The sequence below is a fragment of the Gordonia sp. BP-119 genome, assembly GCF_016924115.1.
Classification (GTDB): domain Bacteria; phylum Actinomycetota; class Actinomycetes; order Mycobacteriales; family Mycobacteriaceae; genus Gordonia; species Gordonia hongkongensis.
Map to the genome: position 1 here is coordinate 56,823 of NZ_JAFFZF010000010.1, position 57,671 is coordinate 114,493.

The window sequence follows — 57,671 nt, forward strand, 5'->3', positions numbered from 1 at the left end:
CGAGGCAGCGGCGCCGGACCCGAACGCCCTCGACCGGAGAGCCATGCCGCGATCGCGGTGCGGTGACCGTGAACTTCTTCGGCGGCTCGTCGAGGAGCCCGTGCCACCACGCCGCTCCCGATCCGGACAGCGCCGCACCGCGGCCCACGCTCGCGACTGCCAGTCGCGCACGGGTGGCCGGCGTCGTCGGATGATCGGCGAGCAAATACACCCCGCGCGTGTGCGGCATCCAGTCTCCGCAATCGACTCGACGCCGGACCGCGGACCGCGTGAGGCCGAATTCGAGCGCATCCGCCATGGTCAGTACCCCGTCACGGGCGAGAACGCGGCGCCGAAGGCCCGGTGGAAGCTGCACGACCATCAGACGCACAGCAACGGTGACGGGTTCCCAGTTTTTGGGCGGGGGCACAAGGTGCCGCATACCGGCACAACCTGCCCCGGCACTCCGCCGCGAGCGAGTTTGGCCGCCCCCTGCACGCCCGGTAGCCTGGAACCTCGTGAGTTCCGAGGTGATCAGTCGCGAAGTGACGCGTCGTCGTACCTTCGCCATCATCTCCCACCCCGATGCCGGCAAGTCGACGATGACCGAGGCGTTGGCGCTGCACGCGCGGATGATCAGCGAGGCCGGCGCCGTCCACGGCAAGGCCGGACGTAAGTCGACCGTCTCCGACTGGATGGAGATGGAGAAGGCGCGCGGCATCTCCGTCAGTTCGACGGCGCTGCAGTTCAACTACTCGGCCGCAGCCCAGGCCGACCCCGAGATCCCGAGCGTCATCAACCTCGTCGACACCCCGGGTCACGCCGACTTCTCCGAGGACACCTACCGCGTGCTGACCGCGGTCGACGCCGCGGTGATGCTCATCGACGCCGCCAAGGGACTCGAGCCGCAGACCCTCAAACTCTTTCAGGTGTGCCGCCACCGGGGCATCCCGGTCATCACGGTGATCAACAAGTGGGACCGGCCGGGTCAGAGCCCCCTCGAACTGATCGACGAGATCACCGAGCGCATCGGCCTCACCCCGACCCCGCTGTTCTTCCCGGTCGGCATCGCCGGCGACTTCCGTGGTCTCCTCGACCGGCGCACCGGCGAGTACGTGCACTTCACCCGTACCGCGGGCGGCGCGAAGATCGCGCCCGAGGAGATCATGTCCGCCGACGACGCGCTGGCTCGCGAGGGCGACGAGTGGACCTCGGCACTCGAGGAGAGCGAACTGCTCACCGAGATGGGCCAGGACCACGATCAGGAATTGTTCCTCGCCGGGCAGACCTCGCCGATGATCTTCGCGTCCGCGATGCTGAACTTCGGTGTGCGGCAACTCCTCGAGGTCCTCGTGGAGCTCGCTCCCCCGCCCGGGCCGCGGGCCGACGTCGAGGGCAATCCACGGCCGGTGACCGACCCGTTCAGCGCGGTGGTCTTCAAGGTGCAGGCCGGGATGGACTCCAGCCACCGGGATCGCCTGGCGTACATGCGTATCGTGTCCGGCGAGTTCGAACGCGGCATGGTCGTGACCCATGCGCAGACCGGAAAGCCGTTCGCCACCAAGTATGCCCAGGCCGTCTTCGGCCGCGACCGCTCGACGGTCGACACCGCCTACCCCGGTGACGTGGTCGGGCTGGTGAACGCGACCGCGCTCGCTCCCGGCGACACTCTCTACGACGGCCCCAAGGTGCAGTTCCCGCCGATCCCGTCCTTTGCGCCCGAACACTTCTCGACCCTGCGTGCCACCACCGCAGACAAGTACAAGCAGTTCCGCAAGGGCATGGACCAGCTCGAGAGCGAAGGCGTGGTCCAGGTCCTGCGCAACGACACCCGCGGTGATGCGTCGCCGGTGCTCGCCGCCGTCGGACCGATGCAGTTCGAGGTCGTGACCGCGCGGATGAAGGCCGAGTACAACGTCGACACCATCATCGAGCCGCTCGGTTACACCCTCGCCCGTCGCACGGATGCCGACAGCGCGCCCGAACTGAATCGGCAACGCGGCGTCGAGGTCTTCACCCGCACCGACGGCGCCGTTCTCGCGCTCTTCAGCGACAAGTGGCGCCTGCAGTACATCGAGAAGGAACACCCCGACCTCACTCTCGAACCCCTTGTCGCGGCAGCGGACTGACCGGTCGACGAGCACACGGCGCCGGCCGGTGCGCGCCGCCGTGCTGATGTGCGCGGCGGTGGCGTCGCTCGTCACCGCCTGTGGCTCCGACGCCCCGCACCAGTCCACGCCCACCACCTCGACGCCGGTGCCGACCGCACGCCCGGTCGACTCGACGCTCTGCACCGAGAAACCACCGCAGGGCAACGTCGACCGCAGTGGCCAGAACTTCGAGTTCCGTCACGGCAACATCAGAATCGCGGTCGCGGACACGCCGGCGGACTCCCGACGCGGACCCGCGGTGGGCGCCACCCCCGCCGACGAGCCCAACTGCTATGAGTTCGACCGGTGGGGCCCGGCGCGGCCCGACGTGCCGCCGGACTCGCTGCTCTTCGTGTTCAAGGACGCCGGCACCGGCGGCGCGCAGATCGAGTTCCTGATCAGCGAACTGACCGGCGGCCTGTTGCCACCGGTGGGCGCGACGCGTCCGACCGTCGGGCCGTTGACACGACCGATCAACGCCCAGATCGGGGTCTCGATCAACGGCGACTACCACCACTCGTCCGCGTGCCAGCTCAGCGTGAGCGGCATGTCGGGCTCACTCGCGGCCGGCTCGTTCACCTGCCCGACGGCGACACGGGTCGAGGCCAACCCGCTCGCACCCGACGACGACGTCCGCTACGACCTCGACGAGTCGTCGGCCACGAAACAGCCGGAGTCCGAGGGCAACTCGACCGACAGCGTGTCGTTGTCGGGGTGGTTTCAGCTCACGCCCTGAGATCTGCCGGTCGAGCAGCGTCGACCGAGCGTGGTAAGGACGCCACCCCCCGCTGGTCGAGCAGCGTCGACCGAGCGTAGCGAGGACGCCGCGTCCGTCGAGGCCACCTCGGCAACCGACCTCGCAAACCCGACCAGTGGCTTCGACAAGCTCAACCAGCGGGGAGGCGACTCAACCAGCGGGGAGGCGACTCAACCAGCGGGGCGGCGACTCAACCAGCGGGGCGGCACCTCAACCAGCGTTGGCACCGACGATCCGGGCCACGACGGCGGGATCGACGTCGTCGATGCGCGCCGGATCGAATTCGGGATTGCGATCCTTGTCGACGAGCACGGCCCGCACCCCCTCGCGGAAGTCGTGGGTCTTCGTGATCTCCTCTGCGGCATGCAGTTCCCGGTCGAAGCACTCGTCGATCCCCGACCTCGCCCCGGCGCTGATCATCGCCGCGGTGACCCACAGACTGGTGGGTGAGGCACCCTCGAGCAGACCGACCATCTCCTGGGCCCAGTCGTCGCCGACCGCGCCGCGCAGGCCGCCGAGGATGGCGTTGACGTTGTCGTCGGCGAAGTACTCGCCGATCTTGCGCAACGGCACGTCGCTGGTGTCCTCGGTCCCCGACGTGGCCAGCGCGTCGGCCAGCGGGGCACCGGAACGGATGCTGTCGGCGACCGCCGGCAGGTCGGCGGAGGACACGAAATGCGTTGCCAGTCCGACGGCGACCGCGTCCACACCGCGGATCCGGGCGCCGGTGAGTCCGAGCCACATGCCCACGCCCTCCGGGAGCCGCGGCAGGAAGTAGGTCGAACCGATGTCGGGGAAGAACCCGATCGCGGTCTCGGGCATGGCGATCATCGCCTTCTCGGTGACGACCCTGATCTCGCCGTGCACGCTGATCCCGAGACCCCCGCCCATGGCCGCCCCGTCGATCAGGCTGATGTAGGGCTTCGGGTAGTCGGCGACGAGCTGATCGAGCCGGTACTCGCCGGCGAAGTAGCGGCTGATCGAGGCGTGGTCGCCGTCGATGGCGTGCTCGCGGATCGCACGGATGTCGCCTCCGGCGCAGAACGCCCGGTCGCTCGCCGAGGTGACCAGGACGGTGTCGATCGCGTCGTCGTCACCCCATTCGCCGAGCGTGACGTACATGTCGTCGATCATGCTCTGGTCCAACGCATTGAGAGCCTTGGGCCGGTCCAGGACGATCTCGCCGACGCCGTTGGACACCGAGGTGCGGAGAAATGACATACCCCAACCGTAGCGGTGAGCCCGGAACCGACTCGTCGGCGGTTAATTCCGTTGGCAACTCCGAGCGCGTCCGCTACGGTGGTCACCACTTGCCCCCAGACCCGCCAGGAGTGATCCACCGCGATGAAGAACTGAAGTGGCCCCGGCCGTCGGCACCGCCGACGGACCCCACCGACGCCCTGTCGGTGTACCCGACCCACTTCAGGAGCGCTCATGCCGTCTTCCATCGTGCTGTCCGACGTCTCGTTCGCCTGGCCCGACGGGACAGTCGTCTTCGAACACCTCGACCTCGCCCTGGGCGCCGAGACCTACTCCCTCATCGGCGCGAACGGTGCGGGCAAGTCCACCCTCCTCGGCCTGATCGCCGGTCGATCACGCCCGGCGTCGGGCAGCATCACGATCGCAGGCGACACGTCGACGACCGATGTCGCTGTGGTCGTGCAGGACCCGCAGTCCGACCCGTCGTCGACCGTGGCGCACGCCCTCGGCATCGACGAGATTCGTTGTGCGATACGACGAATCGAGAGCGGTTCGGTAGATCCGCAGGACTTCGACGCAGTTGGGGACGACTGGGGCGTCGAGGAGCGTGCCATCGGACTCCTCGAGCAGATGGGACTGCCGCCCGACCTCGACCGCACGGTCGGCGCCATGTCCGGCGGGGAGGCGACCCTGCTGGCGATCGTCGCCGCACTCATCGCCGACCCGACGATCCTGCTCCTCGACGAACCGACCAACAACCTCGACATCGACTCCCGCGCCCGGCTTTTCGACGCCATCGAGTCGTTCCCTGGCACGGTGGTCGTGGTCAGTCACGACCTCGAACTCCTCGAACGTGTCGATACGACAGTCGAGCTGTACCGAGGTCGGGTGCGGCTGTTCGGCGGCCCCTACTCCCGGTACCGCGAGATCATCGACGCCGAACAAGACGCCGCCGAGGCAGCGGTTGCCACCGCGGCCGGCGATCTGCGCAAGCAGCGCCGCGAGATGACCGAGGCGTTGATCAAACTCGATCGGCGGGCCCGGACGGGCGCGACAGCCGAGCGGGAGAAGCGGGTGCCGAAGATCGTGGCACACAACCGCCGGAGCGAGGCGCAGGTGTCGGCGGGCAAACTGCGCAACGCCCATCGTGACGACGTGGCCTCTGCGGCAACACGTCTCGACGAGGCCCGCGAGGACATCCGCACCGACCGCACCGCGCGGATCGTCGTGCCGACGCCGGAAGTGGCCCCGCGCGCCCAGATCGCCGTCGACGACCGCCTGCGCATGGACGGACCCGAGCGGGTGGCTCTGGTGGGGCCCAACGGTTCCGGGAAATCGACACTGATCGCGGAGTTGATCGTCTCCGAATCCGTCGTCGTACCGTTCGCCTTCGTGCCGCAGCAGATCACCTTCCCCGACCCGACCGTCTCGATCGCCGAGCACCTCGCGCGGACCCACCCGGACATCTCGACGCAGGAGGTGCGGGCGCATCTCGCGCGGTTCCTGTTCCGGGGTGCGCGCGCCGATCGCGCACTCGCCGAACTGTCCGGCGGCGAACGGCTGCGCGTCGCACTGGCCGACGCACTGCTCGGTGACCCGACACCCAAGCTGCTGATCCTCGACGAGCCGACGAACAACCTCGATCTCGACACCGTCACGCAACTCGTGGACGCACTCGAGGCCTGGACCGGTGCGTTGCTGGTCGTCTCCCACGATGCCGGGTTCCTCGACCGCATCGGCATCGGTCGGCGCGTGTCACCGGTGCCCCCACCGGGCGAACCGGCGGGAACGCCGGGGCAGACCGGTGCCGAACAAACCGACGTCGAAGCAGACCGCTGACGAACAGTCGGTGACGCCGGCGGCGTCGAGAACCGTTCGGCGGCATACTGCGTGCGATGGCCGAGCCCGCACCCGTTCCCGTCGACGCGCCGGTGGTCGAACCCACGCCCGTCGTCCTCGTCCACGGTTTGCGCGTGAGCGGCGGGACCCTGCACCGGGTCGCGGCGGCTGTGGCCGGTCCCGACCCGAGGCGCGCGGTCGCCACCCCCGACCTCCCTGGCCACGGGCAGCGCCGCGACGAGACGTTCACGATGTCCGGCGCGGTGGACGCCGTGCTCGCCGAGATCAGCGGGTTCGGCCGGCCGGCGGTCGTGGCCGGGATGTCGATGGGCGGCTACGTGGCGATGGCGGTCGCCGGACGCCATCCGGAAGCCGTCGCGGCCCTCGTCCCGATGTGCGCGACCGCGCAGCCCAGTCCGCTGCTGGCCGCGCCGTTCGAGACGTTCGGTGCGGTCACCGCGTTCCTGCCGCGTCAGGCGGCGATCATCAGTCAGGTGGCCACCCGCCTCGCCGTGGGACGTCAGGTGTCCGCCGACATGGAGATCGGCGGACTGGCACTGGGGTCGATCGCCGACGTCGTCGCCGAGATCAAGCGGTTCGACGCGCTCGGCGAGGTCCGGCGCTACCCCGGCCGAACGATGTTCGTCAACGGTAGCCGAGACCAGTTCCGGGTCCACGAACAACGTTTCGTCGAGGCAGCACAGCACGCGTCGCTGACCATCGTCCCCGGGGCGAGCCATCTCTTCCCGCTCATCCAACCGGAACTCACCGGGCGACTGGTTCACGACGTCGCGGCGAGCTGCGACGGCGCCGCGGCCGGACTCGCCGACCTGGATCCATAGGTCCTACCTCAGGATGTCTGAGCCGCCCACAGCTTGAGCGCGATCGCCTCTCGTGATCGGATGACTGTTGATCACTGCAACGATCATCAGCGGTATCACCACGCGACGGACCCGGCGGGAGGCTGGATGGGCACGATCGAGGTCACCGGCACGCTGCAGAAGCAGGCCTGGGCCGACAAGGTGTTGCCCCCGGTCGAGGAGGTCCGGCCGCAGCTGTGGTCGATCCCGGTCCCCATGGGATCCAATCCGTTGCGATACGTCCTGGTCTACGCCCTCGGATTGCCCGACGGCGGTCTCGCACTGATCGACGCCGGCTGGCCGTCCGACAAGTCGTGGGACATCCTCGTCGCAGGCATCCGCTCCACCGGCCACGACCTCGCCGACATCAGGTCCATCGGCGTGACCCATCTGCACCCCGACCATTTCGGGCTCGTGCCGCGTCTACTCGAGCACGTGGACGCCGAGCTGTGGATGCATCGCAACGATTCCCGGTACCTGCGCCACTACTCCGATACCGAGGTGGAGACCCAACTCGGCCAGGCGCGATCCGAACTCCGCGCTCTCGGCGCACCGACCGAGGTCGCCGACGAGGGGCTGGTCGGTTTCATCCGCCTGCCCGACGGGCGGACCGTCGACCGCGAGCTGACCGGGGACGCCCCGCTCGACATCCCCGGCTGGGATCTCCGCGCCGTCTGGACCCCGGGCCACACCGCGGGGCACCTCTGCTTCGCCGACGACACCGCCGGCATCGTCTTCACCGGCGACCACCTGCTGCCGCGGATCAGTCCGAACATCTCGACCAATCCCATGCAGACCGACAGTCCCCTCGCCGACTACCTGATCTCGCTGGCCAACACCGAGAAGATGCGTGACCACGAGGCGCTGCCGTCCCACGAGTACCGGTTCCGAGGCCTCGGCGACCGCGTCACCGGTCTCCTCACGCATCACGAGGAGCGGCTCGATGAGATCGCCTCGACCGTGACCCGGTATCCGGAGAGCACGGCCTGGGAGATCACCCGGTCGGTGACGTGGTCGCGTCCGTTCGAGGAGCTGTCCCTCACCCTCAGCCGACTCGCGTTGCGGGAGACCCACGCCCATCTCGTCGTCCTGCAGGAACGCGGCGTCCTCGACGCCCGCGTTCCCGATGAGACGGCGACCGATCCGACCACCCCGGAGCCGATCCGCTGGTTTGCCGCCGGCGAGCCCACACCGGCTGAGCCGCAACAGATCTCCACATCCGAGAACACCTGACCGCCCGTCCCGTCCACCAACTCCAGGAGTCCCCATGAGTGCCGTGCTCACCGAGTTCGCCGACGGCGTCGCCGTCATCACGATCAACCGCCCCGAGGCGAAGAACGCCGTGAATCTCGAGGTGTCGGAGGGTATCGCCGCCGCGATCGACGAACTCGATTCGCGCGACGACCTCACCATCGGCATCATCACCGGTGCCGGTGGCACGTTCTGCGCCGGGATGGACCTCAAGGCCTTCGCTCGCGGCGAGAAGGTCGCGCTGGACGGACGCGGGTTCGGCGGCCTCACCGAGGCCCCGCCGACCAAGCCCCTCATCGCCGCCGTCGAGGGCTGGGCGCTGGCCGGCGGATGCGAACTCGCGTTGTCGGCGGACCTCGTCGTCGCGGCAAACGACTCCAAGTTCGGCATCCCCGAGGTCAAGCGCGGACTCGCCGCCGCCGCCGGTGGCCTCCTACGCCTCCCGAAGATCCTCCCCTACCAGCTCGCCATGGAACTCGCGCTCACCGGCGACCCGCTCACCGCGGCACGCGCCCACCAGTTCGGCCTGGTCAACCGGATCACCGAACCCGGCGAGGCACTCGCCGGGGCCCGCGAACTGGCCGCCGTCATCGCCGCCAACGGCCCCCTCGCCGTCCGCGCCACCAAACAGGTCACCTCCATGGCGATCGGCTACACCGATCCCGAACTCATCAAGAAGCAGTGGGACTTCCTCGGTCCGGTGTTCGTCTCCGACGACGCCAAGGAAGGTGCGATCGCCTTCGCCGAGAAACGCGCGCCGCGCTGGACCGGCAAGTGACCTGACACTCGGGTCACTAGAGTGACCGGGGTGGACCTGCACCTCGTGACCTACTTCGTCGCCGTGGTCGACCACGGCGGCATCACGAAGGCCGCCCAGTCGCTCTACATCTCACAGCCGTCGCTGTCCCAGGCGATCCGCACGCTCGAGAGACGTCTCGGCGTCACCCTGTTCGACCGCACCGGACGACGCCTCGAACTCACCGAGGCCGGGCGCAAACTCGACGTCGCCGCCCGGCGCATCCTGGCCGACGTCGACCGCGCCAAGGCCAAGGTCGACGCGGTTCGGGAACTGCGCGCCGGTCGCGTCGACATCGTGACCTACGCGGCGTTCAGTGTGGACCCGGTGGTCAACATCGTCCGACTGTTCCGGGAACGGTTCCCACGCTTGTCGGTTCGAGTCGTCTCCGCCGACAGTCCCACCGGGGTGTTGTCGGCGTTGCGATCCGGGGACGCCGAGATCGGGATCATGGACTCGGCCGCCGAGCACGCGACCTTCACCGCCATCCCGATGGCCGAGCAGGAACTCATCGTCGCGGCGCCGACGACGCTCGCCGACGGTCTGCCCGAACCGATACCGCAGTCGGCGGTGCGCTCGCTGCCACTCGTCGTCGATCACAGCGACCCGATCACCGCGGAACTCCTCGGCGGACTCCTCGACGACGACGCCAAGAACGTGGTGGTCGACTGCCAATTACCGTCCGCGGTATGGAGTCTGGTCAAGAAGGGCACGGGCGCAACGGTTCTCCCACGCACCGTGGCCGACCGGCAGCTTGCGGGACTCCGCCGGATCGCGCTCGACCCACCGCTCACCCGACCGTGGGGTCTCGTGCTGCGATCCGGGCTCCCCTCGCCGGCCGCCCTCGCCTTCATCTCCGCGGCGAAGGTCCACTGCGGGATCGCGCCGGACCCCGCCGAACCACGGGATTGGTGACACGCCATGGAATTGCGACAGGTCGAGTACTTCCTGGCGGTGGTCGAGAACAAGGGCATCGGCGGGGCCGCGTCGGCTCTCGGTGTCGCGCAACCCACCGTGTCCCAAGCACTCCGGGCGCTCGAACGCGAACTCGGAGTCCAGCTGTTTCACCGCATCGGTCGCGGGATGGTCCTCTCGGCGGCCGGGCGCACGATGGTCGGTCCCGCGCGACAGATCGTGCGCGACATGGACGCCGTCGACGATCTGCTCTCCGCCTCGGCGGACGAACTCACCGGCCACCTCGAGATCCTGGCCTTCGCCGCGACCGCGGTCGGGCCCGTCGTCGATCTCGTCGCCCGGTTCCGGGCCGCCTATCCGCGGGTTTCGGTGCGACTCGGCGAGTTACGCGATGAGACCAGGGCCGCGTCGGCCATCGAGGACGGTCATTGCGAGTTCGCCGTCGCCCACCTACCCATCGCCGGCGACGACCTCGAGGTGATCGTGATCGGCGAACACGAACACGTGCTCGTCTACCCGCCGGGCACCGACGTACCCGAGGGCCCGATCCCGCTGAACAATCTGCCGGCGATCCCGATGGTGTTCGTGCCACGCGGCTACTCGGTGGCCGACGAGTTCGAGGAGGCGATCCGCGTCGGGGGCGTCCGCCCGCCGCTGGCCGTGCTGTCGGAGATCCGCGAGGAACGGCTCCCGATGGTGGAGTCCGGAATCGGCGGCACTCTACTCGAACGATCGGTGGCGGAGTCGGCCGACGAGCCTGTCGTGATCCGTGAGATCGAACCGAATGTGGTGCGACCCTTTGCCATCGCATTCCACCCGCCGTCGCTGTCGGCCGTCGGTCAGGCCTTCGTCGACCTCGTGCGCGAAACTGCGGGATGACGGGTGGAACACCGGGCCCCACCGGTGCGGATCAGGTGGGGCCCGGTGAGTCTCGAGGTCAGCTGACGCGTTCGAAGACCGCGGCGAGGCCCTGGCCACCGCCAATGCACATGGTCTCCAGGCCGTAGCGGGCCTCGCGCCGGTGCAGTTCACGCGCCAGGGAGGCCAGCATGCGTCCGCCCGTGGCGCCGACCGGGTGGCCCAGCGAGATGCCCGAGCCGTTGACGTTGGTGCGGTCGAAATCGCCGCCGGCACCGAAACGGCCGAAACCCCACTCGCGGGTGACGGCGAGTGCCTGCGCGGCGAACGCCTCGTTGAGCTCGATCACGTCGATGTCGGCGAGCGTCAGACCGGCCTTGGCAAGCGCCTTCTCGGTCGCGGGGACCGGCCCGATCCCCATGGTGCGCGGCGGCACACCGGCCAGACCCCATGACAGCAGCTTCACCAGCGGGCGTAGACCCAGCTTCTCGGCGACCTCGGGGGTGGTCACGAGCGCCATCGACGCGGCGTCGTTCTGACCGCTGGCGTTGCCCGCCGTCACCGTCGCGTCCGGATCCGTCTTGCCCATGATCGGCTTCAGCTTCGACAGCGACTCGACCGAGACATCCGGGCGTGGATGCTCGTCGGTGTCGATGACCTGATCACCAGACCGGGCGCCGGGAGCGGAGCGAGCGGGCCCACTCGCGCCGGAAGCCACGGTGACCGGGACGATCTCCTCGGCCAGTACGCCATCCTTCTGGGCCCGCACCGCTCGTTCGTGCGATGCCACAGCCAGTTCGTCCTGTTCTTCCCGGGAGATCTCGTAGTCCTTGCGCAGGTTCTCGGCCGTCTCGATCATGCCGCCGGGCACCGGGTAGTTCTTGCCGCCGGCGGTCGAGCGCGCCCGGACGAGGCTGTCGTGCATGGCAATTCCGGTCCGGGCCCCACCCCACCGCATGTCCACCGAGTAGAACGACGCGTTGCTCATCGACTCAGCACCGCCGGCGACCACGACGTCGTTGTCCCCCGAGGACACCTGGTAGGCGGCCTGGATGACGGCCTGTAGTCCCGACCCGCAACGACGATCGATATGCATGCCGCCCACTGTGATCGGCAACCCGGCATCGAGTGCGATGACTCGTCCCAGGGCGGGCGCCTCGCTGTTCCCGTTACAGTGACCGAGGATGACGTCCTCGACCTTCTCCGAGTCGAGTCCGGTCCGGTCGAGCATCCCCGTCAGCGCGGCGACCCCGAGATCAACGGCGGTGAGATTCTTGAACATCCCGCCGTAACGGCCGATCGGGGTACGGACCGGTTCGCAGATGACGACGTCGCGCATGGGTGACCTTTCGGTGTCAGAGGAGGCGTGGAGCAGGGCCGGCGGTCACATGAAACGGCCGCCGGTCACCTCGAGGACGGTGCCCGTCATGTACGACGACATGTCACACGCCAGGAACAGCGCGACGCTCGCGACCTCACCGACCTCGCCGGCGCGCCGCATCGGGATCTCCGCCATCTTCTGGTCCCACGCTTTCTGCGGCATCGCCTCGGTCATCGCCGACCGGATGAGGCCGGGCTGGATCGCGTTGACCCGCACGCTGTGATGGGCCATCTCCTTGGCCGCGGCCTTGGTGAGGCCGACGATGCCCGCCTTGGCGGCCGAGTAGTTGGTCTGCCCGACCATGCCGACCTTGCCCGACAGCGACGAGATGTTCACGATCGCACCACGCTTGGCCTCGCGCATGATCGCCGCCGCCTTGCGTGTGCCGTTCCAGGTGCCTTTGAGATGCACCGAGATGACCTGATCGAAATCGTCTTCGGTCATGGTGCGCATCGTCGCGTCCCGGGTGATCCCGGCGTTGTTCACCAGCACATCGAGTGCCCCGAACCCGTCGACCGCGGCCGCGAGCAGCGCGTCGACCTCCCCCGCGTCGACGACGTCGCACCTCACCGCGCGGGCCACGTCGCGGCCGCCGAGCTCGTCCGCGGCCGCCTGCGCGGCGTCGAGGCTGAGGTCACCGAGCACGACTCGCGCGCCGGCGTCGACGAACGAGCGGGCGATCTCGAAACCGATGCCCTGGGCTCCGCCGGTCACGACGGCCGTACGACCCTCCAGCAACGCGGCGGCGGGCGGGTGCGATGACATGTATCGGAGTCCTTTCGAGGGCGGCGGGGTGACGGTCGTCGGGCAACCGGTCGCGAAGCGCCGGGCCCGCGGTGAGTGCCGCGGGGACAAATCTATCGAGGTTCCGCCCCGATCGACCCGTCCGCGCTCATACGCAACGGCTATCGCAGCGATCCCGGTTTCGTATTGGACCCCTCGCCCGCCGGCCGCGAGAGTGACAGCATGACCGGAGTGATGCATTCAGCGCGGACGACCTCCTCCGAGGTGGGCGACGAGGACTTCGCCGACATCCTCGCCGCGACGCGCGAGTTCGTCCGCGAGGTGGTGGTCCCGCGGGAGCAGGAGATCCTCGACACCGACGCCATCCCCGACGACATCCGCCAGACGGCGAAGAGCATGGGCCTGTTCGGCTACGCCATCCCGCAGGAGTGGGGCGGTCTCGGCCTCGATCTGACCCAGGACGTCGAACTCGCGATGGAGCTCGGGTACACATCCCTGGCGCTGCGCTCGATGTTCGGCACCAACAACGGCATCGCCGGCCAGGTCCTCGTCCACTTCGGCACCGACGAGCAGAAGTCCGCGTGGCTGGAGAAGATCGCGTCCGGCGAGGTTGTCGCCTCGTTCGCGCTGACCGAACCGGGGGCCGGGTCCGATCCGGCCGGACTGCGCACGAAGGCCGTCCGCGACGGTGACGACTGGGTGATCACGGGCGAGAAGCGGTTCATCACCAATGCGCCGCTGGCCGATCTGTTCGTCGTGTTCGCACGTACCCGTCCGGCCGACGAGAACGGCACGGGCATCGCGGTGTTCCTGGTCCCCGCCGACGCCGCCGGCCTCAGCGTCGGCGCCAAGGACCGCAAGATGGGCCAGGAGGGCGCCTGGACCGCGGACGTGCACTTCGACGCCGTGCGGGTGCCGGCGTCGGCACTGGTCGGCGGCAGCGAGGACGTGGGCTACAAGGCCGCGATGATGAGCCTGGCCCGAGGCCGGGTGCACATCGCGGCTCTCGGTGGGCACCGCGCAGCGTGCGCTCGACGAGTCGGTCACCTGGGCCGCCACCGCCACCCAGGGCGGTACCGCGATCGGCGAGTTTCAACTGGTCCAGGCCATGCTCGCCGACCAGCAGGCCGGGGTGATGGCCGGGCGCGCACTGGTGCGCGAGGCCGCCCGGGCGTGGGTCGACGACACCGACCGCCGCATCGCCCCGTCGGCTGCCAAGCTGTTCTGCACCGAGATGGTCGGCAAGGTCGCCGATCTCGCCGTGCAGATCCACGGCGGCAGCGGTTACATGCGCGATGTCGCGGTGGAACGCATCTACCGCGAGGTGCGGTTGCTGCGCCTGTACGAGGGCACCAGCGAGATCCAGCGACTCATCATCGGGCGCAACCTGGTCAAGCGCGCGCAGCGCTGACCACACGCGCGTGCGCCGGCGCCTCGGGCGCCGGCGCTGACCCTGTCAGGCGTTCGCCAGGCGCTCCCGCAACGCCACCTTCTGGACCTTGCCGGCCGCCGAGGTGGGCAGCTCGTCGACCACGTACACGTCCCGGATCTTCTTGTAGGGCAACACCTGCGCGGCGACGAAGTCCGACACCGCATCGGCGTCGATGACGTGACCGTCCCGGGCGACGAGGAAGGCCACCGGCTCCTGCCCCACCGCACCCGCCTCCCGGGCGACGACCGCCGCCGCACCGACGTCGGGATGCGTCACCAGGATCTCCTCGAGCTCGCGCGGATACACGTTGTAGCCCTTGTAGATCAGCATGTCCTTGGCGCGGTCGCAGATGTAGAGGTACCCGTCGGCGTCGCGGTAGGCGATGTCACCGGTGTCGAGCCACCCGTCGACGAACTGCTCGGCCGTCTTCTCGGGGTGATCGAGATAGCCGTCGGTGACCTGCGGGCCGCGCACCCACAACTGTCCCTTCTCCCCCGGCGGGAGGACGACGGCCGGATCGTCGACGGCGCGGATCTCGATCTGGGTGTCGAACGTCGGCAGACCCACACTCCCGAGCCGGTATCGACCCCCGGACGTCAGGGGCGCCGAGGACACCAGGCACGTCGCCTCGGTGAGGCCGTATCCTTCCACGATCGCCGATGCCGGGAACGCCTTCTCGAGCTGCTCCAGGGTCACGTGATCGATCGGCGCCGCGCCGGAGGAGACCACCCGCACCGAGGTCAGGTCCCGTGTGGAGACGTCGGGGTGGACGGCGAGCGCATGCCACATCGCGGGACTCCCGGTCACGTACGACGCCCGATGCGCCTCGATGAGAGCCAGCATCCGCCCGGGCTCGGAACGACCGGCGAACACGTGCGTGGCACCGCACAGCAGGAGAAACGACATGTTGATGAGGGCGTGCGCGTGGAACAGCGGGGACACGACGACCGTCGCCGCATGCCCGGGCACCACCCCCGGGTTCTCCGACGACCGGGGAGTGAGGGTCAGGAGACCGTCGGTTCCCACCGCCACGGAATGACCTGCCCGCCAGGCGATCATCTGCGTGACGTTGCCGAGCACGTTGCGGTGCAGGACCCGAACGCCCTTCGAGACACCCGTGGTGCCGCCGGTGAAGGCGAGGTGCGCGACGTCGTCGCTCGTGGTCGAGACCGGCGGGGCCGTCTCGTGCCCGACGACGAACTCCGCTAGGGGGACGGTGTCGATGCCCTCCGGCGCATCCGCGGCCCCGTCCACCGTCACCACCGTCGTCAACGCCGTGCCGACGGCGGCGGACAGGAGACGAGCGGACTGCTCGATCTGCGTGAAACCCACCACCGCAGCGGTTTCCGCGATCTGACGTCGCAGACCCGGTAGGGGCTGCAACGGATTGACCAGGGTCACCGCCGCACCGGCCCGGAGTGATCCGTAGTAGGCGACGACGAACTCGACGCTGTTGGTCAGGTACAGCAGGACCACATCGCGATCCCTCACTCCGACCGCACGCAACGCCGACGCGACGGCGGCCGAACGCGCGTCGAGCTCGGTGAACGTGAGCGTCGTCGCGCCATCGACGACGGCCGCGCGCTCGCCGTAGAGGGCGGCCATACTCGCCGGCAGCACCGCCATCGTGGCGTCGGGATAGCTCAGAGTGGTGGGCGCCGTGACAGACATCGCGATGATTCCTCTCGAAAGGCGTTGTGGAGACGCAGAACGGACGTGCCGGGGTTCGGGTTACCGCGGCGCCATCCGGATCGCCCCGTCGAGGCGAATGGTCTCGCCGTTGAGATAGGTGTTCTCCAGGATCGACGCGGCGAGTTGACCGAACTCCTCCGGCCTACCGAGCCGCGCCGGATTGGGAATGCTCGCGGCGAGCGCATCGCGCACGTCGTCGCGCAGCCGGGCGAGCAGCGGCGTGTCCATCGTGCCCGGCGCGATGGTGTTGACGCGGATGAGCTTGCTGGCCAGGTCCCGTGCGGCGACCAGCGTCATCCCGACGATGCCCGCCTTCGACGCCGAGTAGTTGATCTGGCCGATCTGTCCCTCGTACGCCGCGACCGACGCGGTCATGATGATGGCGCCCCGCTCCCCGTCGACGGGCTCCTGCCGCGCAATACGTTCCGCGCCGAGCGAGAGCGCATGGAACGACCCGACGAGGTTGAGCTTGATGACGAACTCGAAGTCCTCCACCGAACCCGCCTTGCCCTCCTTGTCCAGGATGCGCATGCGCCGGCCCGCCCCGGCACAGTGCACGAGTCCGCGCAGGCCACCTCGGTCGTCGGCGACATCGAGTGCGGCGGCGAACTGTTCGCGGTCGGTGATGTCGGCGGCCGCGAACGACGCGGCGGCGCCGAGTCCGTCGGCCACGGCCTGACCGTCCGAGGTCGGCAGGTCGATCAGAGTGACCAGGCCACCGGCGTCGATGACGCGCCGGGCCGTGGCGAGCCCGAGACCGGATGCACCACCGGTGATCGCGACCGACAGTCCATTGAGTTTCATTGTTATCCAGTACCTTTCGATGTGATTTGTGCGCTCCCTGACGAGCGAGCTTGCGAGCCCGGCCCGGCTCCCTGAGGTGCGAGCGAAGCGAGCCCCCGTTGCTCCCTGAGGTGCGAGCGAAGCGAGCCACGAAGGGCTTCGAAACTTGCCTCACCAGGCCCTTCGTGGCTCGTCGCTTGCGCTCCTCGCACCTCAGGGAGCAGAGGAGCGGAAGCCCGCGGTCAGAGCAGTTCGAGGATGGTGGTGTTGGCCATGCCACCGGCTTCGCACATCGACTGCAGTCCGTACCGAATTCCGTTGTCGCGCATGTGGTGTACGAGCCGCGTCATGAGGATGGCGCCCGAACCGCCGAGCGGGTGACCGACGGCGATCGCACCGCCGAGCGGGTTGAGACGCTCGATGTCGGCACCGGTCTCGGCCTGCCAGGCCAGCGGGACCGGGGCGAACGCCTCGTTGATCTCGAAAGCCCCGATGTCGTCGATCGACAATCCCGAGCGCTTGAGCGCCTTGGCCGTGGCCGGGATCGGCCCGGTCAGCATGATCACCGGGTCATCGGCTGCGACGACCGCGGTGTGGATGCGGGCGATCGGCGTGAGACCGTGCGACTTCGCGGTCTCGCCGGACATGATCAGCAGGGCACCCGACCCGTCGGAGATCTGCGAGGAGTTGCCGGCGTGGATCACGCCGTCCTCGCTGAAGGCCGGCTTGAGCTTGGCGAGCGATTCGAGCGTCCCACCGCGGCGGATGCCCTCGTCCCCCTCGAGTACCCCCGGAATCGGCGCCAATTGGGCGTCGAACGCACCGCGGTCGGCCGCCTGCGCAGCAAGTTCGTGCGAGCGCAGCGAGTACTCGTCGAGGCGGGTGCGGTCCAATCCCCATTTCGCGGCGACCATCTCGGCGCCGATCCCCTGGCTGAACTTGTCGACGCCGTAACGGTCGAGGACCGTGGGCGGCTGATGCTCGCCATTCGGTGCGGCGCTGCCCATCGGGACACGACTCATCGACTCGACCCCGCCGGCTATCACGACATCCTGCTGGCCGGACACCACCGCCGCGGCCGCCATGCTGACCGCCTGCTGGCTGGACCCGCAGGCGCGCGTCACAGTGGTTCCGGGGACACTCTCGGGCCAGCCGGCGGCGAGCACGGCCGTCCGCGCGACATTGCCCGCCTGCTCGGCGGCTTGGCTGACACATCCCCAGACGACGTCGTCGACGACGGCCGGATCGATGCCGGTCCGCTCGACGAGCGCCTCCAGTACATGGGCGGACAGGTCGGCGGGATGGATACCGGACAGGGCGCCGCGGCGGCGGCCGATGGGCGCGCGGACCGCGTCGACGATCACTGCATCACGCATGGGGACTCCTCGATGTCAGGGCAAGGGATGAAGTTGTGTCCGACGTGCACCACGCCGGCGGACGCCGATCGCCCGCTGTGACGAGCCGACCACCGGGGCGCTTGGCAGACAAGTCGATTCACACTCACAGTCGATGAGGCCCTACCTATGGGACGCGCAAGTCACGAGGTGGCGCCTTCGACGGCCGGCGCGTGCGGACGCAACCGAGCACGATCGCGCTCGGGATCGGCGAAGACCAGCGCGAGCACCGCGCACACCGCGGCGACGATTCCGAGCACCTGGAACGCGGTGGCGTAACCCTCGGCCGGCGTGGCGGCCGCGTCGACGATGACACCCGTCGCGTACGGCGCGACGAGACCGCCGATCGCCATGATCGCCAGGAAGACACCCAGCGTTCCGGCGGTCTGCCGGGGCGGGCAGATCTCGGCGACGGCCGCGTTGAACAACGGGAACACCGTGGCCGCGAAGCCATAACCGATCGACAGGATCGCGACCGCGACGATCGGTGTGCCGACCGAGGGCAGCAGGAACAGCAGGACACCGGAGACGAGAACCCCGACCGACGGCACGACGATGCGCAGCATCCGCGAGGTCGCCCCTTTCGAGATCATCCGATCACTCGTGATCGAACTCAGCACCATCAGGACCAGGCCGACGATCGAGGGGAACGCGAACATCGACCCGGACTGCAGGCGGCTGTACCCCAGCCCCTCTTCGAAGTACGACGGCAACCACGTGAGCACGACACTGACCAGCGCATAAACGCTCATCACGACGAGCGCGCCGGTGACGAACGTGCGTGAGCGGAAGATCGAGATCCACGGCGTCGCGGGTTCGGCGCCGGCACTCGCGGTCGGCGCGTCCTTCGACGTCTTCCCACTCGCGATGTACGGGCCGTTGCGCCAGGTCGACAGCCAGACGACACACCAGACGAGGCCACCGGCGGCAAGGGAGATCAGTGCCCAGCGCCACCCGAAGCTCACTGTGATCACGGCGAGCAGCGGAGCGATCGCGATCTTCGAGATCGACGCGGCACCGGCGAGGAGGGCACCGGGCAGGGCGCGCCGGGCCGGCGGACGCCAGGAGTAGGCCGCCGTGTGCAGGAGCGCCGAACTCGGACCTTCGGCGAGACCGAGGAACAGCCGACTGAGGACGAGGACCGCGAACGACGCCACGACCACCATGGGGAGCATCGCCGCGGCCCAGCACAGGGCCAGGAGGACCAGCGACCAGCGCAGGGTCATCCAGCGGTTGAGCAGTCCCGCGAAGAAGCCGCCGATCGTGAACGTGAGGAAGAACAGGCTGCCGACGAGACCGATCTGCGAGGAGCTCAGACCCAGCTCCTCGCGAGGGTTGCGCGATGATGCCCAGCACCGCCTTGTCGGCGTAGTTGATCACGTAGAGGCTGACCAGCAGAGCCGTGAGACCCCAGGCGCCGGCGCGTGATTCGCCGCGCGGGCCGAGACCTCGCGGCGTCTGGGCCGCTTCGAAGTCGACGGTGTGGGCGGGACCATCGGGTCCCGTGCGCGCCGCTGACCCGGGCTTGTCGCCGGCTCCTGATCCGGAGGCGGTGGAGACCGTCATGGCATTACCTCTTCCAGACGAGTGATCTGGGTTGCGATGCGCTCCGTCAGTGTTATGGCTCATATCCGTTCCGATTCAAACCAGGGTCGAACCCCTCTGACAACGTTCGCTCGGCGAACGACCTGACTGTCGCTGCCTATGTGTTGAGGACACGGAGTTGCGAGCGGGGTCATCGGCGATGGCTATCGGACCGATAGGCGCCGGTGGCGCAGCCGAGTGCCATTGGCTCGCGCTATCGCTCCCTTAGTTCACCGCGACTACTTCGCCGGGCCGCCGCCGGGCATGCTGTGAGACGGGCGCGTGCCGGTCGCGCACCAACGTCCGCCCGACGGTGCGAGCGCACCCCGACCGACTTCGGAGACCAGCCACCATGACCCGCCTCGCGCAGACCCTGGGCCTCACCGAGATCCAGACGGAGATCCTGGCCAACGTCCGTTCGTTCGTCGACAAGCAGATCATCCCCACCGCACAGGAACTCGAGCACGCCGACGAGTATCCGCAGGCCATCGTCGACGGCATGGCCGAGATGGGCCTGTTCGGCCTGATGATCCCCGAGGAGTACGGCGGACTCGGCGAGTCCCTGCTGACCTACGCGTTGTGCGTTGAAGAACTGGCACGTGGATGGATGAGCGTGTCGGGCGTGATCAACACCCATTTCATCGTGGCGTACATGATCCGCCAGCACGGGACCGACGAGCAGAAACAGCGCTTCCTCCCCCGCATGGCGACGGGCGAGGTGCGCGGCGCGTTCTCGATGTCCGAACCGGAACTGGGGTCCGACGTCGCGGCGATCAAGACCAGCGCGAAGCGGGACGGAGACGACGGATACGTCATCAACGGTCAGAAGATGTGGCTGACCAACGGCGGGTCGTCGACTCTCGTTGCCGCTCTTGTCCGTACCGAGGAGGGCAACGAGAAGCCGCACAAGAACCTCACGACGTTCCTGGTGGAGAAGCCGGCCGGCTTCGGCGAGGTACTCCCCGGCCTGACTATCCCGCGCAAGCTGGACAAAATGGGCTATAAGGGCATCGACACCACCGAGCTGATCTTCGACGGTTACCGCGCGCCCGCCACCGACATCCTCGGGGCGAACCGGGCCGCGGCTTCGCGCACATGATGGACGGCGTCGAGGTCGGGCGCGTCAACGTGTCGGCCCGCGCCTGCGGAATCGCCCAGCGCGCCTTCGAACTCGCGGCGAAGTACGCGCAGCAGCGGTCCACCTTCGGCAAACCCATCGCCGAGCACCAGGCCGTTGCGTTCTCGCTGGCCGAGATGGCGACGAAGGTCGAGGCGGCACACCTGATGATGGTCAATGCGGCACGACTGAAAGACTCCGGCGAGCGCAACGACGTCGCCGCCGGGATGGCCAAGTACCTGTGCAGTGAGTACTGCGCCGAGGTCACCCAGGCCAGCTTCCGCATCCACGGCGGTTACGGCTACTCGAAGGAATTCGAGATCGAGCGCCTCATGCGCGACGCGCCCTTCCTGCTGATCGGCGAGGGCACCAGCGAGATCCAGAAACAGATCATCTCCAAGGGGCTCCTACGCGAATATCAGGAGCGATGACCACTTGAGGTGAATGTCGTCAGACCCGTCCGCCCACAACAGTTTCGAGGGACCAATGCAGCGTCGCATCTTCACCGAGGACCATGAGCCCTTCCGCAAGACCATCCGTGACTTCATCGCCAAAGAGGTCGCGCCGGTGTACCACGATTGGGAGAAGCAGGGCCATCCGCCGCGCGAGTTCTACAACAGGCTGGGCGAACTCGGCGTCCTGGGCATCGAGGCACCCGAAGAGTTCGGGGGCGGTGGCGTCTCGGACTTCACCTATTCGATGGTGATCGCGGAGGAGACATCGGCGGCCGGTGTCACCTTCGGCAGTTACTCGGTGCACTCGAACCTGATCCTCCCCTACCTCGTCGAGTACGCCACCGACGAACAGAAGCAGCGGTGGTTGCCCGGATTCTGTTCCGGCGAACTCATGTTCGCGATCGCCATGACCGAACCCGGCACCGGGTCGGACCTCGCCAACATCTCGACCACCGCCAAGCTGTCCGAGGACGGGTCGCACTACGTACTCGACGGCGCGAAGACGTTCATCACCGGCGGCGCCTTGGCCGACCGCATCCTGGTCGTCGCCCGGACCGCACCGTTCGACGAGTCGAATCGTCGTGCGGGACTGTCGATCCTGGTGGTCGACACCTCGTCGGAGGGTTTCGCCGTCGGACGCAAGATCGAGAAGATCGGCCTCAAGGCCTCCGACACCGCCGAGCTCTCGTTCAGCTCGGTCAAGGTGCCGGTCGAGGACCGGCTCGGCGAGGAGGGTGCCGGCTTCTCGTACCTGGCGCACAATCTCGCGCAGGAACGACTCACCATCGCCATCGGGGCGTCGGCCACCGCCGCCGCGGCCGTTCAGCACGCGATCGCCTACACCAAGGAGCGCGACGTCTTCGGCAAACCCGTTGCGGCGTTCCAGAACACCAAGTTCGTCCTCGCCGAGTGCTCCGCCGAGGTCGAGGCCATCCGCCAATTCGTCGACCGTGCACTCGAACTCTACAACGAGGGCGAGCTCACCGTCCCGGATGCGGCCCGTGCGAAGCTGTTCGCCACCGAGACCGCGGGCAAGGTCATCGACAAGTGCCTGCAGTTGCACGGCGGGTACGGCTATGTCCTGGAGTACCCCATCGCCCGGCTCTACGCCGACACCCGCGTCACGCGGATCTACGGCGGTACCAGCGAGGTCATGAAGACGATCATCGCCAAGGATCTCGGCCTGTAGGTGGTCCAGAGCTCTTCCAAAGTGCGGGATTCGTAACGGTTTCCAGTACGAATCCCGCACTTTGCGGAGGGTGATCAGACGGTCGCTCGTCGCACCTGCGACGCGACGTATCCCGGGCGTTCCACGAGATCCGCCCAGGTGAAGTTCAACACCGTCCAGCCCAGTGCGATGAGGGTGTTGCGGCGGGTGCGGTCGTGCTGGAACGCCTCGGCGTCCCGGTGATGAGCCATGCCGTCGATCTCGACCGCCACCTTCCTCCCGACGAAGGCGAAGTCGATTTCGTAACCGGACACCGGGTGGTTGGCGACCCAACCCGCTATGTCGTGCTCGGCGAACAGTTTCACGGTCAGCCGTTCGGCAGCCGAACGGGCACCAGAACCGACGAGCACGAGCATCTTCGCCATCTCGGTTGCACCACGGCAGCGGCGTCGCCGCTGGTAGGTCTCGAGGAGAGCGTCAACCGTGACCTTCTTGTTCTGAAGTGCCCGGTCGAGTACGTCCATCTTTCCTTCAACGGCGCCTTCGAGGACGGACAACGGCACCGCGGTCACCGTGAGTCCCTTCTCGACCACGACGTCGGCCGCGTCGAGGGATCTCCGGATGACCACCGTCCCCTTCTCCGGCGAACCGTGCCAGCTTCGGGGAGCGGTGACGGTGATCGTCGTCGGCCGTTTGGTCACGAGGCCATGCCACCACGCCGCCGCGAGTCCGCTGAGAACGGCGTCCGCGGAGACCTGCAGGGTCGCCAGTCGGGTCCACTTCCCGCAGAGTGCGGGATTCGTGCCGGTTTCCAATACGGATCCCGCACTCTGTCGTCGGACCCGAGGTCGTGCCTTACGATTCCCTGAGCAAACTCGGTGGGCAGTGGAAGCGGTGTTCGGTGGTAGGCAGGTTTCGGGGCGGGGTCCAGATCTTGGCGACGGTGCTGGTCACCGCGTTCGTGGTGTCGATGATGGCGGCGGTGGCCGCGCCCGCGCAGGCGGCCCCGACGCGCTACACCGGCGGTACCTACGTCGCTCTCGGTGATTCGCGTGCGTCCGGCAGCTTCTACACCCCGACGCCCGCCTACTTCGGCGGATGCAAGCGGTCGGCGTTCAACTACCCCACCCTCGTCGCCGCCGCGACCCTGCCGCGACGCTTCATCGACGCCTCGTGTGCGGGCGCGCAGTCGGCACACCTGTACCGGGCCCCGCAGCACACCAGCGGTGGCACGAAACCCATTCAGCTGCACCTGGTTCCGCGCGACGCTCAGCTGATCACCGTGAGCATCGGCGGCAACGACATGCGGTGGGGCGCGATCTTCGGCCAGTGCCGGACCCCGGCGTTCACCGACCGGCGCTGCCGCCACAACCGTGCCCTCGAGAACGAGGTCCGGTGGCGGATCGAACTCATGGAGAACCGCGTCACCCCCGCTCTGCGCGCGATCCGGAACAAGGCGCCGCACGCCCAGATCATCGTCGTCGGTCTGGGCGGCTTCATCGGGTTCACCGGGTGCTGGCCGCTGGTCCCGCTGAGTGACCCCGACGCCCGGTGGATGCGCGAGGTCTTCAACCGTGCCAACGGCGCGCTGTGGCGGGCGTCGACCGAGGTCGGCGGCACCTTCATCGACGCCAACCGAGGATCGGCGGGACACGATGCCTGCAACCTCATCAACCCCTGGTACGAGAGCGCCCTGTCGAATCGGATCGCGCTGCCCTTCCACGTCAACCAGGCCGGCGCCGTCGCGTTCGCGGCCATGATCAACGGGGCCATCCGCCGTTAGGCCGAGACCGGTCACCCACTAGCGTTTGTCGGGTGGCTCATCTACTCGGCGCGGAAACCCTTGGCCTCGAATACCCGACCACCAAGGTCTTCGAGTCGGTGTCCCTCGGGGTCAACGAGGGCGACCGGATCGGCATCGTGGGCCGAAACGGCGACGGTAAGTCGAGCCTGCTGGCGATGCTCGCCGGACGGATGCAACCCGATTCCGGTCGCGTCACCGTCCGCGGCGGCGTCCGCATCGGCGTGCTGGACCAGGTCGACGTCTTCGACGACGACGAGACCGTCGGGCACGCCGTCGTCGGCGACCGTCCCGAACACGAATGGGCGGGCGACGCGAAGGTCCGCGACGTCATCGGCGGGTTGCTCGGCGACGTCGAATGGACAGCGCCCACCAGTTCGTTGTCGGGTGGTCAGCGCCGCCGCGTGTCGCTGGCACGACTCCTCGCGGGCGAGCATGACGTCCTCGCGCTCGACGAGCCGACCAACCACCTCGACGTCGAGGCCATCACCTGGCTCGCCGACCACCTGAAGCGACGCTGGCCGGCCAACGCCGGCGGACTGCTGGTGGTCACCCACGACCGGTGGTTCCTCGACGAGGTGTGCACGGTCACCTGGGAGGTCCACGACCGCATCGTCGAACCCTTCGAGGGTGGTTACGCGGCGTACATTCTGCAACGGGTGGAACGGGACCGGCAGGCCGCCGCGATCGAGGCACGACGACAGAATCTCGCCCGCAAGGAACTGGCCTGGCTCCGCCGCGGCGCGCCGGCCCGGACGTCGAAGCCCAAGTTCCGCATCGACGCGGCCAATGCCCTCATCGCCGACGTCCCACCGGTCCGCGACACGGTTGCGTTGCAGTCACTGGCCGCCGCTCGTCTGGGCAAGGACGTCGTCGACCTGCTCGACGTGTCGGTCTCCTACGGTGACCGCAACGTCCTCGACGGCGTCGAGTGGCGGCTGGCGCCCGGTGAGCGCACCGGCATCCTCGGGGTCAACGGCGCGGGCAAGTCGACGCTGCTCGGCCTCATCGCCGGAACCGTGGAACCGACCGGCGGCCGAGTCAAACGCGGCAAGACGGTCAAGGTCGCCACCCTGACCCAACGCCTCGACGACCTCGACCGGTACCTCGACGACCCGGTGCGGGTGGTCATCGCGCAGTTGCAGACCACGTACACTTTCGGCTCCGGGTCGAAGGCACAGGAACTGTCGCCGTCGCAGCTGCTCGAGCGGCTCGGCTTCGACGGCGCGCAGCTCTCGACCCCGGTCCGCGACCTCTCGGGCGGGCAGAAGCGGCGGCTGCAGTTGCTGCTCATCCTGCTCGACGCGCCGAACGTGCTGATCCTCGACGAGCCGACCAACGACCTCGACACCGACATGCTCGCCGCGCTCGAGGACCTGCTGGACTCGTGGCCCGGCACGCTGATCGTCGTCTCGCACGACCGGTACTTCCTGGAGCGGGTCACCGATCAGCAGTTCGCCGTCCTCGACGGCGGGCTCCGCCACCTCCCCGGCGGCGTCGACGAGTTCTTGAGACTCCGCTCGGCACAGGCGAAGACGTCGGGTTCCGGATCGACGTCGGGCGGATCCGGTACGAGCGCCACAGCTTCGGGGAACGGCGGCGTGTCGGGCTCGTCCCTCAGCGGCGCCGAGCTGCGCGCGGCCAACAAGGAGCTCGCCTCGCTCGAGCGTCGGATCGACAAGCTGCACAGCAAGATCGATGCTGCCCGGACCGCGCTGGCCGACCATGATCAGTCCGACTACCAAGGCCTTGCCGCGGAGACGGAGAGCATCCGCAGCATGGAATCCGAACTCGAAGAACTCGAGGAACGCTGGATGGAACTCGGCGAGAGCGTCGAGTGATCGACTCCGCGAGAACCGGTCGGCCCGACCTCAACGGCCGAACGACTCCCGGATCGCGGCCAGCACGTCCGGCAGCGACTCGTCGACGACGCCGCTGTGATCGGCCCGCGCGTAGGTCTTGAGGTCCACATCCGTGCCGGCCTCACGCATCGCGGACCGCAGCGAACGACTCAGCGGGTAAGGCAGCACGGGATCGAGAAGACCATGTGCGAGCGTGACTTTCACCGGGTAGCCGGAGACGGGCACCTCCGCATACTCCCGCAGGGCGTCCCGGAAGTCCTGCTCCGCGGTGAACGACGACGCCACGAGTGAGCCCGGCGGCACCGACCGCAACGCATCTACGAGATCCCCGTTGCACCGGGCACGCGCGCGGTCGAGGAAACGCTTGCCGTCCGACGTCAGGGAATCGGCGACGCGGAGTTCTGGATTCGCGTGGTCGAGACCGGCGAGGGTGAACAGGAACGGCGCACTCAGCACATTGAGCGCGCCGAGGCCGGGCACGCGGGGACCGAACAGACCGAACAGGTTCTCCAGCGACGAGACCGGGGCGATCGCGACGATGCCGGCGACCGGCAGTTCCGGTGCGAATTCCGCGGCGAGACGGCCCGCGTGCAGCGCAGCGTGGCCCCCCTGCGAGTGCCCGGTCGACACCCAGCGTGATCCGAGCGAGGCGTCGACCGACCGCGCCGCGCGGATCATGTCGATCACCGAGTGAGCCGCCGCGCGACCGCCGAGGTATTCGGTCTCCCCCGCCGACCCGAGCCCCGCGTAATCGGTTGCCGTGACCGCGAACCCGGCGTCGAGCGCCGCGCGCACCGGGGCCTCGACACCGTCGCCCAGCCGGTGCAGGGTCGGCGCGCACTCGTCGGCCAGGCCGACCGTCCCGTGTGCCCAGGACACGACGGGCCAGCCACCGGCGGGCGGCGTACCCTTCGGCACCCAGTACACGCCGCTCGACATCGCCGGGCGGCCGTTCTGATCGCGCGTCGCATAGGTGAGGCGGGTGCCCGAACCGGCCGCCGACGGGAGTTCGTCGTCGGGAACCTCGGAGGTGGTGAAGACGAAACCGTCGGCGGGTGCGGCGGCCGTCGACGGGCCGGCCGTGACGATGCAGAGCGCGAGCAGTAGAGCGACGACTGCGCTGACCGCGAGCAGTGGGGCGACGACTGCGGAGGGTCTGCGGGACATCAGGCAACCGTAGGCGATCAGTGGCGGACGTCGGCTCCGAGGACGCGCGTACCGGCGGCGGGACCGCTGGCGATGCGGACCGACCGGGCGACGCCGGCGCCGGACAGTTCGGCGGCGACGTTCACCGCGCCGGTCTCGTCGGCGCACAGGAAGGCGCATGTCGGACCGGAGCCGGACACGATGCCGCCCAGTGCTCCGGCGTCGATTCCGGCACGCAGGGTCCGGCGGAGGGTGGGTTGCAGCGACAGCGCCGCCGGTTGTAGGTCGTTGTGCAGCAAGGGCGCCACCGCGTGCGGGTCACCGGACGCCAGGGCCTGCATGAGTTCGTCGGGGCGGCGGAGGAGGTCCCGCTCGTCGTCGGTGGCGCATTCTCCGGAACGGCTGTCGCGCAGCCGATCCAGTTCGCGGTACACCGCGGGCGTGGACAGTCCGTCGCGTGCGAGCGCGAGCACCCAGTGGAAGTCACCGCGGGAGAGGACCTGCATCAGCCGCTCGCCGCGTCCGGTACCCAGGGCGGTGTTGCCGTGCAACGCGAACGGGACGTCGCTGCCCAGGTCCGCCGCGATCGCGGCGAGGTCGTCGCGGCCGATGTCGAGCTTCCACAGGGCGGCGAGTGCGACCAGCGCCCCGGCGGCATCCGCGCTGCCACCGGCCATGCCCCCGGCCACCGGGATCGTCTTGTCGATGTCGATCGCGACCTTGCCGGGACGGTCCGCCCACTCGGCAAGTGCCAGCGCCGCCCGGACCGCCAGGTTGGACTCGTCCGTCGGGACCGACCCGGCGCCTTCGCCACGAACCGTGATGCTCATCTCGTTGGCCCGGGCGACCCTGATGTCGTCGTGCAGGGACAGCGCCTGGAAGACGGTCACGAGGTCGTGGTAGCCGTCCTCGCGGCGCGGACCGACCCCGAGGTGCAGATTGACCTTCGACGGAGCCCGCGCGGTGACGGAGTCCGACACCACCGACAGCGACGTTCGCGACACAATGATCCAGCCTAGCGCCCCGACGTCGGCCCCGCGCCGACCGATGCGGTCGGTCCGGCGCTCCAGCCGCCGTCGATCAGGGGCGCCAGCCGCGGTCGACGAGTTGTCCGACGTGCTCGACGACCAGCACCGCGCCCGCGTCGCGCAACTCACCCTCCGCGAAACCACCGGACCGTACCGCCACGCACTCCGCCGGCAGGCGATGCGCCGACGCCACGTCCCACACGGTGTCGCCGACGACGACAGCCTTTCCACCGCCGGCCTCGGCGAGCGCGACCGACAGGATGTCGGGCGCCGGTTTGGACGAATCGGCGTCGTCCGAGGTGGTCACGGCGGCGAAGTCGTTCCGCGACAATCCCATCGACTCGAGCGCGGCGTCGGTGAACTCCGACTTGCCCGACGACGCGAGCGCCACCCGGTAGCCGGCGTCCAGCAGTCCCCGCACCAGATCGGCAGCGCCGGGCAGGGGCCGCACGTCGGGCAGCAGGTCGCGATAGGCCTCCTCCCACTCGTCGCGCAAGGTGTCGCCGAGCGATTCCTCCACGTCGTCGCCGAGCAGCTCGCCGACGAGCCGGTCGCCACCCATGCCGATCGCCCGGTGCACCTGCCACCACTGCGGGATCAGGTCGTGAGCAGCGAAGGCCCGCATCCACGCCAACGCGTGGAGGTAGGTGGAGTCGACGAGCGTACCGTCGACATCGAGCAGCACGGTGTCGATCGACCCATCCGCTTTCCGGTCTGGCATCTGCGCCTCGTTTCCGGGGTCGAGAACCGCGCCCCGTCGTCGAACGTCCGTCGTCCGGGCACCACCGTCTCGAGCGTCCCGGGTTTCGGACCCATGACTCATGGCTACACCGAGGCGACCCATCTCGCAGAGGAGACCTCCATGGCAACACGTTTCGGCTACACCCTGATGACCGAGCAGGCAGGCCCGAAAGAGCTGGTGCGGTACGCCGTCGGCGCCGAAGACGCCGGCTTCGACTTCGAGGTGTCGAGCGACCACTACTTCCCGTGGCTCTCGGCCCAGGGACACGCCCCGTACGCGTGGACGGTCCTGGGAGCCGTGGCCCACGCGACCGAGCGGGTCGACCTGATGACCTACGTGACGTGCCCGACGATCCGCTACCACCCGGCGATCATCGCGCAGAAGGCTGCGACGCTGCAGATCCTCGCCGACGGTCGCTTCACTCTCGGCCTCGGCTCGGGCGAGAACCTGAACGAGCACGTGGTCGGCGAGGGCTGGCCCTCGGTCGCCGACCGCCAGGACATGCTCGCCGAGGCGATCGAGATCATCCGCAAACTGCACACCGGTGAGCTTGTCGACTTCCGCGGCGAGTTCTTCCAGGTCGACGCCGCCCGGATCTGGGATCTGCCCGACCAGCCCGTCCCGATCGGCGTCGCGGTGGCGGGCAATGCGGGTATCGAGACGTTCGGGCCATTGGCCGACCACCTGATCGCCGTCGAACCCGACGCCGACTTCATCAAGGCCTGGAACGAACATTCGTCGACCCCGACCGTCGACGGGCAGCGGTCCCGCGCGATCGGGCAGATCCCCATCAGCTGGGATCCCGACCGCGACAAGGCGATCGAGCGCGCCCACGATCAGTTCCGGTGGTTCGCCGGCGGGTGGGATGTCAACGCCGACCTGCGCACCACCGCGGGCTTCGCCGCAGCGACGCAGTTCGTCACGCCGGACGACGTCGCGGGCAACATCCCCTGCGGCCCGGACCTCGACCAGATCGTCGAGGCGGTGAAACCGTTCTGGGAGGCAGGGTTCACCGACATCGCGCTGGTGCAGATCGGGGGCGACACCCAGGACGCGTTCCTGCGCGACGCCGCTCCCGAGCTACTGGAGAAACTGCGCGCCGCGTCGAACTGAGTCCGATTGCTCGAGGTTCCAGGACTGCTGGGTGCGGTCCTCGCCCGCTCGCAGCACGGCGGTGTGCACATCGCCGACGTGGCGACCCGACGGGAGTTGATCGATCTCGTCCTCGGGGCGTCGGCCGGTGTAGCGGAAGCCGGCCGACGCCGCCAGCCGCGCCGAGGCCACGTTGTCGACCAGCGCCCGCCAGATCACGCGATCGAACCCGGCTCCGCCGTCGGCGGGGTCGGCGAAGGCGTGGTCGAGGACCGCGGCGAGCGCCTCGGTGAGGTAGCGATGGCCCCGATGCGACGGCGCACACCAATAGCCCAGTGACGCAACGCCTTTCTCGACGGTTCGCAGTCCGATGGTGCCGACGAGTTCACCGCCGGGGATCTCGATCGCCCACACCGACGACCCGGCGGCCGGGGCGATGTCGCGGACGAAACGTTCGGCGTGCGCCCGCGTATACGGGACCGGGACCAGTGTGAAGCGCTGGATGTCCGGGTCCTGGCAGGCGCGGAAGATCGGTTCGATGTCACGGTCGGCGGGTGCGCGCAGCCGCAGCCTCGGCGTCGTCAGAGTCTGTGGTGGAGCCATGTCGGACCTCGTCGTCGATGCTGTGGATGCACAACACGGTACGAGCCTCTCCCCGCCGACGGCGAGTGGTTTTGCGCCCGCCCCCACGACGAGCCGCGGTCTCCCGCGATCAGCGACCCGGCGTCGAAATCAAGTCGTGCGCGCGAGGCGGACGAAGTCGTCGACGTCGAGCTTCTCGCCCCGCACACCCGGATCGATACCGGCCTCACGGAGCCGGCGTTCGGCCTCGGCCGCCGAACCGGCCCAGCCGGCCAGCGCCGAGCGCATCGTCTTGCGTCGCTGGGCGAATGCAGCGTCGATCGCGGCGAACACCTGTTGCCGCACAACGGGATCGGTCGAGTGGTCGTCGGTTCGTTCGATGCGGACGAGACCCGACTCCACCTTGGGTTCGGGCCAGAAGACGTTGCGCCCCACCGCACCGGCCCGGCTCACGCGACCGTGGTAGCGCGCCTTGACGCTCGGCACCCCGTAGGTGCGGCTGCCCGGGCCGGCGGCGAGGCGGTCGGCGACCTCGGCCTGCACCATCACGAGGGCGGTGGTGATCTCCGGGAAGAGTCCGAGCAGGTGCAACAGGACCGGCACCGACACGTTGTACGGCAGGTTCGCGACCAGAGCGGTGGGGACCACCGGCAGGTCGTCGCGCGTCACCTGTAGCGCGTCGGCGAGGATGACTTCGAAGTTGCCCTGCCGACTCGGGGCATACTCCGCGATCGTCGCCGGAAGACGTTCCGCGAGCACCGGATCGATCTCGATGGCGACGACCCTGCCCGCCGTCCCGAGGAGGGCGAGGGTGAGCGAGCCCAGCCCGGGCCCGACCTCGAGGACGGTGTCGTCAGGCCCGACCCCCGATGCCGCGACGATCCTTCGCACGGTGTTCGCGTCGTGGACGAAGTTCTGTCCGAGAGTCTTGGTCGGCCGGACGCCGACCTCCGCCGCGAGCTCCCTGATCTGTGCCGGCCCGAGGAGACGCGGAGCCTCGTCGGGCGCGCCGTCGGGTGAACCCGCTGTCGAGTCGCTGATCAGCGCAGGCCCAGCTTGGACGAGCAGGACGGCCATGCGCCCCAGCCCTGGACCGCCTGGGTCTTCTTCGCGATGGCGATCTGTTCTTCGCGGGTGGCGAGGTCGGCGCGCGGCGCGTACTCGAGTCCGCCCCAGCGTTCCCAGGTGTTCTGGTCGAACTGGACGCCGCCGTAGAAGCCGTTGCCGGTGTTGATCGCCCAGTTGCCGGTCGCCTCGCACGCGGCGAGCGCGTCCCACACCGACCCCGGCGGCACGAACGGCGCACCCGGCTTGGTGCCGATGCGAACGGTGGCCGCGACGGGCTCGCTGAGCACCTCGCTGGTCAGCTTGTCGCGCTTGACGACCCGGCCGTTCACGGTGGTCACCTTGTATGTGACACGCGCCTCGCCGGGCGTGCCCTTCTTCTCCACGACCTTGCGGTCGCGGACGAGGGTCGGGTCCTCTTTCTTGACCTCCGGCGGGGCGACCGGTTCCGTGAGCGTGACGTCCTCGGTCTTGATCCGGGTGACGACGATCTTGAGGTTCGGGGTGATCTTGGTGTCGGCGGCCGGGGTGACCTTGTCTTCGGCGCCCAGCGGGGTGCCGAGCGACTCGAGCAGATCCTTGACGGTATGCGCGGCGACGGTCGGGCGCTTGCGGGCCGGTCCGTCGACGAGGTTCACCGGCTTGGGCAGCGCGACCTCGATCTGACCGCCGTCGACCGGCAGTTCCTCGCCGAAGGCGGTCTCCTCGGCGGCGTGGGTCAGTCCGCGTTCGGCCATCAACTGGTCCACGGTCGAGGCGTTGGTGACGATGGTCTCGCGCTTGCCCTCGATGTCGAGGGTGAGTTCCTTGAGCTTGTTGACCTTGATGGTCTGGCCGTCGCCGAAGCCCGAGTCGGGTGCCGGGCTCACCTTGTCACCGTCGGCGGGCGCCAGCCCCTCCGACTCGAGGAGACTCTCGACGGACATCGCCATGGTGGACACGTGCCGGATGTCGCCGTCCACGTCGATCGCGACGTTCTTGTGCATGCTGACGCCCATGACCCCGCCGGCCGCGACGGTGGCGCACACGGCGCCGACGGCGACGCGGACACGCAACGACTTCGAGCCGTTGATCTTGGCGAACACCGAACCCGACGATGTCGGAGCGGACGGCTCCGGGTTCGACAGTTCGGGGTTTTGCAGCTCTGGGTTGGGCAGAGAAGACAAGGGCACGACATCCTGATAGGCAACACTGGCACCACGCCGGCCGAGTGGATCAGCACATCGGCCAGCTGGATCACAGTACGATAACGAACCGGCCAGATTATGGCAAAGGGATGCCGAAGACGCGCCGTGCGTTCGCCCCGAGGATGCGAGCCATCTCCTCGTCCGCCACGCCACGCACGGCCGCGAGGGCCCGGGCTGTGTACGGCAGACAATAGGACTGATTGGGCTGGCCACGGTAGGGATGCGGGGTCAGGAACGGCGCGTCGGTCTCGACGAGGATCTGGTCGTCGGGGACCAACTCGGCCGCGACCCGGAGCTCATCGGCGTTGGCGAAGCTCACAGTGCCGGCGAAACTGAGCATGAACCCACGCTCGACACATTCGCGTGCAACATTTCGGTCACCGGAGAAGCAGTGCATGATCACGGATTCCGGGGCGCCCTCCGCGGCCAGGACGTCGAGTAGATCCCGGTCGGCCTCGCGGTTGTGGATCATCAGCGGCTTGCCGACCCGCTTCGCGAGGTCGATGTGCCAGCGGAACGTCTCGTGCTGCACCTCGGGCGACGCACAGTCGTCGGACTTTCCGGGCCAGTAATAGTCGAGCCCGGTCTCGCCCACCGCGACGACTCGCGGGTGACGCACCATGTGCTCGAGCTCGGCGGCGGTCTCGTCGTTCAGATCGCCGGCATGCATCGGGTGCAGGGCCACCGCCGCGTAGACGCGAACGTCCCACTCCGCGGCGGCGACCGCCCACCGTGCATCGACCATGTCGTCGGCGACGGTGACCACATGGCCGACGCCGACGCCCTGCGCGTGGTCGCAGATCGCGCGGACCGTCTCGGCGTCGCGTCCGCCGCATGCAGCGAGGTGGGTGTGCGCGTCGACGAGGCCGGGCAGCGGCGCCGGGTCCGGTGGCGGTTCGCGTCGACGTCGCTTCTTGGCAGCCTTGTTGCTCAGGGTCTCGCCGCCACTCGTCTCGGGATCACCCTTGTCCGGGTCGCCAGGGGCGTCGCTCATGGCACCCACCTTGGCACAGCGCGCCGACACCATCCGGTGCGGTCGCGACATCGCTAGTGGTGTGTCTCGGAAATAGGTGGCCGGTATCCGGTGGAGCGATCGGTGGTCTGGCAAGGCGGAGGAGGGAGGGATAGCGGAGCTATCTCGACCGACGACAACGCAGCCAGGCGCCGATCGAGCGCCGGAGACCAGTCGCTTATTTCCGAGACACACCACTAGAGCGTCACGGTCCCCTCGATCACCGTCGTCGTGTCGCCACCGACCCAGATGTGCTCGCCGTCGTCGTGGACGTGGATGCGGCCGGCCCGACCGAGCGCCGCACCTTGCGCGGCGACGTAGGACGCCGGCGCCTGCCCGGTGGCACGCAACCACATGGCGATTCCGGCGTTGAGACTGCCCGTCACCGGGTCCTCGGGTACCCCGATGCCCGGAACGAACGCGCGCACCTCGCCGAAGACCTCTCCGTCCCCCGAGCCGTACCGCCCGAACAATCCGACCTTGTGATCGCCGAGGGCAGGGATGTCCGGGGTCACCTCGAGCACCCGCTCGCCCGATTCGAGTTGCAACACCATCCATTCCGGCCCGTTGTCGACCCACTCGGCCGCGCGGACCTCGGCCGTGTCGACCCGCAGCGCCGCGGCGACCTCGGTGACGACGGCGGCGTCGACGGGTCCGGACCGCCGCAACGGCGGCGCCGCGAAGGCCAGCCGTGCACCAGAGCGCCGCAGTCGCACGAGGCCGACGCCGCACTCCTGCACGATGTCCTCCCCCGCAGGCCGGCCGCCCGTCGTCAGCCAGGCATGTGCCGAGCCGAGGGTTGGATGCCCGGCGAACGGCAGCTCGCCGTCCGGGGTGAAGATGCGCAGACGGTAATCGGCGGCAGGGTCGGTCGGCGGCAGCACGAAGGTCGTCTCCGACAGGTTCGTCCAGCGCGCGAACGCGGCCATCCGGTCGTCGGGGATGTCGGTGGCATCGAGCACCACGGCAACCGGGTTACCACCGGTCTCGGTAGCGGAGAACACATCGATCTGAGCGAATCGTCGAGTCATCGGACCATCGTCTCACCTCCAGTTGTCGCCCGGTCAAAGCCTTTTCGGGCGCGCAGGCGTCGCCGGACGAACCGCTGTCCGGGACGACGCGTGCGATCGCGCGCCCGCGGCCGGCAGAAAACGCCCGGGGTGGCCACGCAAATCGCGCCGGAGTCGCCCGGGACGGGTAGCGTGGCGAAGCGTGTTGGGATTGCCAGATTCGATCACCGTCGCACTGTTCGACCTCGACGGGGTTCTCACCGAGACCGCGGTGCTCCACCGCAAGGCGTGGAAGAAGGCGTTCGACGCCTTTCTCGCCGCCCGTGCGGGCGGCGCAGACCACGCCGATTTCGTCGAGTTCACCGATCAGGACTATCTGGACTACGTCGACGGACGTCCCCGTGAGGACGGCGTCCGGGCCTTCCTCGCCTCTCGCGGAATCGACGATGTCGACGCGCAGACCGTGACCGCGATCGGAGACGGTAAGAACGACATGTTCCTGGTCAGCCTGGCCGAGGACGGCGGGCAGGCCTATCCGGGGTCCGTGCGATATCTCGAGGCGGCGCGCGACGCCGGTCTCCGGATCGCCGTGGTGACCTCCTCGAAGAACGGAGCAGCAGTGCTGGATGCGGCAGACCTGTCGAAATTCGTCGAGGTCCGGGTGGACGGACTCGACATCGTGTCGAAAGGCCTGAAGGGCAAACCCGCACCCGACTCGTTCCTCCTGGGCGCCGAACTGATGGGCGTCGAGCCCGCCGCGGCGGTCGTCTTCGAAGACGCCATCTCCGGCATCGCGGCCGGCAGCGCGGGAGCCTTCGGCTACGTCGTCGGCATCGACCGGGTCGGCGGCGGCCAGGCCGAGGCGATGCGTGCCGCCGGCGCCGACATCGTCGTGAACGACCTCGTCGAATTGCTCCCCGCATGACCGCCGAGCACGGCCACGACTTCGGCTTCGAGATCCATCCGTGGCAGCTGAAGTGGCGCGGTGGCGTCGATCTGGACATGTTGGGCCGAACCGAGACGCTGTTCGCACTGTCCAACGGGCACATCGGTTTACGCGGGTCCTTCGAAGAGGGTGAGCCGGTCGATCATCCCGGCACGTACCTCAACGGCTTCTACGAGCTGCGCGGCCTGCCCTATGCCGAGAGCGGCTACGGATATCCCGAATCCGGACAGACCGTCGTCAACGTGACCGACGGCAAGATCATCCGGCTGCTGGTCGAGGACGAGCCGATGGACCTTCGGTACGGGCGTACCGAGGAGCACGAGCGGACGCTGGACTTCCGGACCGGCACCCTGCGTCGTCACACGGTGTGGACCTCACCCACCGGCCGAAAGGTCCGCATCAAGTCCGAACGCCTCGTGTCCTTCACCAAACGCACGATCGCCGCGATCCGGTACGAGGTCGAGCCGGTCGACGAGGACATGAAACTCGTTCTGCAGTCCGATCTCCTGGCCAACGAGCCGGTTCCGGCACCGGGCAACGACCCGCGCCTGGCGGCGGCACTCGACGCCCCGCTTGTCTCCGACCTCGCCACCTGTCGCAACTACTGGGGCATGCTGGTCCACCACACCAAGAAGTCCGGCCTGCACATGGCGGCCGGCATGGACCACGAGATCTACTTCCCCGACAAGGCCGACACCTTCATCCGCGCCGACGGCGACCTGGCCCGGCTCACCATCGCGGCCAACGTGCCGAAGGGCAAGAGTCTCACCCTCACCAAGTACATGGGGTACGGCTGGTCGGCCCGACGCTCGGTGCCGGCGCTGCGCGCCCAGGTCGACGCGGCCCTCGCGATGGCGATGGAGACCGGTTGGGATTCGCTCAAGGCCGACCAGGTCCGGTACCTCGAGGACTTCTGGCGCGACGCCGACGTCGAACTCGACGGCGATCCGGAACTGCAGCAGGCGGTTCGCTTCGCGTTGTTCCATGTCCTGCAGGCCGGCGCGCGCGGTCAGTCCCGCGCGATCCCGGCCAAGGGTCTCACCGGCCCCGGCTACGACGGTCACACCTTCTGGGACACCGAGAGTTTCATCCTCCCGATGCTCACCTACACCGTGCCCGCCGCCGCCGGCGAGGAATTGCGATGGCGCCACTCCACCATGGACAAAGCGAAGTCCCGGGCCGCCGAACTGGGGCAACGCGGGGCCATGTTCCCGTGGCGCTCGATCAACGGCGACGAGTGTTCGGGGTACTGGCCCGCGGGCACCGCGGGCGTCCACGTCTCCGCCGACATCGCCAACGCCACCGCGCGCTATCTGCGGGCCACCAACGACGAGCAGTTCGAAACCGAATGCGGCGTCGAACTTCTCGTCGAGACCGCCCGGCTGTTCGCCGGCCTCGGGCACCACGATGTGAACGGCAAGTTCCGCATCGACGGGGTCACCGGTCCCGACGAGTACACCGCCGTCGTGAACAACAACACCTTCACCAACCTGGCGGCGCAACAGAATCTGCGCGACGCCGTGGCGGCGGTGCATCGCCGTCCGGATCTCGCCGAGCAATTCGGGGTCACGACCGCCGAGGCAGCGCACTGGGAAGCGTGCGCCGACGACATGACGATCCCCTTCGACGATGCGCTCGGCGTGCACCAGCAGTGTGAGTCGTTCACGTTGTTGGGCGCCTGGGACTTCGAGTCCTCGGTGGGACGCTATCCGCTGCTGTTGAACTACCCGTACTACGACCTCTACCGCAAGCAGGTGGTCAAGCAGGCCGACCTGGTCTTCGCGACCTACCTGTTCGGCGACGCCTTCACGCCCGAGCAGAAGCTGCGCAACTTCGACTACTACTATCCACTGACCGTTCGTGACTCGTCGCTGTCGGCCTGCTGCGAGGCGGTCACCGCCGCCGAGGTCGGTTACCCCGATCTCGCCTACGACCTGCTCGCCGAGTCCGTGTTCACCGACCTGCACGACCTGCACAACAACGTCAGCAGTGGCCTGCACATCGCGGCTCTCGCCGGTGCCTGGACCGACTGCGTGGCGGGTTTCGGCGGTATGCGCGACTTCGGCGGGAACATCACGTTCGCACCGCGGCTCCCGAAACGATTGACCTACATGTCCTTTCGCATGATCATCCGGGACTCGAAGATCGTGGTGGCCGTCGACAAGGAGAACGCGACATACCGGCTGCTGTCGGGTCCGCCGATCGACCTGGCGCACCACGGCGAGAAGTTCACGCTCGAGTCCGCGCCGATGACCATGCACATTCCGGAGCTGGAATACCGCGAACCGCCGAAGGCCCCGCCGGGGTGCGAACCGTATCGCCGGGAGATCTAGTGGTGTGTCTCGGAAATAGGTGGCCGGTGTCCGGTGGAGCGATCGGTGGTCTGGCAAGGCGGAGGAGGGAGGGATAGCGGAGCTATCTCGACCGACGACAACGCAGCCAGGCACCGATCGAGCGCCGGAGACCAGTCGCTTATTTCCGAGACACACCACTACATCTCAGCGCTTGACCTTCTCACTGTGTCAAGCGCTCAGATGGGTGGCGAAGGAGGTGGTCGACGATGACCGACCAGACAACCCACGCGTCCGACCCTGCCCTGCTGGCGGCGCTCGCCGCCGACGACGCCTCGACGAGGCTGCGGGCCGCGATGGCGGCGGGCAGCAACCCGCATCCCGGCTACGCCGGGGAGCTGATCCGACGCTGCGGCGTCGAGCCGGATTTCTTCGTGCGGGACATGCTGACCTGGGCCCTCACGCGGTTGCCCGCCGATCTCACGGTTCCCGGACTCGTGACCGAGCTGGGGTCGGCGTCCCCACAGGCGCGGGCCCAGGCCCTGCACACCCTGTCGAAGATCGGGGATCGATCGGCGTGGACGTCGATCACCGTCGCGCTCCTGCACGACACGGACGACGAGGTGGCGCGCGCCGCGTGGCGGACCGCCGTCGGCCTGGTCCCGTCCGGGCGGGAGACCTGGCTCGCGAACGAACTGGCCGGCGAACTCGGTCGTGGGAGCACGGACGTACAGCGGAGTCTGAGCCGTGCCCTGGCCGGGCTCGGGGGCTCTGCCGCCGGACCATTGACCGCCGCGAAGAAGCGCGGTGATCTGACGGTACGGGCACACGTGGCCGCCACCGAGCGGTTGATCGACGACCCGGACAGCGACTTCGCCGCTGCGTTGGAGTACGCGACACGGTTGGTGAACAGCGATGCCGCGGCGGAGGATTCGTCGACGATCGAGTCAGAGGACGGTACATAGCGGTGCTGATCGGCGAGGTGGCGCGGCATACCGGCCTGAGCAACCGGATGCTGCGCCACTATGACTCGCTCGGACTCGTCCGGCCAACGGGCCGGACGTCGGGCGGTTATCGCGAATACTCCGACGCCGACCTCGAGCGGCTCATGCATGTCGAGAGTCTCCGCTCGCTCGGACTGTCGCTGCGGGAGGTGGGACTCGCGCTCGACGACCCGGAGTTCGCGCCGGACTCGCTCATGGACCGGCTCGTCGACGACACGAAGGCGAGGATGGCCGCCGACGCGCAGCTCCTCGAGCGCCTGCAGCATGTCCGCGCCACGGGCGCCGCCGACTGGTCGTCGGTGCTGGGCGTGATCGGTCTGCTCCGTGCGGTCCAGTCCGAACTCGCGGCCCTTCGTCAGCAGGCCGCACTGCTCGCCGGGGAGGTGGGCGTGTCCGGGGATTCGCTGGCCGACGCGCTGCTGGCCGAGACCGATCCCAACGTCGCCGGCGCGCTGCGCTGGGCCCTCGCGCAGCGGCCGGGCGGCGTCGAGCGTCTCGCCACCGGCGCGTCGGACCCCGACCCGTCGATCCGACGCCGAGCGGTCACCGCCCTCGCCGCCGTCGACGAGACCCCGGAGGTCGCCTCGGTGTTGCGCGGCCTGCTCGACGACCCCGACACCGTGGTCCGACGCATCGCCGCCCTGACCCTCGGGCGTCGCGGCGTCGCCGCTGCGGTCGATGCACTGGTCGAGCTCATCGCAGCCGGCGACCGGGACGTCGAGGCCGCCGAGATCCTCGCCGGCCACGAGGCACATCGAGAGCGGATCGTCGACCTGCTCGTCGACCGCCTGGGCGCCGACCCGGACGCGGCCGTCCGATCGAGGCTGGTGCAGGCGCTCGCCGAAATCCCCGGTACCGCATCGACTTCGGCGCTACAGGTGTACATCCATGATGCCGACGACATGGTCGCCAGGACAGCGGTCGTGATTCTTGACCAGCGGCCGGTGGACTGAGCGACAGGTTTCATGAGCCGCAAACCCACCCCATTTCGGTGAACCCACGTCCACACCGGGCCGTGGGTTCACCGAAAAGGGGTGGGTGTGAACCGACCGAATCGGCCGGACCGGAATTGGGTCCGGTCGCGCGCGGTCGGTAGTCTGTTGGGCACTATGGCACCCGATCTGACCAGCCCTGATCCGTCCGGCGCGTCCCACGGCGGCGGACGCCCGTACTACATCACCACCGCGATCGCCTACCCCAACGGCGCTCCGCACATCGGGCACGCCTACGAGTACATCTCCGCCGACGCACTCGCGCGGTTCAAGCGGCTCGACGGGTTCGACGTCCGGTTCCTGACCGGCACCGACGTCCACGGGCAGAAGATGCAGCAGACCGCCGCCGCGGAGGGCATCCCCACCGCGGAACTGGCCAAGCGGAACTCCGACCGATTCCAGGCCCTGCAGGAACGCCTCGGGTCCAGCTTCGAACGCTTCATCCGCACCTCCGACGAGGACCACAAGCGGGCGTCGGAGGAACTGTGGAAGCGGATGAGCGACCGCGGCGACATCTACCTGGACAAGTACTCGGGCTGGTACGACGTCCGCGACGAGACCTTCTACGCCGAGGCGGACACCCGGGTCGACGAGTCCGGCGACCGCGTCGCGACCGACACCGGACACGTGCTCACCTGGACCGAGGAGGAGACCTACTTCTTCCGCCTCTCGGCATACCAGGACAAACTCCTGGAGCTCTACGAGTCCCAGCCGGACTTCGTCGGCCCCGACGTCCGGCGCAACGAGGTCATCAGTTTCGTCAAGGGCGGTCTCACCGATCTGTCGGTGTCGCGCACGACCTTCGACTGGGGCGTCCCGGTGCCCGGCCATCCCGAACACGTCATGTACGTGTGGGTCGACGCCCTGACCAACTACCTCACGGGCGTCGGATTCGTCGACGACCCGGAGGCCTTCGCGCGCTTCTGGCCGGCCGACCTGCACATCATCGGCAAGGACATCATCCGGTTCCACTGTGTCTACTGGCCCGCGTTCCTGATGAGCGCCGGCGTCGAACTGCCGAAGCGGGTGTTCGCACACGGATTCCTGTTCAACAAGGGCGAGAAGATGAGCAAATCGGTCGGCAACGTCGTCGACCCGGAGAACCTCATCGACGAGTTCGGGCTCGACCCGGTGCGGTTCTTCTTCCTCCGCGAGGTGTCCTACGGGCAGGACGGTTCGTACTCCGCCGAGGCGATCGTGTCGCGCATCAACGCCGACCTCGCCAACGAGTTCGGCAACCTGACCCAGCGCACCTTGTCGATGATCGGCAAGTACTTCGACGGCACCCTGCCGGCACCGGGCGAACTCACCGACGTCGACACCGCGCTTCTCGCGCGTGCCGACTCCCTGCTCGACGCCGTGCGGGCCCACATCGACAACCAGGCCATCCACCTGGCGCTGGAGACCTTGTGGGCGACGCTGGCCGAGACCAACCGGTACATCTCGGCACAGGAACCGTGGAAGCTGGCCAAGACCGATCTCGAGCGCACCGGCACGGTTCTCTATGTCTGCGCCGAGGTCGTGCGCATCGTCGCACTCCTGAGCCAGCCGGTCATGCCGGAGTCGTCCAACAAGATCCTCGATCTGCTCGTCGCCGACGTCGATCGTCAGTTCACCGCGGTCGCGAGCCGGCTGGAACCCGGAACCGTGCTGCCGAAGCCGACTCCGGTGTTCCCGCGATACGAGAACTGACCTCGCACACTCCGTATGGTCGCGTCGAACGGGGTGGGATCTGCGTTGCCCGGCCCGGTCGCGGCAGCGCCTGCGCTCGACGTGCTCCGCGCCCTGCACGCCGAGACCGCCGCCCGTCGCCTGCCGCAGCCGGCCGCGCTGATCGGTGACTGGTACGACGCCGACGCGGTCATCGCACCGTCGGTCGCACTGACGCCCGGCTGCCTCCCACCCGACGATCCCGACCGGTTCTGGTTCGGCTACCTCGGGTTCCCGGTGCGGCCGGACGAGGCGTCGTTGCCCGCGAACGTCGGCGGGCACACCGACGGCGTGCTCGTGCTCCGCGACGGCCGATGGGAGTGCGTCGGGACCGGCATCCCAGACTGGGCGATGGCGACCGTCCGTGCCGCCGGCGACCGTTCCTCGGCCCGGCCGAGCGCCACCACCCCATCGTCGGCGACGGAATGGCATGCCCCGGAGCGGGTTCCGCACCTCGCCGCCATCGAGAGGTGTCTCGACGCGATCCGGGACGGCGAGGTCTACCAGGCCTGTGTGTGCACCCGTTTCACCGGCACGCTCAGCGGCGACCCCGTCGACTTCTTCACCGAACTCGCGGGCGCCACCGCACCGGCGAAAGCCGCTTTCCTACAAGGAGACTGGGGAACAGTGGCGAGCCTGTCGCCGGAGACGTTCCTGCGCCGGACCGGCAACATCATCACGTCGTCGCCGATCAAGGGCACCCTGCCCGCACACGCCGACCCCGACGCGTTGGCAGCGTCGGCCAAGGACATCGCCGAGAACATCATGATCGTCGACCTGGTCCGCAATGATCTGGGACGCATCGCGGTGACCGGCAGCGTGCGGGTACCCGAGCTCCTGTCGGTCGTGCCCGCCCCGGGCGTCTGGCACCTCGTCTCGCGGGTGGAGGCCATCGTGGCACCGGGCACGGGCAACGACGCCGTTCTCGCGGCGACGTTCCCGCCGGCGTCGGTCACCGGCACCCCGAAGCTGCGGGCGATGGAGTTGCTCGACGACTGGGAGGCCGATGCCCGCGGCGTGTACTGCGGGGCCATCGGCATGGCCGGACCCGACCGCGCCCTCGACCTCAACGTCGCCATCCGGACCGTGGAGATCGCACCCGACGGGGCCCTCGCGCTCGGTGTCGGCGGTGGGATCACCATCGACTCCGACCCGGCTCGGGAATGGCAGGAGTGCCTCGACAAGGCCGCGAGCATCGTGGGGTCGCGCGGATCGGCATGATCGAGTGCCGCTTTGGGTACGATTCCGCCATGACTGTGCCCATCCGGTCGTCCACCGATCTCGCGGTGCTCGATCGCGATCTGCGCCGTGACCACGATGCCTTCATGTCCGGCGGCACCCCGCGTGCCGAGGTCCCGGGGGATGTCGTCGAATCATGGGGTCGTGTCCGGTCGGGTCGACACCGGTCCACCGTCGACACGCACAATCCGGGTCACATCTCTGACGACGAACTCGAGACGCGCCGGGCCACGCACCCGCTCCGGGACGCGGTGCAGCCGCTGCAGCGTCTGTTCGCCCAGTCCGCGGACGACGCGTCGATGACCCTGGGCGTGTTCGACGCGGACGGCGTGCTGCTGTGGCGGGGAGGTTCCGCGTCCGTTCTCCCGGAGGCCGATCGACTCGACCTCGTCGAGGGCAGCCGCTGGGACGAGAACTCCACCGCGACCACGGCCGTGGGCCTCGCGGTTCATCTCCAGCGCCCGACCCGGCTGTTCGGCGCCGAGCACTACTACAGTTCGCTGCACGGACTCTTCTGCACCGCGGTGCCGGTGCACGACCACCGCACCGGCGACATGATCGCCATCGCCGGCCTGGCGGGCCCGGCCATGGAGATGCAGCCGGCGGCATCGGCGTTCACCTCGGCGCTGGCCGCACTCGGCGAACACGAGATCACCCTCGCCCACCAGCGAGAGCTCGCCGAACTCCGGTTCTCCGGCCAGGCGCAGTTGGCCGGCCTGCACGGACCGGGACTGCTCATCGACGACGACGGGTGGGTGGCCGAAGGACGCGGCTGCACCCCGCCCGTGCGCGTCGCGGTGCCGACGGACGACATGCGTCAGTTCGTGCCGGGACTGGGGATCTGTGTGGTCGAACGTCTCGGCCGCGGATGGCAGGTCCGTCCGGCGGGTCCGTCCGGCCCGGTCCTGGCCGAGCTCTCCCTCGACGGTGAGCCGACGGTCACGGTGACCGGCGACGGTGAACCGTGGCGCACCGTCCTGACCCGTCGCCACGCCCAGATCCTGCTGTTGCTCGCCGACGCCGGCGAGCAGGGCCTCACCTCACAGCGGTTGAGCCAGCTGCTCTTCGGCGACGACAGCCACACGGTGAGCGTGCGCGCCGAACTGTCGCGGCTGCGCCGGGTGGTCGGCGCGCTCGTCTCGAGCCGCCCCTACCGCCTCGCGCCGCGGGTGGAGTTGCGCGTCAGCCCGGATCAGCTCGACGTCTTTCGAGCACCTGCTGGTAGACGTCGCGTCGAGAGGCAGCGGAACCTTGCGTGACCGCGGCGCAGGCGTCTTTGAGGCGCATGCCGCCGGCTACGAGTTCCTCGGCTCGATCGGCGAGGTCGTCGATGTCGGGTTCGGCCGCGACGGCACCCGCGATCACGACGGTGATCTCGCCGCGGACGCCCCCACTCGCCCATTCCGCGAGTTCGGCGAGTCCGCCGCGCCGGACCTCCTCGTAGGTCTTGGTCATCTCACGGCACACCGCCGCGCGACGGTCCGGACCGAGGATCTCGGCCGCGGCCGCCAGCGTGTCGGCGAGCCGGTGCGGTGATTCGAAGAAGACCGCGGTCCGGGGCTGGGACACCAGTTCACGCAGCCACGCGGCCCGTGGGCCGGGCTTGCGGGGAGCGAACCCCTCGAAACAGAACCGCTCGGAGGGCAAGGCCGACACCGCGAGGGCCGTCGTCACCGCCGACGGCCCGGGCAGTGCCGTGACCGGTAGTCCGGCGTCCGCGCATGCCACGACGACGCGGTATCCGGGATCGCTGACCGACGGCATCCCGGCGTCGGTGATGAGCAGTACGGTCTGCCCCTCGGCGATCGCACTGACGAGACCCGGCGTACGGGCGGCCTCGACCTGGTCGTAATAGCTGACCAACCGTCCGCCGATCTCGACATCGAGCGCCGCGGCCAGCGCACGGGCGCGACGGGTGTCCTCGGCGGCGACGATGTCCGCGGTCCGCAGCGCCGCGCGCAGACGCGGCGAGGCGTCGTCGACCTGTCCCATCGGGGTGGCCGCCAACACCAGCCGGCCGCGCGCGTCCGACGAGTGACCGGGACCGGGATCGGCGTCCCCGGTGACGTCGCGAGACACGGTCGTATCGTCGTCGAGCTGGGGCGAGTCGGACTGGGCGGCGTTCATCGACAGCCAGCTTACGAGGGACCACTAGGATCGATCGGGTGCCACCTCGCCTGGGCCCGGACGTGCCCGCACCGCTCTTCGGTGCCCCCGACCGCGGGCGTGGACTCCTCGTCGGCGTGGTCATCGCATTGCTGGCCACCATCACCCGCTTCTGGGCCCTGACCCACCCCACCGACAAGGGCACACCGGTCTTCGACGAGAAGCACTACGTCCCGCAGGGCTGGCAGGTGCTGACCGGCGGCAACTGGATCGAGGACAACCCGGCGTACGGCCTCGTCGTGCATCCGCCGGTCGGCAAGTGGATGCTGGCCGCCTCGGAGGCGGTCTTCGGTTACGGACCGCTCGGATGGCGCGTCGCACCGGCCATCTCGGGCGTCCTCATCGTCGTGTTGATCTACTGTGCGGTTCGTCGGCTCACGCGTTCGACGCTCGTCGGAGCGATCGCGGGTGTGTTCGCGATCTGCGACGGCGTGCTGTTCGTGCAGTCGCGGATGGGCATGCTCGACATCTTCCAGACGCTGTTCATCGTGGCCACCTTCGCCGCGCTCGTCGCCGACCGCGACCAGGTCCGGGAGCGTATGGACCGCGTGTACCGCGAGGGCCGCATCGCCGACAGTCCCTTCGGGCCGCGCCTCGGCTTCCGGTGGTACCGGTTCGTCGCCGGCGTGATGCTGGGGCTCAACTGCGGCACCAAGTGGTCGGGCATCTACTACGTCATCTTCTTCACCGCACTGGCGATCGGCTTCGACGTCGCCGCCCGCCGGGCGTACCACGTGCAGCGCCCCTGGGTGGGCACCCTGGTGCGCGACGTCGTACCGAGCGGCGCGAGCCTCGCGGTGATGCCGGTCGTCATCTACTTCCTGACCTACCTGCCCTGGTTCAACAGCGAGACGGCCGTCTACCGCTATCAGGTGGGCAACACGATCGGTACCGACGGACCGTTCGCCTGGGTCCCGGGCGCCTGGCGATCGCTGTGGTACTACGAGTCGGGAATCCTCGAATTCCATTCGGGGCTGACCAATTCGGCGGGCAACCAGCATCCGTGGGAGTCCAAGCCGTGGACGTGGCCGATGAGCCTGCGCCCCATGCTCTACGCGCTCGAGAACGGTCCCGACCAGTGCGGGGCGGGCGAGTGCGTGCGCGCGCAGATGCTGATCGGGTCACCGGCTCTCTGGTGGTTGGCCTTGCCGATGCTGCTGTGGGGACTGTGGTCGTGGATCGTGCGGCGTGACTGGCGGTACGCGCCGGTCCTGGTCGGCTACCTCGCCGGGATCCTGCCGTGGTTCCTCGCCCTGGACCGGCAGATGTACTTCTTCTATGCGACCGTGCTGGCGCCGTTCCTGGTGATGGGCCTCGCGCTGTGCTGCGGCGACCTGCTGCGTTCGGCCGCGGCGACGGCCCGCGCCCGGCCCGAGCGTCGGGCCCTCGCGATCATGGTGGTAGCGATCTACGTGGGTCTGGTCGTCACCAACTTCGTGTGGTTGTGGCCGATCCTCACCGCTTCCCCGATCTCGCCCGGCCTGTGGCGGCAGCAGATCTGGCTTCCGAGCTGGGGCTGAGCAACCGTGACGCGGCCTGGTCCCCTACCGGGAGACGGACACCGGCCGGCCGTTCTCGCCGCGGTATTTCCGGTGGTACTCGGCGTACAGGTCGGCGTTCTTCACACGATCGACGGCGTTGACGAGCTCGGGGTCCAGTCCGTGCTGGACCAGTCGGTAGCGACGGTAGACCCGGTTCAGTGCGATGGAGAAGAACAGGTACGACAGCAGGATCGGCATCGTCATGGTGATCCGCACTCCCCACGGGGCGGGGACGAACAGCATCGGCAGCAGGAGCAGGATGCACGGTATCGACCACCGGGCGACCATCCGCACGGACGCACCGGGGCCGGCGAGGTCGTTGCCGACCCAGTCCGTCATCGAGGCCGGCAGTCGGCCGCCGTACCAGTAGGCGACCTGGCGCCCCCAGGCCGGACGGGCGGATTCGGGACTTCGGTTCATGGCGCACAACTCCTGATCTCGGTGCCGTGCGACCACCGTAGCATTTGTCCTAGGACAAAAGAACGTGATCTTGATCAGCAGGGAGGTCGTGGTGAGCGTCGTGATCACCGGGCAGACGGTGCAGGCCATCGTCCAGAGCGTGCGAGACGCCATCGTCTCCGGTCGTCTGCGACCGGGCGACTCATTGCCGCCGATCCGTGAACTCGCAGCCGAGTTGGGAGTCAACCGCAACACCGTGGCCGCTGCGTACCGGCAGCTCGTCTCGGTGGGCGCCGCGGACACCCGCGGTCGGGGCGGAACGGTGGTCGCGGACCGGCTCCGCCCCGGCAGTGAACTCGCCGCTCCCGCGGACACCATCGACCTCGCCGATGGCAATCCCGATCCCGATCTCCTGCCCGACCTGCGCGCCGCGATCGCCGCGGCCCCCTACCGACCGACGATGTACGGAAGCGCCGCGGTGGCGCCTGCACTGCGGGAGGCGGCGTCGGTGCTGTTCGGGGAGCACCCGCAACGGGGGGAACTCATCGCGACCCACGGAGCCGTCGACGCGATGGAGCGGCTGCTGAACACCCACCTCGTCCGCGGCGACTGCGTCGCAGTGGAGAATCCGTGCTTCCTCGCCAGCGTCGGCACGATCCGCGTCAACGGGTACCGCGCGCTGCCCATGGAGCTCGACGAGCACGGCATGCGCCCCGATCATCTGGCGCGGGCGCTCGGTGCGGGCGCCCGAGCGGTCATCGTCACCTGCCGTGGTCACAACCCCGGCGGGATCGCCCTCTCCGCGGCTCGTGCCGATGAACTACGGACGGTTCTCGAGCGATACCCGGAGGTGCTCGTCATCGAGGACGACCACTTCTCACTCCTGTCGGTTCGCGACTATCAGCGGGTGATCCCGGACAACAGCCGACACTGGGCGGTCGTCCGGTCCGTCGCGAAATTCCTGGGTCCGGATCTGCGGGTCGCGCTCGTCGATGCCGACCCGACCACGGCCGCCGCGCTCGACGCCCGGCTGCGTTCCGGCCGCCCCTGGGTCAGCCACCTGCTGCAGACCACCGCGGCGCACCTGCTCACCGATCCGGCGACGACCGCGCTCATCGCCACCGCACGCCTCGAATACGCCCGTCGCACACGACTTCTCATCGACGTGCTCGATGCCCGGGGGGTGGCGTCGACCATGGGACCGCCCGACGGGATCAACGTGTGGGTCGACCTCCCGCCCGAGGTGCCCGCGGAGCGGGTCGGCGTCGAACTGGCGCGCCTGGGGTGGGCCGTGCAACCCGGGACGGTATTTGCCGTCGACGGGGCCGAGCAGCGAAATGGTCTGCGCGTCACCACCTCCCGGCTCGACCGGGCGACCGCGAAGACCTTCGGCACAGCGCTCGCCGGGGCGGTCGGACAGGGCTGAGGACCCACCGACCCGACGACGACTCACCCACCGGGATCGGTTGCCGACCCCGGTGTGGGTTGTCACACCGTCGGTCCGGTCAACCGGTCGGTGCCGTGAGTGCCTTTGTCCCGAGGCTCGTCGTCCGACCCCGGGTCGACCGTCGGCTCGGCGGGCGCCGATCCGTTTGCCTGGTCGACGTAGTCGGGGTCGATCTTCTCGAGGTGTCGTATCGCGTCGGCATCGATCGCCTCGAGCTCCCCGGTCGCGATGGCGTTGGCCTGTTCCCGGACATGCTCGTCGACCTGAGCGGTCAGCACGTGGCGGGAGACGATCAGCGGATCGTGTCGGAGGTCGAGATAGAGCGACAGACACATGCCGATCATCACCACGACGAACGGCAACGCGGCGATGATCGCCATCGTCTTGATGCCGTCGAGGGCGTCGTCGCCGCTGATGGCCAGCAGCAGCGCAGCCACGACACCGGTCAACACACCCCAGAACACGGTCAGGGGACGCGACGGGTGTTCGACGCCGCGCTGCGAGAGAGTGCCCATCACGAGGGACGCGGAGTCGGCGCCGGAGACGAAGAAGATGCCGACCAGGATCATCACCAGCGCCGAGGCCACCCCGGTCCACGGCAGGTGGGCGAGCACGTCGAACAGCGTGCTCTCACTGGCCGCGGTGGCCGGATCGAACGCCAGGGTGCCCTCGATGTCCTGATGGATCGCGGTACCGCCGAAGACGCAGAACCAGACCAGCGAGACCGTCGTGGGTACCACCATCACACCGATCACGAACTCGCGGATGGTGCGGCCGCGGCTGATCTTCGCGAGGAACAGACCCACGAACGGGGTCCAGGACACCCACCACGCCCAGTAGAAGATCGTCCAGTCCGCCAGCCACTGATGACCCTCCTCGGTCATGATCGTGGCGTCCGAGCGGGCTGCGAAGCTCGTCAGATCGGTGAAGTAGGCGCCGAGGGTCGTCGGCAGCAGGTTCAGGATGAAGATCGTCGGTCCGACGACGAACACGAACAGAGCCAGCACGATGGCGAGCACCATGTTGATGTTGGACAGCCACTGGATGCCGCGCGCGATCCCCGACACGGCCGACGCGACGAACGCGGCGGTGAGGATGGCGATGATCGCGACCAGCAGCATCTTCGTCGGCTCGTTGACCCAACCGAGGGTGTCGAGTCCCGATCCGATCTGCAGCGCGCCGAGGCCGAGTGATGCCACCGTCCCGAACAGCGTCGCGAAGATCGCGAGGATGTCGATGATCTTCCCGCCCGGGCCGTTGGCCACCCGCGGTCCGAGGAGCCGGGTGAACACCGCACTCATCAACTGGGTCCGGCCCAGCCGGTACGTGCTGTAGGCCAGCGCCAGCCCGACGACCGCGTACATGGCCCACGGGTGGAAGCCCCAGTGGAACATCGTCGTCGCCATGGCCGCGCGGATGTCGTCGGAGCCGATCTCCGGTGGCGGACTGGCGAAGTGGTAGAGCGGCTCGTAGGCACCGAAGAACATGAGGCCGATGCCCATGCCGGCACTGAACATCATCGCGATCCAGCTCACGGTGCGGAACTGCGGCTTCTCCCCGGTCCGGCCGAGCGGAATCCGGCCGTACTTGGACACGGCGAGGAACACCGCGAAGATCACGAAGCCGGTGGCGGAGAGGATGAACAGCCAGCCGAGGTTCTTGGTGATCCAACCCAGCACCTCGGTGGTCGTCGTGTTGAGACTCTCCTTGTCCCCGATCCCCCAGATCACGAACGCGATGACCAGTACCGCGGTGACTGTGAAGACCACCGGGTCCAGTGTCTGCTTCGGACGCCCGGTGATCACATCCTGTTCACTTGTCATTCGTCAAGCCAATCAATCTCGGTTCAGGTATTCAAGTTCGTCCGAGCGCACGGTTGAGTATCTCAACGATCACGGGATCGTCCAGGCCCAGCTCGCGAGCGGTTTCGACGTACTGCTTGGCAGCCGCGAAACCCGCGTCGAGCGCATCGTGGCGACCCGCCTTGATGAACGAGCCCTGCCGCCCGCGGGTCTCGATGACGCCGGCCGCCTCGAGTTCCCGGTAGCTGCGCGCGACGGTGTTGGCGGCCACGCCGAGTCGCGAGGCGAGCGCCCGGACCGTCGGCAGACGTTCGCCGCTGAGCAGCTCGCCGGACTCGATGAGGTCGATGATGCCGACTCGTACTTGTTCGAAGGGCGGCCGGTCGGAGGCCGGGTCGATCTGCAGTGCGTCGAGCGCGGCCGGGGTGTCGGGGGTCACCGAATGCTCCTCCTCACCGGGGATCACGGGCCAACGGACACGACATGCACCGCGGCCCACCGCGGCCCGATCCCAGTTCCCGACCCTCGATCTCGATGACCTCGATGCCCGAGTCCCGGAGTCGCCGGTTGGTCTCGACGTTCCGGTTGTAGGACACCACCACCCCGGGCGCGAGGGCGAGGGTGTTGTTGCCGTCGTCCCACTGCTCCCGCTCGGCCGTCACCGGGTCGAGCCCGGTGTCGATGACACGCAGTTTGGTGATGCCCATCGCCTCGGCGGCGGCGTCGACGAAGGGCCGCTCCCCGGTGATCCGGACCGCGTCGGTCGCGGCGTCGTGGACGAGGGTGAACGCGGACATGGTGTCGCGGATGTTGGGATACATCACCACGGCGTCGGTGTCGACCATCGTGCAGACGGTGTCGAGGTGCATGAAGGCGCGCGACTGCTCGATCGGCACCGCCAGCACGGTGTGCGCCAGGTGGTCGTCGAACAGACTGCGCGCCAGTGCTTCCGCCCCGGCGGGCGTCGTCCGTTCGCCGACCCCGACGGCCACCACACCGGCGGCGAGCAACAGCACGTCACCGCCTTCGATGGGCGCGACCTGCGACTCGTAGGCCCGCCGCGCCCCGGTGAATCGCGGGTGGTGGGCGTAGATGAGATCGGTCAGTGACGTCTCCCGCGCGCGGGCGGGAAGCGCGAGCGAGGTGATCGCGAACCGGCCGCCGATCCAGAACGAACTGTCGCGGGTGAACAGCAGATTCGGCAGCGGTTCGATCGCGAACTCGGGTCCGTGGTGCATCCGACGCACGAGCGAGGACCGCTCGGCAGAGGGTGTGATCGGCAGCTCGTCGAACGTCATGCCGGCCGTCAGCACGTACGCGAGGTCGGTCGGCGACAACCCTCGCAGATGGGTCGCGAGATCTTCCGCGAGGTGTGTGCCCAGCCGCCGCGCGCTCACCGCCGCGGCGATGCCCTGGATGCGGGCCGCACCGCTGTGCGCGATGGTCTCGGCGAGCAGGTCACCGAGGAGATAGACGTCGGTTCCCCGCTCGCGCAGCACCTCTGCGAAGGCGTCGTGCTCCTCCTGCGCACGCCCGACCCACGGCAGCCCGTCGAACAGGAGCTGGTCGCTGTTGCGCGGGGTGAGCCGACGCAACTCGTCGCCCGGGCGGTGCAGCATGACCGCTCGCAGGGTGCCGACCTCCGAGTCGGCGCCGAGCGCGTAGTCGTAGGCGGGCGCGGTCATCGCTCAACCGTAATTCGTCGTCCGCCCGCGCACATCACTCATCGTCTGCGCGGGCCTTCGTGTCGGTCGGAGTCATCGTCGGGCCGTCGCCCACGATCACCGGCGCGGTCTCCCGCGCGAAGATCCAGAGGACCAGTGCCACCGCGGCCACCACCCCGGTCAGCACGAACGCCGGCCCGAAACCGACCCGATCGGCGACGAATCCCACGATGACCGGACCGGTGACGGCACCGAGGTCCGACGACATGCCGTAGGCGGCGAGCGCCGACCCGCCTTGCTGGCGGTTGCCGAGGACGTCGGCGAGAGCGGCTTGATGGGTGGGTGCGAACAGTCCCGAGCCCACCCCGGCGGCCACCGACAACGCCAGTACGACGCCCACATTCGGCGAGAACCCGAGCGCGATGGTGGCGACGACGGTGATGACGAGTCCGGGCAGCATGATGGGCCGCCGTCCGAACCGGTCCGACAGCCGGCCCGCGATCAGGATCGCCAGCACGTTGCCCGCGGCGTAGATCGCCAGCACGATTCCCGCCATTCCCGCTCCGGCACCGAGACTCTCGGTGATGAACAGCGGCACCACCGCGACCCGGACCCCCATCGACGCCCAGCCCTGGGTGAAGTTGGACGCGAGGATCGCCCGGTAGGCGCTGTCGCGCAGGGCGGTCCGGAAACCGATCAGCCCGCCCGTCGGGCCGTCGACCTGATCCGGTGCGATCACCTCCCGCAACTGGGTCGCCACCACCGTCGATGCGACGAGCAGCGCGACCGCGTACACCACGAACGGGACCCGGAGTCCGAAGCCGACCAGCGCCGCCCCGATGAGCGGACCGGTGATGCTGCCGATGAGGAACCCCGCCGAGAAGAAGCCCGACACGCGACCGCGAATGTCGCTCGGCGCCATACGGATCAGCAAGGCCATCGCCGAGATGCTGAACATCGTCGACCCGATGCCGCCGAGGCCGCGGAAGATCAGCAGCTGCCAGTAGGACTGGGCGAACGCGCACGCCAGAGTGCTGGCCGCGACGATCAGCAGACCGGTCAGGTAGATGCGCCGCTCGCCGAAGACGGTGACCAACCGTCCCGTTGCGGGCGCGAACGCCAGGCGCATCACCGCGAACGCCGAGATGACCGCGGTCGCGGCGGTGAACGAGACGTTGAAGGTGCGGGCGAAGGTCGGCAGCGCGGGCGCGATGAACCCGTATCCGAGTGCGATGACGACGTTCGCCGACAGCAGCACCCAGATGCCGCGGGGGATCTGCCTCATGGCAGCTCGGGGAGGTCGTCGAGGGCCCGCGCGGTGAGGGTCCGGCCGAGCTCGATCATCTCCGATGCCTTGTGGAAGTCGAGCGTGCGGACCGTCCGGCGGGGTACCCGGATCAGCACATCGGGCGGATAGCCGGCGACCTGGTAGCGGGTCAGGGCCTCCTGCATGATGTCGAGCGACCGGCTCAGCACCTCCACGCGTCCCATCCGGGCCGGTTCGTCGACGCCGAACGCGGGCGCCACCCGTTCGGCGGACGGGACGGAGCCGGACTCGGCCGCGGCATCGACCGCGACGGCGCCGCCACCGGTGGCGGCCACCGCCGCATCGGACGCCTCGGCCTCCCCCGAGGGCATCTCGTGGCCGAGCCGGTCACGGACCGCGCGGATGAACTCGTTGTCGAGGATCGGCGCCACGTTGCGCCGCAGCAGTCCCCTGGCCTTCTGTTCGCGCGTGGCGCCCGCTTCCGGGCCACCGTCGGAACCGATGATGACGCCGATGGTCACATCGCTGGGCACCGTCGAGGTGGGCGCCACCGGCAGCGGGTCGAGAATCCCGCCGTCGGCCAGCAGCCGCCCACCGTGCTCGTGCGGGCTGATGACGCCCGGGATCGCGATCGACGCACGCAGGGCGTCGGCGAGGACACCGCGCTGGAACCAGACCGCGCGGCCGGCGTTCAGATCGGTGGCGACCGCGGTGAACGGGACGGGCAGGTCCTCGATCGCGGTGTCTCCGAGGATCTCCCGCACCCGCAGCAGGATCCGCTCGGCCCCGATGACGCCCGGCTTGGTCAGCGAGACGTCGAGCAGCCGGACGACGTCGAGCTGGGACAGACCCGAGATCCAGTCCACGTAGTCGTCGAGTTTCCCCGCGCAATACAACCCGCCGACGAGAGCACCCATCGACGAGCCGGCGACGGTGACGATCTCGAACCCCCGCGCCTCGAGTTCGGCGATCACCCCGATGTGCGCGTAACCGCGGGCGCCGCCACTTCCCAGAGCCAGCGCCACGCGCGACGGTCGAGCCATGGGCCAACAGTACCGCCGCCTGTTCTGCTCCCCGACATCGCAACTGGCGGAGACGGCTACTGCTCGGTGAGGAGTCGCCGCGGCCCCGGGCCGAGTTTGTTCAGTTCGTCGCCGGGGTTGAGGAGATGGCACTCCCCCAGCGACAGGCAACCGCAACCCACGCAGGACCCGATCATGTCCCGCATGTTCTCGAGCAGTGCGATGCGCTGGTTGATGTCGTCCATCCAGCGTTTCGACGCCGCTTCCCACATCGATTTCGGGGGCGACTCGTGGTCGCCCAGTTCGGCGAGCACCTCGCCGATGACCGACAGCGGAATCCCGGCGACCTGCGACGCGCGGATGAATGCGACGCGCCGCAGCATCGCCCGGTGGTAGCGGCGCTGGTTCCCGGAGGTGCGCCGGCTGAAGATCAGGCCCTGGTCCTCGTAGAAGCGGACCGCCGACGGGGCGATCCCGGCTCGCTGGGCCAGCTCGCCGACCGAAAGCTCCAGCTTCTTCAGCGTCATGGGTCGATGGTAAGCGCCACCGACGGCGTCGTCCCCGGTGCGCGACCGGGGACGACGGGCAGCGCTCACCGTGGGGTCAGGTGCGGACGACCATCACCGGGCAGTCGGCGTGGTGCATCACCTTCTGGCTGGTCGAGCCCAGCAGGAGTCCGCGGAAGCCACCCCGGCCGCGACTGCCGACCACGAGCAGCGATGCGTCCGCGCCCGCCTCGTCGAGCAGCGCCTTCGCCGGCTCCTCGGGCAGGACGGACCGTTCGATCGTCACGTCCGGGTAGTCCTGGGCGTATCCGGCGAGGCGCTCGGCGAGCACCTCGACCGCGTCCTGGGTCATCCGCGCCACCTCGTCGGCGCCGATGCCGTACCCGTGGAGCGCGTCCGCGTCGAGCGGGGTCCAGGTGTGTACCGCGCGGAGCGGCACGTTGCGCAGCGAGGCCTGCCGGAACGCCTCGGCGACCGCGGCATCGCTGACAGGTGAACCGTCGACCCCCACGACCACCGGTCCGTCGGGGTTGCCCCCGGCGGCGACGACCGTGACCCGGCCGTGTGCGTGAGCGGCGACACTGGTGCTCACCGAACCCAGGAACAGGCCCTTGACGCTGCCGAGACGGCGCGTGCCGACGACGATCATCGCGGCGTCCTTGCCCAGCTCGAGCAGCACGCGCGCGGCGTCGCCGTCGACGATCGAGGTGGCGACCGTCACGCCGGGTGCCGCTTCTTTCGCGGCGTCGGCGGCCGCATGGACCGCGTCGGAGGCGTCCTGGCGGATGGCGTCGACGACATCCTGCGGGATGATCAGGCCGGGGGCGTAGTCACTCGTGCTGGCGTCGTACGCACCGACGACCTTGAGGTCGAGACCTTCGGCAGCGGCCGCCCGCGCCGCCCAGCGCACCGCGCCCGTGGCCGCGTCCGACCCGTCCACGCCGACGAGTATCGCATTCATGTTGTGGCTCATCTCCTCTGATCGCGACGGCCCCTGGCGGGGTCTTCGGTTCGGCCGCGGGTCGGCCCGGGCTCGCCCCGGGCGGCCCGGTATCGGCCCCGGCCCCCATCCTGCCCCGGCGCCGTTGCCGCGGCAATGAGTACGAGGTCCCGACCACCGTCGCTTTCTCCACGATTCGGGCGCCGTGTAACCTGGCGGACACCATGACGTCACCCCTTCCGCAGAACGGCACCAACGACTTTCGCGCAATCATGATCCACATCGGGATCACCGTCGCACTCGGACTCGGCCTGCTGTTCTTCGCGCATGCGTCGTCGGATCCCCTGCAGACCGTGTTGGTCGTCGCCTCTCCCGTCGTGGTTCTCCTGGGCGCGAGCACCATGCTGTACCGCACGTACCGGGTCTGGAAACGCAACGGTCGCTGGCAGGTGTGGCAGGGGGCGGCGTGGTTCCTGTTGTTCTTCTTCATCGTCATGCTGTTCAACTCCGCGCCGGTCCTCTTCGAATGACCCGGGCGGGGTCGCCCGGCGCCTGTTCGCCCCGGTGGACGCCCCCTGACCGGTAGAGTCGGGTCTTCCACGTGAGGTGAGGGAGGCGCCGTGTCCGTCGGTCCGACCCACGACGAACCACTTCCTCCGGGCGCTCTCGTCGGGCGTCACCGCATCGAGCGCCTCCTGCGCAGACGCGTCGCCGGCGCCGACTACCTGGCGACGGCCCCATATCCGGGGGCGCCCGCCGAGCGCGTGCTGCTCACCGTCGTGGACCGGGCCGCCTCGATCACCCCCGCGTTCGGCAATTGGTTCCGGGATGCGATCGAAAAGGCCTCCGCGATGGCGCATCCCGGGATCGCGCGCATCACCGGACACGGCATCGTCGACGGCCGCGTCTGGGTGGCGGTGGCCCCCGTGCCCACCTCCGACGCCGCCCTGCTGATCCGGCGCCACCCCGACGGCATCGACATCGATCTGGCGGTGCGCATCGTCACCGTCGTCGGCGAGGCGCTCGACGCGGCCCATCGCCGGCGCCTGGTCCACGGCAACGTCTCCCCCGCCGACATCCTGCTCACCGGCTCCGCAGACCCGACCGTCGCCGGGGCGTCGGTGCCCGGCGCCGTCACGCTCACCGGTTTCGGCCTGACCGCGCCGACGGCGGGCGACGAGATGCCGCACCCGGCAGCCGATGTCGCCTCGTTGGGACGTACCCTCGTCGAAATGCTCACCGGCGCCGGGAGCGAAGCGAGCGGGCCGAATGTGACCGGCACAAGCTCGGTCGCTCGGCACCGGGTGTCGGGTGCAGTGTCGCCGGCGTTCTACGCCGTGCTGGCACGGGCGCTCGACGCCGATTCAGATCACCGATACCGCACCTGCGCGGAATTCGTCCGAGCGGCCGAGCTCGCCCTGCACCTCACCCACTCCGACGGCGAACCGCCGACCGAGGTCATCCCCGCCAGCCACCCTGAATCCGAGTATGAGTTCGCCGCAACCGATTCCGACACGACGGAGGTCGTGGACGCGGGGCCGGCCGCCGGCGTCCCGCGCGTGTTCCAGCCCGCCGGTCACCCGGATCGGCCGACCGAGGTCGTCACCGACCGGCCGCGGGGGGCCGGGCCGGTGAACCGGCCGTCGACACCCCGACCGCTGGCGCCCCCGCCGACGGCCTCCCCGTCGATGCGTCGACGACGGCTGATCGCGCCGTTCTTCGTCGCCACGGCGATCGTCGCGGTCGTCGTCGGAACGGTGATGCTGCTCGGCGCCCGCACCACACCGCCGCCGTGGCCGGCGGGCGTCGCTCCTATCGCTGCCGCCTTCCCGCAACTCCTGCCGGAGACGCCC

The 57,671-nt window shown here is 68.9% G+C and carries 48 protein-coding genes and 3 pseudogenes (2 of these 51 cut by a window edge); 25 read left to right on the plus strand and 26 right to left on the minus strand.

Features of this window, described 5'->3' with window-relative positions:
• A protein-coding gene (locus tag JW364_RS08460; protein WP_165630880.1) for a DUF559 domain-containing protein crosses the window boundary here: on the minus strand, positions 1–355 show its beginning. The gene continues 533 nt to the left of window position 1, outside the view; 355 of the gene's 888 nt are visible here — the first part of the coding sequence; its start codon is at positions 353–355; its stop codon lies off the left edge, out of view.
• Between the two features lie 142 nt (positions 356–497).
• On the opposite strand from JW364_RS08460, the gene JW364_RS08465 reads away from it, so the two are divergent.
• Both JW364_RS08465 and JW364_RS08470 read left to right on the plus strand, forming a co-directional pair.
• Positions 498–2,108, plus strand: coding sequence for a peptide chain release factor 3 (locus tag JW364_RS08465; protein WP_058250853.1), 1,611 nt, complete (start codon positions 498–500; stop codon positions 2,106–2,108).
• 28 nt (positions 2,109–2,136) lie between these two features.
• The gene (locus JW364_RS08470) at positions 2,137–2,865 is read left to right on the plus strand and encodes a hypothetical protein (RefSeq protein WP_242696990.1); all 729 of its coding nucleotides are present in this window, start codon (positions 2,137–2,139) and stop codon (positions 2,863–2,865) included.
• Positions 2,866–3,096: 231 nt separating this feature from the next.
• On the opposite strand, the gene JW364_RS08475 is transcribed toward JW364_RS08470, so the two are convergent.
• Positions 3,097–4,107, minus strand: a complete 1,011-nt coding sequence (locus JW364_RS08475) for an enoyl-CoA hydratase/isomerase family protein (protein ID WP_165630293.1) — start codon at positions 4,105–4,107, stop codon at positions 3,097–3,099.
• A 213-nt stretch (positions 4,108–4,320) separates the two neighbouring features.
• On the opposite strand from JW364_RS08475, the gene JW364_RS08480 reads away from it, so the two are divergent.
• The 6 genes from JW364_RS08480 to JW364_RS08505 all read left to right on the plus strand — a co-directional run bounded on the left by JW364_RS08480 (position 4,321) and on the right by JW364_RS08505 (position 10,626).
• Positions 4,321–5,925: an ABC-F family ATP-binding cassette domain-containing protein gene (locus tag JW364_RS08480; protein WP_240198837.1), complete on the plus strand. Its 1,605-nt coding sequence runs from the start codon at positions 4,321–4,323 to the stop codon at positions 5,923–5,925.
• 56 nt (positions 5,926–5,981) lie between these two features.
• Positions 5,982–6,767: an alpha/beta fold hydrolase gene (locus JW364_RS08485; protein ID WP_165630294.1), complete on the plus strand. Its 786-nt coding sequence runs from the start codon at positions 5,982–5,984 to the stop codon at positions 6,765–6,767.
• A 126-nt stretch (positions 6,768–6,893) separates the two neighbouring features.
• The gene (locus tag JW364_RS08490) at positions 6,894–8,018 is read left to right on the plus strand and encodes an MBL fold metallo-hydrolase (RefSeq protein WP_165630882.1); all 1,125 of its coding nucleotides are present in this window, start codon (positions 6,894–6,896) and stop codon (positions 8,016–8,018) included.
• A gap of 34 nt (positions 8,019–8,052) precedes the next feature.
• Complete coding sequence (locus JW364_RS08495) at positions 8,053–8,814, plus strand: crotonase/enoyl-CoA hydratase family protein (protein WP_165630295.1); 762 nt, start codon at positions 8,053–8,055, stop codon at positions 8,812–8,814.
• Positions 8,815–8,844: 30 nt separating this feature from the next.
• On the plus strand, positions 8,845–9,747 hold the full coding sequence (locus tag JW364_RS08500) for a LysR family transcriptional regulator (protein WP_165630296.1): 903 nt from the start codon (positions 8,845–8,847) through the stop codon (positions 9,745–9,747).
• 6 nt (positions 9,748–9,753) lie between these two features.
• On the plus strand, positions 9,754–10,626 hold the full coding sequence (locus tag JW364_RS08505; RefSeq protein WP_058250859.1) for a LysR family transcriptional regulator: 873 nt from the start codon (positions 9,754–9,756) through the stop codon (positions 10,624–10,626).
• Between the two features lie 58 nt (positions 10,627–10,684).
• Here the strand turns inward: JW364_RS08505 and JW364_RS08510 are convergent, their stop codons facing one another.
• Positions 10,685–11,944: an acetyl-CoA C-acetyltransferase gene (locus JW364_RS08510; protein WP_205333090.1), complete on the minus strand. Its 1,260-nt coding sequence runs from the start codon at positions 11,942–11,944 to the stop codon at positions 10,685–10,687.
• A gap of 45 nt (positions 11,945–11,989) precedes the next feature.
• A complete protein-coding gene (fabG, locus tag JW364_RS08515; protein ID WP_205333089.1) occupies positions 11,990–12,751 on the minus strand; it encodes a 3-oxoacyl-ACP reductase FabG in 762 nt (253 codons plus the stop codon).
• Positions 12,752–12,952: 201 nt separating this feature from the next.
• Between fabG and JW364_RS08520 the strand changes: the two are divergent.
• A pseudogene (locus JW364_RS08520) lies at positions 12,953–14,141 on the plus strand (acyl-CoA dehydrogenase family protein).
• 45 nt (positions 14,142–14,186) lie between these two features.
• Here the strand turns inward: JW364_RS08520 and JW364_RS08525 are convergent.
• From JW364_RS08525 to JW364_RS08540, 4 genes and pseudogenes are all read right to left on the minus strand, one after another.
• Positions 14,187–15,833 carry a class I adenylate-forming enzyme family protein gene (locus tag JW364_RS08525; protein ID WP_205333088.1) on the minus strand — a complete coding sequence of 549 codons (1,647 nt, stop codon included), beginning with the start codon at positions 15,831–15,833 and terminating at the stop codon, positions 14,187–14,189.
• A 60-nt stretch (positions 15,834–15,893) separates the two neighbouring features.
• Positions 15,894–16,658 carry an SDR family NAD(P)-dependent oxidoreductase gene (locus tag JW364_RS08530; protein WP_205333087.1) on the minus strand — a complete coding sequence of 255 codons (765 nt, stop codon included), beginning with the start codon at positions 16,656–16,658 and terminating at the stop codon, positions 15,894–15,896.
• Between the two features lie 221 nt (positions 16,659–16,879).
• Positions 16,880–18,013: a thiolase family protein gene (locus tag JW364_RS08535; RefSeq protein WP_058251438.1), complete on the minus strand. Its 1,134-nt coding sequence runs from the start codon at positions 18,011–18,013 to the stop codon at positions 16,880–16,882.
• A gap of 161 nt (positions 18,014–18,174) precedes the next feature.
• Positions 18,175–19,597: pseudogene (locus tag JW364_RS08540) on the minus strand (MFS transporter).
• A gap of 370 nt (positions 19,598–19,967) precedes the next feature.
• Between JW364_RS08540 and JW364_RS08545 the strand changes: the two are divergent.
• Together JW364_RS08545 and JW364_RS08550 are read left to right on the plus strand one after the other, a co-directional pair.
• Positions 19,968–21,163: pseudogene (locus JW364_RS08545) on the plus strand (acyl-CoA dehydrogenase family protein).
• A 55-nt stretch (positions 21,164–21,218) separates the two neighbouring features.
• Complete coding sequence (locus tag JW364_RS08550) at positions 21,219–22,376, plus strand: acyl-CoA dehydrogenase family protein (protein ID WP_165630302.1); 1,158 nt, start codon at positions 21,219–21,221, stop codon at positions 22,374–22,376.
• Positions 22,377–22,450: 74 nt separating this feature from the next.
• Here JW364_RS08550 and JW364_RS08555 read toward each other — a convergent pair whose 3' ends face one another.
• A complete protein-coding gene (locus JW364_RS08555) occupies positions 22,451–23,170 on the minus strand; it encodes an endonuclease domain-containing protein (protein WP_205333086.1) in 720 nt (239 codons plus the stop codon).
• A 155-nt stretch (positions 23,171–23,325) separates the two neighbouring features.
• On the opposite strand from JW364_RS08555, the gene JW364_RS08560 reads away from it, so the two are divergent.
• Positions 23,326–24,138 carry an SGNH/GDSL hydrolase family protein gene (locus tag JW364_RS08560; RefSeq protein ID WP_240198849.1) on the plus strand — a complete coding sequence of 271 codons (813 nt, stop codon included), beginning with the start codon at positions 23,326–23,328 and terminating at the stop codon, positions 24,136–24,138.
• A 32-nt stretch (positions 24,139–24,170) separates the two neighbouring features.
• Complete coding sequence (locus JW364_RS08565; protein WP_165630304.1) at positions 24,171–25,997, plus strand: ABC-F family ATP-binding cassette domain-containing protein; 1,827 nt, start codon at positions 24,171–24,173, stop codon at positions 25,995–25,997.
• Between the two features lie 30 nt (positions 25,998–26,027).
• On the opposite strand, the gene JW364_RS08570 is transcribed toward JW364_RS08565, so the two are convergent.
• From JW364_RS08570 to JW364_RS08580, 3 genes are all read right to left on the minus strand, one after another.
• Positions 26,028–27,185: a lipase family protein gene (locus tag JW364_RS08570; RefSeq protein WP_165630305.1), complete on the minus strand. Its 1,158-nt coding sequence runs from the start codon at positions 27,183–27,185 to the stop codon at positions 26,028–26,030.
• A 17-nt stretch (positions 27,186–27,202) separates the two neighbouring features.
• Positions 27,203–28,168, minus strand: coding sequence for a 4-(cytidine 5'-diphospho)-2-C-methyl-D-erythritol kinase (locus JW364_RS08575; protein WP_165630306.1), 966 nt, complete (start codon positions 28,166–28,168; stop codon positions 27,203–27,205).
• A 76-nt stretch (positions 28,169–28,244) separates the two neighbouring features.
• Positions 28,245–28,913: an HAD family hydrolase gene (locus tag JW364_RS08580; RefSeq protein WP_159370389.1), complete on the minus strand. Its 669-nt coding sequence runs from the start codon at positions 28,911–28,913 to the stop codon at positions 28,245–28,247.
• A 141-nt stretch (positions 28,914–29,054) separates the two neighbouring features.
• On the opposite strand from JW364_RS08580, the gene JW364_RS08585 reads away from it, so the two are divergent.
• Positions 29,055–30,047 (plus strand): LLM class F420-dependent oxidoreductase, encoded by a 993-nt coding sequence (locus tag JW364_RS08585; RefSeq protein WP_058251659.1) that lies wholly within the window; start codon positions 29,055–29,057, stop codon positions 30,045–30,047.
• On the opposite strand, the gene JW364_RS08590 is transcribed toward JW364_RS08585, so the two are convergent.
• From JW364_RS08590 to JW364_RS08610, 5 genes are all read right to left on the minus strand, one after another.
• Positions 30,015–30,629 (minus strand): GNAT family N-acetyltransferase, encoded by a 615-nt coding sequence (locus JW364_RS08590; protein WP_165630307.1) that lies wholly within the window; start codon positions 30,627–30,629, stop codon positions 30,015–30,017. The two genes, JW364_RS08585 and JW364_RS08590, sit on opposite strands and share 33 nt — an antisense overlap.
• A 129-nt stretch (positions 30,630–30,758) precedes the next feature.
• On the minus strand, positions 30,759–31,685 hold the full coding sequence (rsmA, locus tag JW364_RS08595) for a 16S rRNA (adenine(1518)-N(6)/adenine(1519)-N(6))-dimethyltransferase RsmA (protein WP_205333085.1): 927 nt from the start codon (positions 31,683–31,685) through the stop codon (positions 30,759–30,761).
• Positions 31,649–32,800, minus strand: coding sequence for a resuscitation-promoting factor (locus JW364_RS08600; RefSeq protein WP_205333112.1), 1,152 nt, complete (start codon positions 32,798–32,800; stop codon positions 31,649–31,651). The genes rsmA and JW364_RS08600 overlap by 37 nt, the downstream gene beginning before the upstream one ends.
• A gap of 136 nt (positions 32,801–32,936) precedes the next feature.
• On the minus strand, positions 32,937–33,854 hold the full coding sequence (locus tag JW364_RS08605) for a TatD family hydrolase (RefSeq protein WP_205333084.1): 918 nt from the start codon (positions 33,852–33,854) through the stop codon (positions 32,937–32,939).
• 215 nt (positions 33,855–34,069) lie between these two features.
• Positions 34,070–34,903, minus strand: a complete 834-nt coding sequence (locus JW364_RS08610) for a PhzF family phenazine biosynthesis protein (RefSeq protein WP_065630887.1) — start codon at positions 34,901–34,903, stop codon at positions 34,070–34,072.
• Between the two features lie 181 nt (positions 34,904–35,084).
• Between JW364_RS08610 and JW364_RS08615 the strand changes: the two genes are divergently transcribed.
• From JW364_RS08615 to JW364_RS08645, 7 genes are all read left to right on the plus strand, one after another.
• Positions 35,085–35,807 (plus strand): HAD family phosphatase, encoded by a 723-nt coding sequence (locus tag JW364_RS08615; RefSeq protein ID WP_058251450.1) that lies wholly within the window; start codon positions 35,085–35,087, stop codon positions 35,805–35,807.
• Complete coding sequence (locus JW364_RS08620) at positions 35,804–38,161, plus strand: glycoside hydrolase family 65 protein (RefSeq protein ID WP_165630310.1); 2,358 nt, start codon at positions 35,804–35,806, stop codon at positions 38,159–38,161. The genes JW364_RS08615 and JW364_RS08620 overlap by 4 nt, the downstream gene beginning before the upstream one ends.
• A gap of 227 nt (positions 38,162–38,388) precedes the next feature.
• Positions 38,389–39,084, plus strand: a complete 696-nt coding sequence (locus JW364_RS08625; RefSeq protein ID WP_205333083.1) for a HEAT repeat domain-containing protein — start codon at positions 38,389–38,391, stop codon at positions 39,082–39,084.
• A 2-nt stretch (positions 39,085–39,086) separates the two neighbouring features.
• A complete protein-coding gene (locus JW364_RS08630) occupies positions 39,087–40,076 on the plus strand; it encodes a HEAT repeat domain-containing protein (RefSeq protein WP_058251453.1) in 990 nt (329 codons plus the stop codon).
• A gap of 156 nt (positions 40,077–40,232) precedes the next feature.
• Complete coding sequence (metG, locus tag JW364_RS08635; protein ID WP_165630312.1) at positions 40,233–41,807, plus strand: methionine--tRNA ligase; 1,575 nt, start codon at positions 40,233–40,235, stop codon at positions 41,805–41,807.
• Positions 41,808–41,822: 15 nt separating this feature from the next.
• The gene (locus JW364_RS08640) at positions 41,823–43,046 is read left to right on the plus strand and encodes an aminodeoxychorismate synthase component I (protein ID WP_165630313.1); all 1,224 of its coding nucleotides are present in this window, start codon (positions 41,823–41,825) and stop codon (positions 43,044–43,046) included.
• A 29-nt stretch (positions 43,047–43,075) separates the two neighbouring features.
• Complete coding sequence (locus JW364_RS08645; protein ID WP_165630314.1) at positions 43,076–44,323, plus strand: helix-turn-helix domain-containing protein; 1,248 nt, start codon at positions 43,076–43,078, stop codon at positions 44,321–44,323.
• Here the strand turns inward: JW364_RS08645 and rsmI are convergent.
• On the minus strand, positions 44,247–45,191 hold the full coding sequence (gene rsmI / locus JW364_RS08650) for a 16S rRNA (cytidine(1402)-2'-O)-methyltransferase (RefSeq protein WP_165630315.1): 945 nt from the start codon (positions 45,189–45,191) through the stop codon (positions 44,247–44,249). The two genes, JW364_RS08645 and rsmI, sit on opposite strands and share 77 nt — an antisense overlap.
• A 29-nt stretch (positions 45,192–45,220) precedes the next feature.
• On the opposite strand from rsmI, the gene JW364_RS08655 reads away from it, so the two are divergent.
• Positions 45,221–46,750 carry a dolichyl-phosphate-mannose--protein mannosyltransferase gene (locus tag JW364_RS08655; protein WP_159371856.1) on the plus strand — a complete coding sequence of 510 codons (1,530 nt, stop codon included), beginning with the start codon at positions 45,221–45,223 and terminating at the stop codon, positions 46,748–46,750.
• A gap of 24 nt (positions 46,751–46,774) precedes the next feature.
• Here the strand turns inward: JW364_RS08655 and JW364_RS08660 are convergent, their stop codons facing one another.
• A complete protein-coding gene (locus JW364_RS08660; RefSeq protein ID WP_159370378.1) occupies positions 46,775–47,191 on the minus strand; it encodes a DUF5313 domain-containing protein in 417 nt (138 codons plus the stop codon).
• A 91-nt stretch (positions 47,192–47,282) separates the two neighbouring features.
• Here JW364_RS08660 and JW364_RS08665 point away from each other — a divergent pair, with 91 nt between their 5' ends.
• Positions 47,283–48,596 carry an aminotransferase class I/II-fold pyridoxal phosphate-dependent enzyme gene (locus JW364_RS08665; protein ID WP_159370377.1) on the plus strand — a complete coding sequence of 438 codons (1,314 nt, stop codon included), beginning with the start codon at positions 47,283–47,285 and terminating at the stop codon, positions 48,594–48,596.
• 62 nt (positions 48,597–48,658) lie between these two features.
• Here JW364_RS08665 and JW364_RS08670 read toward each other — a convergent pair whose 3' ends face one another.
• From JW364_RS08670 to JW364_RS08700, 7 genes are all read right to left on the minus strand, one after another.
• Positions 48,659–50,440: a BCCT family transporter gene (locus JW364_RS08670; RefSeq protein WP_205333082.1), complete on the minus strand. Its 1,782-nt coding sequence runs from the start codon at positions 50,438–50,440 to the stop codon at positions 48,659–48,661.
• 31 nt (positions 50,441–50,471) lie between these two features.
• On the minus strand, positions 50,472–50,858 hold the full coding sequence (locus tag JW364_RS08675; protein ID WP_205333081.1) for a GntR family transcriptional regulator: 387 nt from the start codon (positions 50,856–50,858) through the stop codon (positions 50,472–50,474).
• A gap of 13 nt (positions 50,859–50,871) precedes the next feature.
• Positions 50,872–52,104 carry an arginine deiminase gene (locus JW364_RS08680; protein WP_065630176.1) on the minus strand — a complete coding sequence of 411 codons (1,233 nt, stop codon included), beginning with the start codon at positions 52,102–52,104 and terminating at the stop codon, positions 50,872–50,874.
• A gap of 34 nt (positions 52,105–52,138) precedes the next feature.
• Positions 52,139–53,368, minus strand: coding sequence for an MFS transporter (locus JW364_RS08685; protein WP_068972383.1), 1,230 nt, complete (start codon positions 53,366–53,368; stop codon positions 52,139–52,141).
• On the minus strand, positions 53,365–54,393 hold the full coding sequence (locus JW364_RS08690; RefSeq protein WP_068972382.1) for a patatin-like phospholipase family protein: 1,029 nt from the start codon (positions 54,391–54,393) through the stop codon (positions 53,365–53,367). Before JW364_RS08690 ends, JW364_RS08685 begins: the two co-directional genes overlap by 4 nt.
• A gap of 56 nt (positions 54,394–54,449) precedes the next feature.
• A complete protein-coding gene (soxR, locus tag JW364_RS08695; protein WP_065630178.1) occupies positions 54,450–54,899 on the minus strand; it encodes a redox-sensitive transcriptional activator SoxR in 450 nt (149 codons plus the stop codon).
• 76 nt (positions 54,900–54,975) lie between these two features.
• A complete protein-coding gene (locus tag JW364_RS08700) occupies positions 54,976–55,839 on the minus strand; it encodes a universal stress protein (RefSeq protein WP_065630241.1) in 864 nt (287 codons plus the stop codon).
• Between the two features lie 203 nt (positions 55,840–56,042).
• Here JW364_RS08700 and JW364_RS08705 point away from each other — a divergent pair, with 203 nt between their 5' ends.
• Together JW364_RS08705 and JW364_RS08710 are read left to right on the plus strand one after the other, a co-directional pair.
• On the plus strand, positions 56,043–56,348 hold the full coding sequence (locus tag JW364_RS08705; protein ID WP_058251465.1) for a hypothetical protein: 306 nt from the start codon (positions 56,043–56,045) through the stop codon (positions 56,346–56,348).
• A gap of 90 nt (positions 56,349–56,438) precedes the next feature.
• On the plus strand, positions 56,439–57,671 hold the 5' portion of the coding sequence (locus tag JW364_RS08710; protein ID WP_205333080.1) for a serine/threonine protein kinase. It continues 342 nt past the right edge of the window; the window shows 1,233 of its 1,575 coding nt (coding positions 1–1,233); its start codon is at positions 56,439–56,441; its stop codon lies beyond the right edge, outside the window.

Bases quoted from the DNA above. Each gene is read 5' to 3' on its own strand.
- JW364_RS08530 (WP_205333087.1), bottom strand. From the start codon at position 16,658: ATGAAACTCAATGGACTGTCGGTCGCGATCACCGGTGGTGCATCCGGT.
- JW364_RS08580 (WP_159370389.1), bottom strand. From the start codon at position 28,913: ATGCCAGACCGGAAAGCGGATGGGTCGATCGACACCGTGCTGCTCGAT.
- JW364_RS08505 (WP_058250859.1), top strand. From the start codon at position 9,754: ATGGAATTGCGACAGGTCGAGTACTTCCTGGCGGTGGTCGAGAACAAG.
- JW364_RS08690 (WP_068972382.1), bottom strand. From the start codon at position 54,393: ATGGCTCGACCGTCGCGCGTGGCGCTGGCTCTGGGAAGTGGCGGCGCC.
- JW364_RS08585 (WP_058251659.1), top strand. From the start codon at position 29,055: ATGGCAACACGTTTCGGCTACACCCTGATGACCGAGCAGGCAGGCCCG.
- metG (WP_165630312.1), top strand. From the start codon at position 40,233: ATGGCACCCGATCTGACCAGCCCTGATCCGTCCGGCGCGTCCCACGGC.
- JW364_RS08660 (WP_159370378.1), bottom strand. From the start codon at position 47,191: ATGAACCGAAGTCCCGAATCCGCCCGTCCGGCCTGGGGGCGCCAGGTC.
- fabG (WP_205333089.1), bottom strand. From the start codon at position 12,751: ATGTCATCGCACCCGCCCGCCGCCGCGTTGCTGGAGGGTCGTACGGCC.
- JW364_RS08475 (WP_165630293.1), bottom strand. From the start codon at position 4,107: ATGTCATTTCTCCGCACCTCGGTGTCCAACGGCGTCGGCGAGATCGTC.
- JW364_RS08485 (WP_165630294.1), top strand. From the start codon at position 5,982: ATGGCCGAGCCCGCACCCGTTCCCGTCGACGCGCCGGTGGTCGAACCC.
- JW364_RS08570 (WP_165630305.1), bottom strand. From the start codon at position 27,185: ATGTCCCGCAGACCCTCCGCAGTCGTCGCCCCACTGCTCGCGGTCAGC.
- JW364_RS08550 (WP_165630302.1), top strand. From the start codon at position 21,219: ATGCAGCGTCGCATCTTCACCGAGGACCATGAGCCCTTCCGCAAGACC.
- JW364_RS08685 (WP_068972383.1), bottom strand. From the start codon at position 53,368: ATGAGGCAGATCCCCCGCGGCATCTGGGTGCTGCTGTCGGCGAACGTC.
- JW364_RS08610 (WP_065630887.1), bottom strand. From the start codon at position 34,903: ATGACTCGACGATTCGCTCAGATCGATGTGTTCTCCGCTACCGAGACC.
- JW364_RS08495 (WP_165630295.1), top strand. From the start codon at position 8,053: ATGAGTGCCGTGCTCACCGAGTTCGCCGACGGCGTCGCCGTCATCACG.
- JW364_RS08670 (WP_205333082.1), bottom strand. From the start codon at position 50,440: ATGACAAGTGAACAGGATGTGATCACCGGGCGTCCGAAGCAGACACTG.
- JW364_RS08480 (WP_240198837.1), top strand. From the start codon at position 4,321: ATGCCGTCTTCCATCGTGCTGTCCGACGTCTCGTTCGCCTGGCCCGAC.
- JW364_RS08705 (WP_058251465.1), top strand. From the start codon at position 56,043: ATGACGTCACCCCTTCCGCAGAACGGCACCAACGACTTTCGCGCAATC.
- JW364_RS08535 (WP_058251438.1), bottom strand. From the start codon at position 18,013: ATGCGTGATGCAGTGATCGTCGACGCGGTCCGCGCGCCCATCGGCCGC.
- JW364_RS08645 (WP_165630314.1), top strand. From the start codon at position 43,076: ATGACTGTGCCCATCCGGTCGTCCACCGATCTCGCGGTGCTCGATCGC.
- JW364_RS08680 (WP_065630176.1), bottom strand. From the start codon at position 52,104: ATGACCGCGCCCGCCTACGACTACGCGCTCGGCGCCGACTCGGAGGTC.
- JW364_RS08620 (WP_165630310.1), top strand. From the start codon at position 35,804: ATGACCGCCGAGCACGGCCACGACTTCGGCTTCGAGATCCATCCGTGG.
- JW364_RS08490 (WP_165630882.1), top strand. From the start codon at position 6,894: ATGGGCACGATCGAGGTCACCGGCACGCTGCAGAAGCAGGCCTGGGCC.
- JW364_RS08625 (WP_205333083.1), top strand. From the start codon at position 38,389: ATGACCGACCAGACAACCCACGCGTCCGACCCTGCCCTGCTGGCGGCG.
- JW364_RS08605 (WP_205333084.1), bottom strand. From the start codon at position 33,854: ATGAGCGACGCCCCTGGCGACCCGGACAAGGGTGATCCCGAGACGAGT.
- rsmA (WP_205333085.1), bottom strand. From the start codon at position 31,685: ATGGCCGTCCTGCTCGTCCAAGCTGGGCCTGCGCTGATCAGCGACTCG.
- JW364_RS08510 (WP_205333090.1), bottom strand. From the start codon at position 11,944: ATGCGCGACGTCGTCATCTGCGAACCGGTCCGTACCCCGATCGGCCGT.
- JW364_RS08525 (WP_205333088.1), bottom strand. From the start codon at position 15,833: ATGTCTGTCACGGCGCCCACCACTCTGAGCTATCCCGACGCCACGATG.
- JW364_RS08590 (WP_165630307.1), bottom strand. From the start codon at position 30,629: ATGGCTCCACCACAGACTCTGACGACGCCGAGGCTGCGGCTGCGCGCA.
- soxR (WP_065630178.1), bottom strand. From the start codon at position 54,899: ATGACGCTGAAGAAGCTGGAGCTTTCGGTCGGCGAGCTGGCCCAGCGA.
- JW364_RS08700 (WP_065630241.1), bottom strand. From the start codon at position 55,839: ATGAATGCGATACTCGTCGGCGTGGACGGGTCGGACGCGGCCACGGGC.
- JW364_RS08560 (WP_240198849.1), top strand. From the start codon at position 23,326: ATGATGGCGGCGGTGGCCGCGCCCGCGCAGGCGGCCCCGACGCGCTAC.
- rsmI (WP_165630315.1), bottom strand. From the start codon at position 45,191: ATGAACGCCGCCCAGTCCGACTCGCCCCAGCTCGACGACGATACGACC.
- JW364_RS08640 (WP_165630313.1), top strand. From the start codon at position 41,823: ATGGTCGCGTCGAACGGGGTGGGATCTGCGTTGCCCGGCCCGGTCGCG.